The 57,671-nt window shown below is 43.2% G+C and carries 58 protein-coding genes (2 of these 58 running past the window's edge); 20 read left to right on the top strand and 38 right to left on the bottom strand.

The genetic code is table 11. From position 1 onward, the window contains the following. Nucleotides 1-448 carry the 3' portion of a lytic murein transglycosylase gene (locus tag RNZ41_RS10290; protein ID WP_312522190.1) on the top strand. It extends 938 nt beyond the left edge of the window, so 448 of the gene's 1,386 nt are visible here — the last part of the coding sequence; the start codon falls outside the window, past its left edge; its stop codon occupies nucleotides 446-448. Between the two features lie 188 nt (nucleotides 449-636). On the opposite strand, the gene RNZ41_RS10295 is transcribed toward RNZ41_RS10290, so the two are convergent. The 4 genes from RNZ41_RS10295 to RNZ41_RS10310 form a co-directional block, all read right to left on the bottom strand. Beyond that, a complete protein-coding gene (locus RNZ41_RS10295) occupies nucleotides 637-897 on the bottom strand; it encodes a hypothetical protein (protein WP_203171302.1) in 261 nt (86 codons plus the stop codon). Between the two features lie 202 nt (nucleotides 898-1,099). Next, the gene (locus RNZ41_RS10300) at nucleotides 1,100-2,107 is read right to left on the bottom strand and encodes a DUF4062 domain-containing protein (protein ID WP_314027231.1); all 1,008 of its coding nucleotides are present in this window, start codon (nucleotides 2,105-2,107) and stop codon (nucleotides 1,100-1,102) included. A 113-nt stretch (nucleotides 2,108-2,220) separates the two neighbouring features. Continuing rightward, nucleotides 2,221-3,090 (bottom strand): glutamate racemase, encoded by an 870-nt coding sequence (murI, locus tag RNZ41_RS10305; RefSeq protein ID WP_314027232.1) that lies wholly within the window; start codon nucleotides 3,088-3,090, stop codon nucleotides 2,221-2,223. A gap of 190 nt (nucleotides 3,091-3,280) precedes the next feature. Further along, a complete protein-coding gene (locus RNZ41_RS10310) occupies nucleotides 3,281-4,000 on the bottom strand; it encodes a DUF1285 domain-containing protein (RefSeq protein WP_314027233.1) in 720 nt (239 codons plus the stop codon). Between the two features lie 547 nt (nucleotides 4,001-4,547). On the opposite strand from RNZ41_RS10310, the gene RNZ41_RS10315 reads away from it, so the two are divergent. Then, entirely contained in the window at nucleotides 4,548-6,209 is a 1,662-nt protein-coding gene (locus RNZ41_RS10315) for an electron transfer flavoprotein-ubiquinone oxidoreductase (RefSeq protein WP_050325177.1), read from the top strand. 61 nt (nucleotides 6,210-6,270) lie between these two features. Here the strand turns inward: RNZ41_RS10315 and RNZ41_RS10320 are convergent, their stop codons facing one another. The 3 genes from RNZ41_RS10320 to recG all read right to left on the bottom strand — a co-directional run bounded on the left by RNZ41_RS10320 (nucleotide 6,271) and on the right by recG (nucleotide 10,877). Continuing rightward, a complete protein-coding gene (locus RNZ41_RS10320) occupies nucleotides 6,271-8,088 on the bottom strand; it encodes an alkaline phosphatase D family protein (RefSeq protein ID WP_314027234.1) in 1,818 nt (605 codons plus the stop codon). 235 nt (nucleotides 8,089-8,323) lie between these two features. Further along, the gene (locus RNZ41_RS10325; RefSeq protein WP_314027235.1) at nucleotides 8,324-8,503 is read right to left on the bottom strand and encodes a hypothetical protein; all 180 of its coding nucleotides are present in this window, start codon (nucleotides 8,501-8,503) and stop codon (nucleotides 8,324-8,326) included. 220 nt (nucleotides 8,504-8,723) lie between these two features. After that, entirely contained in the window at nucleotides 8,724-10,877 is a 2,154-nt protein-coding gene (recG, locus tag RNZ41_RS10330; protein WP_314027236.1) for an ATP-dependent DNA helicase RecG, read from the bottom strand. 97 nt (nucleotides 10,878-10,974) lie between these two features. Here recG and RNZ41_RS10335 point away from each other — a divergent pair, with 97 nt between their 5' ends. Beyond that, nucleotides 10,975-12,060 carry an NYN domain-containing protein gene (locus RNZ41_RS10335; RefSeq protein ID WP_007115858.1) on the top strand — a complete coding sequence of 362 codons (1,086 nt, stop codon included), beginning with the start codon at nucleotides 10,975-10,977 and terminating at the stop codon, nucleotides 12,058-12,060. Between the two features lie 7 nt (nucleotides 12,061-12,067). After that, nucleotides 12,068-12,964, top strand: coding sequence for a patatin-like phospholipase family protein (locus RNZ41_RS10340; RefSeq protein ID WP_099807409.1), 897 nt, complete (start codon nucleotides 12,068-12,070; stop codon nucleotides 12,962-12,964). A 49-nt stretch (nucleotides 12,965-13,013) separates the two neighbouring features. On the opposite strand, the gene RNZ41_RS10345 is transcribed toward RNZ41_RS10340, so the two are convergent. After that, nucleotides 13,014-13,547: a hypothetical protein gene (locus RNZ41_RS10345; protein WP_065253570.1), complete on the bottom strand. Its 534-nt coding sequence runs from the start codon at nucleotides 13,545-13,547 to the stop codon at nucleotides 13,014-13,016. Nucleotides 13,548-14,063: 516 nt separating this feature from the next. Here RNZ41_RS10345 and argA point away from each other — a divergent pair. Beyond that, nucleotides 14,064-15,422: an amino-acid N-acetyltransferase gene (argA, locus tag RNZ41_RS10350; RefSeq protein ID WP_096489580.1), complete on the top strand. Its 1,359-nt coding sequence runs from the start codon at nucleotides 14,064-14,066 to the stop codon at nucleotides 15,420-15,422. Between the two features lie 98 nt (nucleotides 15,423-15,520). Here the strand turns inward: argA and RNZ41_RS10355 are convergent, their stop codons facing one another. From RNZ41_RS10355 to RNZ41_RS10385, 7 genes are all read right to left on the bottom strand, one after another. Beyond that, entirely contained in the window at nucleotides 15,521-16,264 is a 744-nt protein-coding gene (locus RNZ41_RS10355; protein WP_409950749.1) for a BamJ family beta-barrel-assembly machinery protein, read from the bottom strand. Nucleotides 16,265-16,415: 151 nt separating this feature from the next. Continuing rightward, nucleotides 16,416-17,261: a BamJ family beta-barrel-assembly machinery protein gene (locus tag RNZ41_RS10360; protein ID WP_096488297.1), complete on the bottom strand. Its 846-nt coding sequence runs from the start codon at nucleotides 17,259-17,261 to the stop codon at nucleotides 16,416-16,418. Between the two features lie 362 nt (nucleotides 17,262-17,623). Continuing rightward, entirely contained in the window at nucleotides 17,624-18,259 is a 636-nt protein-coding gene (locus tag RNZ41_RS10365) for a lysophospholipid acyltransferase family protein (protein WP_314027238.1), read from the bottom strand. 101 nt (nucleotides 18,260-18,360) lie between these two features. Beyond that, the gene (locus RNZ41_RS10370) at nucleotides 18,361-18,699 is read right to left on the bottom strand and encodes a YnfA family protein (RefSeq protein WP_314027239.1); all 339 of its coding nucleotides are present in this window, start codon (nucleotides 18,697-18,699) and stop codon (nucleotides 18,361-18,363) included. Between the two features lie 27 nt (nucleotides 18,700-18,726). After that, nucleotides 18,727-18,888 (bottom strand): hypothetical protein, encoded by a 162-nt coding sequence (locus RNZ41_RS10375; RefSeq protein WP_314027240.1) that lies wholly within the window; start codon nucleotides 18,886-18,888, stop codon nucleotides 18,727-18,729. Between the two features lie 13 nt (nucleotides 18,889-18,901). Then, a complete protein-coding gene (gene parE / locus RNZ41_RS10380; protein WP_314027241.1) occupies nucleotides 18,902-20,791 on the bottom strand; it encodes a DNA topoisomerase IV subunit B in 1,890 nt (629 codons plus the stop codon). Between the two features lie 120 nt (nucleotides 20,792-20,911). Further along, a complete protein-coding gene (locus RNZ41_RS10385) occupies nucleotides 20,912-21,541 on the bottom strand; it encodes a YqiA/YcfP family alpha/beta fold hydrolase (protein ID WP_239741277.1) in 630 nt (209 codons plus the stop codon). A 261-nt stretch (nucleotides 21,542-21,802) separates the two neighbouring features. Between RNZ41_RS10385 and RNZ41_RS10390 the strand changes: the two genes are divergently transcribed. Further along, on the top strand, nucleotides 21,803-22,081 hold the full coding sequence (locus RNZ41_RS10390; protein ID WP_314027242.1) for a DUF1289 domain-containing protein: 279 nt from the start codon (nucleotides 21,803-21,805) through the stop codon (nucleotides 22,079-22,081). Between the two features lie 47 nt (nucleotides 22,082-22,128). Next, nucleotides 22,129-23,115: a putative bifunctional lysylphosphatidylglycerol flippase/synthetase gene (locus RNZ41_RS10395; protein WP_314027243.1), complete on the top strand. Its 987-nt coding sequence runs from the start codon at nucleotides 22,129-22,131 to the stop codon at nucleotides 23,113-23,115. A 124-nt stretch (nucleotides 23,116-23,239) separates the two neighbouring features. On the opposite strand, the gene RNZ41_RS10400 is transcribed toward RNZ41_RS10395, so the two are convergent. Beyond that, nucleotides 23,240-23,395 carry a DUF1328 domain-containing protein gene (locus RNZ41_RS10400; protein ID WP_007115844.1) on the bottom strand — a complete coding sequence of 52 codons (156 nt, stop codon included), beginning with the start codon at nucleotides 23,393-23,395 and terminating at the stop codon, nucleotides 23,240-23,242. A gap of 651 nt (nucleotides 23,396-24,046) precedes the next feature. Here RNZ41_RS10400 and RNZ41_RS10405 point away from each other — a divergent pair. Beyond that, nucleotides 24,047-24,400, top strand: a complete 354-nt coding sequence (locus tag RNZ41_RS10405; protein ID WP_065253561.1) for a hypothetical protein — start codon at nucleotides 24,047-24,049, stop codon at nucleotides 24,398-24,400. Between the two features lie 282 nt (nucleotides 24,401-24,682). On the opposite strand, the gene sstT is transcribed toward RNZ41_RS10405, so the two are convergent. The 3 genes from sstT to RNZ41_RS10420 form a co-directional block, all read right to left on the bottom strand. After that, nucleotides 24,683-25,921 (bottom strand): serine/threonine transporter SstT, encoded by a 1,239-nt coding sequence (sstT, locus tag RNZ41_RS10410; RefSeq protein WP_314027244.1) that lies wholly within the window; start codon nucleotides 25,919-25,921, stop codon nucleotides 24,683-24,685. A 125-nt stretch (nucleotides 25,922-26,046) separates the two neighbouring features. Next, nucleotides 26,047-26,514 (bottom strand): DNA polymerase III subunit chi, encoded by a 468-nt coding sequence (locus tag RNZ41_RS10415; RefSeq protein ID WP_203171284.1) that lies wholly within the window; start codon nucleotides 26,512-26,514, stop codon nucleotides 26,047-26,049. A 22-nt stretch (nucleotides 26,515-26,536) separates the two neighbouring features. Further along, entirely contained in the window at nucleotides 26,537-28,051 is a 1,515-nt protein-coding gene (locus RNZ41_RS10420) for a leucyl aminopeptidase (protein WP_312177066.1), read from the bottom strand. A gap of 379 nt (nucleotides 28,052-28,430) precedes the next feature. Here RNZ41_RS10420 and lptF point away from each other — a divergent pair, with 379 nt between their 5' ends. The 4 genes from lptF (at nucleotide 28,431) to RNZ41_RS10440 (ending at nucleotide 32,308) form a co-directional block, all read left to right on the top strand. Continuing rightward, nucleotides 28,431-29,546 (top strand): LPS export ABC transporter permease LptF, encoded by a 1,116-nt coding sequence (gene lptF, locus RNZ41_RS10425; protein ID WP_409950578.1) that lies wholly within the window; start codon nucleotides 28,431-28,433, stop codon nucleotides 29,544-29,546. After that, nucleotides 29,543-30,616, top strand: a complete 1,074-nt coding sequence (gene lptG, locus RNZ41_RS10430; RefSeq protein ID WP_060995371.1) for an LPS export ABC transporter permease LptG — start codon at nucleotides 29,543-29,545, stop codon at nucleotides 30,614-30,616. Before lptF ends, lptG begins: the two co-directional genes overlap by 4 nt. 1 nt (nucleotide 30,617) lies before the next feature. Beyond that, entirely contained in the window at nucleotides 30,618-31,283 is a 666-nt protein-coding gene (locus tag RNZ41_RS10435) for a DNA glycosylase (protein WP_065253558.1), read from the top strand. 203 nt (nucleotides 31,284-31,486) lie between these two features. After that, nucleotides 31,487-32,308: a DUF305 domain-containing protein gene (locus RNZ41_RS10440; RefSeq protein WP_138017841.1), complete on the top strand. Its 822-nt coding sequence runs from the start codon at nucleotides 31,487-31,489 to the stop codon at nucleotides 32,306-32,308. A gap of 100 nt (nucleotides 32,309-32,408) precedes the next feature. Here RNZ41_RS10440 and RNZ41_RS10445 read toward each other — a convergent pair whose 3' ends face one another. Continuing rightward, nucleotides 32,409-32,735, bottom strand: coding sequence for a chaperone modulator CbpM (locus tag RNZ41_RS10445; protein ID WP_309596459.1), 327 nt, complete (start codon nucleotides 32,733-32,735; stop codon nucleotides 32,409-32,411). Nucleotides 32,736-32,828: 93 nt separating this feature from the next. Further along, nucleotides 32,829-33,827 carry a DnaJ C-terminal domain-containing protein gene (locus RNZ41_RS10450; protein WP_314027246.1) on the bottom strand — a complete coding sequence of 333 codons (999 nt, stop codon included), beginning with the start codon at nucleotides 33,825-33,827 and terminating at the stop codon, nucleotides 32,829-32,831. A gap of 176 nt (nucleotides 33,828-34,003) precedes the next feature. Here RNZ41_RS10450 and hisH point away from each other — a divergent pair, with 176 nt between their 5' ends. Further along, on the top strand, nucleotides 34,004-34,639 hold the full coding sequence (gene hisH, locus RNZ41_RS10455) for an imidazole glycerol phosphate synthase subunit HisH (RefSeq protein ID WP_065253555.1): 636 nt from the start codon (nucleotides 34,004-34,006) through the stop codon (nucleotides 34,637-34,639). Here hisH and RNZ41_RS10460 read toward each other — a convergent pair. The 3 genes from RNZ41_RS10460 to RNZ41_RS10470 form a co-directional block, all read right to left on the bottom strand. Next, nucleotides 34,636-35,148, bottom strand: coding sequence for an OLD family protein (locus tag RNZ41_RS10460; protein ID WP_060995377.1), 513 nt, complete (start codon nucleotides 35,146-35,148; stop codon nucleotides 34,636-34,638). The genes hisH and RNZ41_RS10460 overlap by 4 nt on opposite strands. A gap of 9 nt (nucleotides 35,149-35,157) precedes the next feature. Further along, nucleotides 35,158-36,369: an AAA family ATPase gene (locus RNZ41_RS10465; RefSeq protein ID WP_060995378.1), complete on the bottom strand. Its 1,212-nt coding sequence runs from the start codon at nucleotides 36,367-36,369 to the stop codon at nucleotides 35,158-35,160. A 67-nt stretch (nucleotides 36,370-36,436) separates the two neighbouring features. Next, nucleotides 36,437-37,756 (bottom strand): valine--pyruvate transaminase, encoded by a 1,320-nt coding sequence (locus RNZ41_RS10470; RefSeq protein WP_099807382.1) that lies wholly within the window; start codon nucleotides 37,754-37,756, stop codon nucleotides 36,437-36,439. A 104-nt stretch (nucleotides 37,757-37,860) separates the two neighbouring features. On the opposite strand from RNZ41_RS10470, the gene RNZ41_RS10475 reads away from it, so the two are divergent. Beyond that, the gene (locus tag RNZ41_RS10475; protein ID WP_314027247.1) at nucleotides 37,861-39,237 is read left to right on the top strand and encodes an ATP-binding protein; all 1,377 of its coding nucleotides are present in this window, start codon (nucleotides 37,861-37,863) and stop codon (nucleotides 39,235-39,237) included. A gap of 95 nt (nucleotides 39,238-39,332) precedes the next feature. On the opposite strand, the gene RNZ41_RS10480 is transcribed toward RNZ41_RS10475, so the two are convergent. From RNZ41_RS10480 to RNZ41_RS10535, 12 genes are all read right to left on the bottom strand, one after another. After that, nucleotides 39,333-39,542: a hypothetical protein gene (locus RNZ41_RS10480; RefSeq protein WP_253852213.1), complete on the bottom strand. Its 210-nt coding sequence runs from the start codon at nucleotides 39,540-39,542 to the stop codon at nucleotides 39,333-39,335. A gap of 97 nt (nucleotides 39,543-39,639) precedes the next feature. Continuing rightward, complete coding sequence (locus RNZ41_RS10485; RefSeq protein WP_314027248.1) at nucleotides 39,640-41,334, bottom strand: ATP-binding protein; 1,695 nt, start codon at nucleotides 41,332-41,334, stop codon at nucleotides 39,640-39,642. A gap of 213 nt (nucleotides 41,335-41,547) precedes the next feature. After that, nucleotides 41,548-42,255, bottom strand: coding sequence for a response regulator (locus RNZ41_RS10490; protein ID WP_007115827.1), 708 nt, complete (start codon nucleotides 42,253-42,255; stop codon nucleotides 41,548-41,550). A gap of 384 nt (nucleotides 42,256-42,639) precedes the next feature. Then, complete coding sequence (locus RNZ41_RS10495; RefSeq protein ID WP_065253551.1) at nucleotides 42,640-43,056, bottom strand: F0F1 ATP synthase subunit epsilon; 417 nt, start codon at nucleotides 43,054-43,056, stop codon at nucleotides 42,640-42,642. A gap of 81 nt (nucleotides 43,057-43,137) precedes the next feature. Next, on the bottom strand, nucleotides 43,138-44,538 hold the full coding sequence (atpD, locus tag RNZ41_RS10500) for a F0F1 ATP synthase subunit beta (protein WP_007115825.1): 1,401 nt from the start codon (nucleotides 44,536-44,538) through the stop codon (nucleotides 43,138-43,140). Nucleotides 44,539-44,563: 25 nt separating this feature from the next. Next, entirely contained in the window at nucleotides 44,564-45,442 is an 879-nt protein-coding gene (gene atpG, locus RNZ41_RS10505; protein WP_314027249.1) for a F0F1 ATP synthase subunit gamma, read from the bottom strand. A gap of 141 nt (nucleotides 45,443-45,583) precedes the next feature. Further along, nucleotides 45,584-47,128: a F0F1 ATP synthase subunit alpha gene (atpA, locus tag RNZ41_RS10510; protein ID WP_099807377.1), complete on the bottom strand. Its 1,545-nt coding sequence runs from the start codon at nucleotides 47,126-47,128 to the stop codon at nucleotides 45,584-45,586. Nucleotides 47,129-47,175: 47 nt separating this feature from the next. Next, a complete protein-coding gene (locus RNZ41_RS10515; protein WP_099807375.1) occupies nucleotides 47,176-47,778 on the bottom strand; it encodes a F0F1 ATP synthase subunit delta in 603 nt (200 codons plus the stop codon). Nucleotides 47,779-47,803: 25 nt separating this feature from the next. Next, nucleotides 47,804-48,274, bottom strand: coding sequence for a F0F1 ATP synthase subunit B (locus tag RNZ41_RS10520; RefSeq protein ID WP_007115821.1), 471 nt, complete (start codon nucleotides 48,272-48,274; stop codon nucleotides 47,804-47,806). 79 nt (nucleotides 48,275-48,353) lie between these two features. Continuing rightward, on the bottom strand, nucleotides 48,354-48,581 hold the full coding sequence (gene atpE / locus RNZ41_RS10525; RefSeq protein WP_409034775.1) for a F0F1 ATP synthase subunit C: 228 nt from the start codon (nucleotides 48,579-48,581) through the stop codon (nucleotides 48,354-48,356). Nucleotides 48,582-48,625: 44 nt separating this feature from the next. After that, entirely contained in the window at nucleotides 48,626-49,501 is an 876-nt protein-coding gene (gene atpB, locus RNZ41_RS10530) for a F0F1 ATP synthase subunit A (RefSeq protein ID WP_065253549.1), read from the bottom strand. Nucleotides 49,502-49,971: 470 nt separating this feature from the next. Next, nucleotides 49,972-50,370: an ATP synthase subunit I gene (locus RNZ41_RS10535; RefSeq protein ID WP_314027250.1), complete on the bottom strand. Its 399-nt coding sequence runs from the start codon at nucleotides 50,368-50,370 to the stop codon at nucleotides 49,972-49,974. 343 nt (nucleotides 50,371-50,713) lie between these two features. On the opposite strand from RNZ41_RS10535, the gene RNZ41_RS10540 reads away from it, so the two are divergent. The 4 genes from RNZ41_RS10540 (at nucleotide 50,714) to gluQRS (ending at nucleotide 53,792) form a co-directional block, all read left to right on the top strand. After that, entirely contained in the window at nucleotides 50,714-51,166 is a 453-nt protein-coding gene (locus RNZ41_RS10540; RefSeq protein WP_239741246.1) for a Fur family transcriptional regulator, read from the top strand. Between the two features lie 180 nt (nucleotides 51,167-51,346). Continuing rightward, complete coding sequence (locus RNZ41_RS10545; protein ID WP_314027251.1) at nucleotides 51,347-52,174, top strand: metallophosphoesterase; 828 nt, start codon at nucleotides 51,347-51,349, stop codon at nucleotides 52,172-52,174. 225 nt (nucleotides 52,175-52,399) lie between these two features. Further along, nucleotides 52,400-52,837, top strand: a complete 438-nt coding sequence (gene dksA / locus RNZ41_RS10550) for an RNA polymerase-binding protein DksA (protein ID WP_036594643.1) — start codon at nucleotides 52,400-52,402, stop codon at nucleotides 52,835-52,837. After that, a complete protein-coding gene (gluQRS, locus tag RNZ41_RS10555; protein ID WP_284034983.1) occupies nucleotides 52,830-53,792 on the top strand; it encodes a tRNA glutamyl-Q(34) synthetase GluQRS in 963 nt (320 codons plus the stop codon). Before dksA ends, gluQRS begins: the two co-directional genes overlap by 8 nt. On the opposite strand, the gene ftsW is transcribed toward gluQRS, so the two are convergent. Continuing rightward, the gene (gene ftsW, locus RNZ41_RS10560; protein ID WP_177343771.1) at nucleotides 53,789-54,997 is read right to left on the bottom strand and encodes a putative lipid II flippase FtsW; all 1,209 of its coding nucleotides are present in this window, start codon (nucleotides 54,995-54,997) and stop codon (nucleotides 53,789-53,791) included. The genes gluQRS and ftsW overlap by 4 nt on opposite strands. A 37-nt stretch (nucleotides 54,998-55,034) precedes the next feature. Further along, complete coding sequence (gene murD, locus RNZ41_RS10565) at nucleotides 55,035-56,420, bottom strand: UDP-N-acetylmuramoyl-L-alanine--D-glutamate ligase (protein ID WP_314027846.1); 1,386 nt, start codon at nucleotides 56,418-56,420, stop codon at nucleotides 55,035-55,037. Nucleotides 56,421-57,162: 742 nt separating this feature from the next. Between murD and RNZ41_RS10570 the strand changes: the two genes are divergently transcribed. Both RNZ41_RS10570 and RNZ41_RS10575 read left to right on the top strand, forming a co-directional pair. Beyond that, entirely contained in the window at nucleotides 57,163-57,501 is a 339-nt protein-coding gene (locus RNZ41_RS10570) for a P-II family nitrogen regulator (protein ID WP_007115809.1), read from the top strand. Nucleotides 57,502-57,623: 122 nt separating this feature from the next. Continuing rightward, a protein-coding gene (locus RNZ41_RS10575; protein ID WP_314027252.1) for an ammonium transporter crosses the window boundary here: on the top strand, nucleotides 57,624-57,671 show its 5' end (the start). Its footprint extends 1,278 nt past the window's final position; 48 of the gene's 1,326 nt are visible here — the first part of the coding sequence; its start codon is at nucleotides 57,624-57,626; its stop codon lies beyond the right edge, outside the window.

Genomic DNA, 57,671 nt, shown 5'->3' on the forward strand with positions numbered 1-57,671 from the left:
GCTAGCGATTGCGCATTTGTCCGATATGATTAGCCAAAACCGTACTAGCAACGTCGGCTTTGTCACACCTTGGCCCACGGATGATGCCGGTATTAGTCGCCGTCAAGCCCGTGAAATCCAGCAAGCACTGCTTAATCGTGGGTATGATATTGGTCAAGCTGATGGCATGATTGGCGATAAAACGCGCTATGCCATTCAAGATTTTCAGCGTCAGCAAGGTGTCAACCCTGATGGTCGTGCGGGTATGAAACTCTACCGTATGCTAATGACTCAGCCAATAGGCAATGCTCAGTACCCAAACCAATACCCGACCCAAACGCCCGTTCGATACCAGTCTGTACCGAATTCAACGATTACTGCCACGCCGACTAAAGTGGTACGCGACGCCAATGGGCGCACGAGTTACTATCGTATCGACAATGGGCAAGGTGGGGTGACAACGCCCTAGTCATTGAAACCTTAGTGTTTCAGTGTTAGGCATTAAACCTTAAATGATTTAAACCTGAGTTATTTAAGCCGTAGTCATCTACAATGTTCATCAATTTTTCATTACCCAATAAAAAACCCTTAATGCTGAGATTAAGGGTTTTTGTTGATATCAATACGGTCTTGTTAATATCGACAAATTATACAACCTTATACAATAGGTGGCGGGGTGGGCTCTTCACCATCATCCATTTGGATCGGTTTGACTTCGCCTTTTGAATTGCTGCCCCAATTGTCCTCTTCGTCTTCATCCCACTTTTTGAAGTTATCGCGTGGGTTGATACCACGGCGTTTCATGTCTTCGACTTGCTCTTCGAGGGTGCGAAACTGCTGCGCTTCGTGCATGGTATCTTCAAGTTGGTTGATTTTGTTTTCAAGATCTTCCGCTTGTTGGGTCACATGATTGCTCATAATTTTATCCTCTTTTTATTCTCAATGTTATCGTTATGTATGTTGTGAGATTATCATAGCATAAACAAATGTGACGCTAGATAGCAGGTCTGTATAATATTGTCATGACATGAGTAAATCATGGCTTGGTCAAAGCTGATATAAAATACTTGCATAAAACACTGAGATAAAACACTAAAAAATGCGTGTTAGAAACGACGGATTAAGCTTGTACGATGATGTTAATCTGCCACAGCTCGCGGATACTTCGCTCTTCTTTGACCGAGAACAACCATCGTTTTTTCACCAGTTGGCTTTTTATCCATTGATAATCGATACTACTGATTTGACAGCGCGAGACCGCATGGATATTGGGTGAGATTTTGAGCGCTTCTGCCATTGCAGCATCTTTGAGGGAATCATTAATTTGGGTCAACATCATATTACTGGTAAAGGGCTGTGGTAATGCTTGTAGCGTTTGCACAATATTACCCCAGCTAAAGGTGTAAGTTGCGCTGATTTCTTGCAAATTGCCGCCTTCAAACGCGTGTGCGGTATAGTTGACCAATAACGCTTCATTGAGCTCTTTTGGCGTAACCTGGGTTGGTCTGGCTTCAGCTTCAGGGGACTGTTGAGTGCCCTCTAGACTGCTATCAGTTAAGGCGGGTTGCACGCCATTACGGATATGAAATCTATCCGAGACAAACATCGACTTTAAATCGCCACTAGCAGTGGCCGGTAGCGTGCTCAATGAACGGGTGTCTTTGACCCAACCTGATCGCGGAAACTTGTCTTTGATTTCCTCAAGCATTCGCACACAGTCTGGCACACCATCATGGTTCTGATCGAAATGAATTGCCCGCGAACCTTGCTCTTTAATCACCAAATTAAACAAATCCAACCGTTGACGTAATAGCTCATGTTGGCTTGGTTGGGTATTGACTAACGCAATCATCGGCACACGTTTTGAAGACGCATAGATATAAGATAAGTGCAGATAACTGACACCAGATAGGCTTAAATGACCGTAATCATTGCCCAAAATAAAAATCATATAATCACATTGGTCGATTTGTTGGCGGCTGTACTCAACAAAATTGGTATGGGTCGCAAGCAAATCCCAAGTCAAAAAATAATCTGTAGATAGCGCATACTCTAGGGCATTCTCTAAGTTGACATTTTCATTTCTCACCAAAGAGATATGAATATGATAACGTTTTTTTTGAGACATGCTATCTTCTCCATAACGCTCTAATGAACGCAATTAATCAAAAAAGTAAAGGGTTAAAAGCTGAATCGTTAAAAGCTAAAAGGGTAAAAAGCCATGCTGACTAACAAACAAGTTCAATACACTGCGCGATGTTGAGTCACACACAAGGTAAAAAAATCAATCCCCAACTCTGGCAAAAATCGCTGCAACAAACGCGTTGCCGCCTGCTCAGTAGTGGGTAAGTTGGCGGTGGCATAAAACTGTAACCGTGGTCGCTCTTTATGAGAGGCAAGCTGATTGGCTTGCTCAAGCAAATCATGCACCCGTTTGGCAATGGCATCGCCTGAATCAATCAATGCCACTTGCCCCATAGCTTGGTGGGTCATCAGCTCGTCGATACGCTGTGCCAAATAGGCTTTAAAAAAAGGAAAATGGGTACAGCCCAGTACCAACTGGTCTACCTTTTTATCCTGTAACTCACTTAGCAAGTGATCTAAATCAGTCACGGCTGGGTGATGGCTTGGCATACCCAATTCTACCCAAGGCACTAGGCTGTTAAAGCTATATTTGTGGACAGTCACTTGTTGCGGTTTGGCGACTTGTTCAATAACTTCATTGAGTAAATACCCGTGCAAGGTCGCTGGGGTTGCCAACACCGCGACTTGCTTGGTCGCCGACTGCATCACCGCAGGTTTTAATGCAGGGACTAAGCCGACAATCGGTACTTGAGGATACTGCCGCCTTGCCGCCTGTAATCCATGCGCAGAGGCACTATTGCAAGCTATCACAATAAGCTTACAGCCTTGCGAATGTAGCCAAGCCACTGCCTGCAAGGTAAGTTCACGAATCTCTGCTTCACTGCGTGAGCCATAGGGTACATGCAGGGTATCGGCAAGATAGATATAACGTTCAAATGGCAAGCGTCCCTGAAAATGGGTCAATACCGACAATCCGCCCAACCCAGAATCAAATACGCCTATCGGCGCGCTTGCCAACTCTACCATAGCCTAATCAGTCCAACTCGCAGGGTATTTGCTAGATAAAACCGCAAAATAATCGCCTACCCATAAAATAGACCACTATCTTATACCAATTTTTAGACGCTCACTACAAAAAAATGCAGTTGCTGAATTTGACAGCAAATTCGTCACCTTGCTGGTTCACAAGTTATCAAAATTTGGCTAAAGCGGCTACTTAGGCAGTCATTGTCAAGGTAAAAGTGCTATCGCCACTGTGCAAAATCAATGACGTACCCTCTTCGCCCTCTACCAACTCACCCAGTTCAATCAAATGGTAAAACACATTGCGATGAATGAGTCCGTATAATGCTGAATCACCATTTTGCCGCACCAACAGATAAGGCTGGCTGGCTTGTTTTTGCTGTAAGGACGCATCATGCTGGGTAGCATGGGTAAATGGCAGACCCAAACGAATCGGATGCTGCTCGTCAGCAATCACCACATCGCCTTGCGTGGTGGTGAACTGCAACACCGGTTTGCTAGTAGCGCCAAATTGCTTGTTAATGACGTCCACTTGATTCACTAGCAGTGGCACGTCTTCTACTTGGATTTGCCATTTTTCAACAGGGGTTTTTAAAAAATACTCAATGTGGTGGTTGTCATCAACCTCTGACCACAACACTTTGGCAAACAGATCAATGAGTAGTGGACGGGTGATTTGACTGCCTTCATGCCACCACTCGCCATTGGCTTTGACCACCACATCCATCGTACCGCTGAGTTTGGGTTGCCATTTTTCAAGGGGTGGAATTTGGCGTGTCGGATGGTTTGCGGTTGCTACCGCTTGCGAAGTGACCGATTGCTCGATTTGTTGGCTTAGCTCGCCTATATCAACGCTAGTATCAAAATTAATATCAAAGCTGGGTTTAGACGCTGCATTATCAGTATTAGTCATTTTATAGCTCGTATTATGGTAGTTTTTATTTAAATTAGGATTTAGAGTATTGTATGGGTTTATGAATGCCATGATGCGCTGTGTTGACATCACTTTGTGGTACATAGTAGTCAATTCAACGCTGGGTTTCAAATAGTCGCTGTTAGTACCTGTGTCGATTTATTGTATATAAAGGTGATAGATAGCATAAGACAAGCCAAATTGGATGCGATAAATTAAGCCCGGCAGTCATTTTCTCCTGCAAAAATATTAGGTAGTTAAAGGGTGAATCTATTATACTAAGTAGTATTTTTTCTGAATTCATATAACGAATCATTATATGTTAAAATCAAGAAAACCATTGATAACATTGCCAGCCTGTGCCAGCAATTATTTGATGAACTGATAATCAAAGGCTAACCTTCTAGATCACTAGCCTTGCAAAAATCATCGTGATGCAACTTATATGTATTGTCAGATATAAGCTGATAAACCGCATTGTTTAACCCAATGCGCACAAGTTTAAGTAAGTTGTCATCACTGAATTTTATTTTTCTAAGGAGTTTGTATGCAAGACATCGAACGCGAGCAAATGGAGTTTGACGTAGTTATCGTGGGTGGCGGACCTTCAGGTCTATCTGCGGCAATTCGTCTACGTCAACTTGCCATTGCTGCTGGCAATCCTGATTTTAGTGTGTGTATCGTTGAAAAAGGGTCAGAATTTGGTGCCCATATCTTATCAGGTGCGGTCATGGAACCTAACGCACTGACTGAACTGATTCCTGATTGGAAAGAAAAAGGTGCGCCCGTTCGCGTGCAAACCAAAGGTGACCGCGTCTATATGCTCAAAAATGAGACCAAATACCGCGAATTGCCAGAAAAAATCGTCCCAAGCTTGATGCACAACCATGGCAACTACATTATCTCATTGGGTAACCTTGTGCGTTGGTTAGCCACCCAAGCCGAAGAGCTTGAAGTGATGATGTTCCCAGGTTTTTCTGCCGCTGAAATTCTGTACAACGAAGATGGTTCTGTCCGTGGCGTATTGACGGGTGACATGGGCGTCAATGCCGAAGGTCAACCAAAATCAGGCTATGAGCCAGGATATGAGCTACTGGCAAAATACACCATTTTTGCTGAAGGTTGCCGTGGTCACTTAGGTAAACGCTTAATCAGCCGTTTTAACCTATCAGAAGGCAAAGACCCGCAGCACTACGGGATTGGCTTAAAAGAACTTTGGGAAATTGACCCTGCCAAACACCAAGAAGGCATGGTGCTGCACGGTTCAGGTTGGCCACTTAGCGAGACGCATAGTAATGGTGGTTGGTGGTTATACTTTGATGAAAACAACCAAGTGTCATTTGGTATGGTGATTGACTTGTCTTATCACAATCCTTACCTTTCGCCATTTGATGAGTTACAACGTCTAAAAACCCATCCGCTCATTCGCAATATTTTAGAAGGCGGTAAACGCTTATCTTACGGTGCGCGTGCCTTGACCAAAGGCGGTTTAAACTCATTACCAAAACTATATTTTGCCGGTGGTGTGTTAGTGGGGGACGATGCAGGTTTCCTAAACCCAGCAAAAATCAAAGGTACTCATACCGCCATTAAATCAGGTATGTTAGCCGCTGAAGCCGTGTATGAAGCGATTGCGGCTGGTCGTCAACATGACGAAGTGCCAACCTATGAGCAAAAATTCAAAGCATCATGGCTCTACAACGACATGTACCAAGCGCGTAACTTCGCAAATGCGATGCACCGCATGGGTATTTGGATGGGTGGTGCGTTCAATTTTCTAGAGCAAAATATATTTAAGGGTAAAATGCCACTGACTATTCGTGACAGAATGCCAGACTACGATGTGCTTGAGCGCGCAGACCACGCTTATATCCCTGAATATCCAAAGCCCGATGGTAAGCTAACCTTTGATAAATTATCTTCCGTATTTATCTCCAATACCAACCACGCTGAAGATCAACCTTGTCACCTAAAACTAACCGATCCAGACGTGCCAATTAAGCGTAACCTCAAAATCTTTGCTGAGCCTGCACAGCGTTACTGCCCAGCAGGGGTATATGAAGTGGTGCAAAGTGACAGCGGCGCAAAATTTGTAATCAACTCACAAAACTGTGTGCACTGTAAAACTTGTGATATCAAAGACCCCTCACAAAATATCACGTGGGTCACGCCAGAAGGCGGTGGTGGCCCAAACTACCCAAATATGTAATGATGTATCAAAAAAAGCCGCTAACGTTAGCGGCTTTTTTATTGGGTTTTGTCAAAGTTGTTTAAACCAAATAAGGCTCACCCATTTTGACACGCATGGTTTTACCAACACTGCTTGAATAAGTGGGCTTGGTGATATCGCTGACAAACACCCACTCGCTGGTGCATTGCTCAGGGGTCACTGTCACAATCATATAACCGCGCTGAGAGGTGTCACACCATTTTAACGTACCACCTTTGACCAGCATGGGTAACCCGAGTGATAGCTGCTTTGCGTCAACTGTTCCTAAGTATTCTTCAAAACCTGGCGATGTCACTGACTGTACCGCAAACTCCACCCCGACGGGTTCGCCTTTGACATTGACTAGATTATTTGCCCAAGCGTTATGGGTATCGCCTGCCAATACTACTAAGTTTTTTTGCATAGCATTGGCAATACCATAAATCATCTCGCGTGCCACCGCGTAACCATCCCATGCATCTAAGTTGTATGGAATGGATGGGGCTTTAGCAAGTTCTTGTACCATAGCTTGCTCTTGGGGCGTCAAAGTTGTGGGTGCGGTCTGCGCTTTTTGCATTAGGGTCAGATAAGTGACGGCATCTACGCCCAAAGCAGGATTCATAAAGTTGAGCAGTACGGGTGCAGGAATAAACATCTGCCCCATCACCACTTGCTGGCCTAGAATTTGCCAAGTCGACTTTGACGCTTGCAATTGACCTGCTAGCCAGTTTTGTTGTGGCAAACCGATCAATTTGCGGCTAGTATCTTGCATTGCTGCGGTGAATTTTGCGGCATCTAAAGTGAGCTGACCATTGGCGTCTTTAACTAAAAAATTATTGTAATCTAGCTGTTTGTCCCGGGCAATGACACGGGTGTCTAGCATATGTAGACTGAGTAAATTACCAAAATCAAAACTACGATAAATTTGCGTCATCACACTATTACGCGTGGGCATCCATTCATGATAGGCTTTCATGGCGTCCATTTTGCGCTGATTCCAATCGCCTTCATTGGCTTGGTGGTTTTCAGCACCCGCTTTATAAGTATCATTACTAATCTCGTGGTCGTCCCATACCGCAATCATTGGCATGGCGGCATGTACAGCCTGCAAATCTTTATCGGTACGATATTGGGCATAGCGCGAGCGATAGCCAGTAATGGTGAGCAACTCTTCGACTGGTATGACTTCACGATTGAGCTGTGCGGCATGGCTTGAGGCATAGGCAGGCACCGTTTTACCTTGGTCATCGATGGTATGACGACCATATTCATAGATATAATCACCTAAGTGCAGCAGCACATCGACATCGCTACGCTTGGCAATATCGGCATACGCGTGAAAATAGCCTGCAGGATAGTTTGAACAGCTCACCACCGCAAGTTTTACTTGATTGACATTCGTGACAGGTAGGGTTTTGGTTTTGCCAATCGGACTGGTGACACCACCACATATAAATCGATAGAAGTAAGACGTATTCGGCTGTAAACCCGTGGCATCCACTTTGACCGTATAATCTTGCCCACCGTTTGTTTTGCTCGTGCCTTTATGGATGATGGTGTTAAACGTATTATCACTGGCAATTTGCCACTCGACATCAAGGCTGCTGCCACTGCTCACCGGTGTCACCCGAGTCCATAAAATCACTTTGTCAGCAAGCGGGTCACCACTGGCTACGCCATGTAAAAAACTAACCTGCGCTGTGTTATCATTATCATCATTGTCATTATTACAGCCCATCAGCATCATCGATGCACCTGCGGCAGTCGCAAGCGAGGTAGATTGTAAAAAACGACGACGGTTGATAGCTGGGGTTGATGGCTGGGTGTCTTTAAGCAAATTGTGGATAGGAGAATTTTGCTCAGCAGGCGGTTTGGTCATGGGGTTTCCTCTAGATAAGGCAAAGCCAAAATGTGATAAAAATGGGTGATATAACTAGGAAACATTAGCTGACGAAGGTGACAACCGTATGACGATTGAATGAACAATTTACGGCAAATTCTAGCCAATAAAAAAGCTGACCGAAGTCAGCTTTTATGCAGTCAAAAATCTCTATAATAAAATATACAGGCAATAAAATTAGGCTAAAAACCTAGTCGCTTATCAAGACTAGTAGCTAGATACCCACGGCCGTTTTGAATGCCGCTTCATCAAAATCGTCACTATGGGTCACAACGATGGTGCCATTAGGGTTAATGTTGACAAATTTGACCCCTTTGATGTCTTCGGTTTTTTTGATGATTTCATCAGCAGTGGCTTGGTCTGCGATAGGTAAATCGTATTTAGTTTGTGGCATAACAGGTATCCTTCATATTGATAATTCTATATTAATAAATAACAGTAATATTGCGCAATGGATAAAAAATTAATTAAAACCAATAGTTACGATAGTTAAGTCAGTGTTAATTAATCAATAAGTACATAGGGTATAACATAACAAAAAATTGCAGGTGTGAATAGTCGCTTTATCCGTAAAAACAACGCTCTATCAGAATTCAAGCGCCTACTATGCGCTATCACGCGTTAATGTATTTGATGGCATCGGGTGTCCAATGGCTGATATATTGCTGCACTTGTGATTTGCGATTTTCATCAGCAATTAGGTACTTAGCAATCGCTTGCGCCACGATTAGCAAGCTTTCATCTCTGGCTAGGTCACTGACATAGTAGCTATCAAATCCCGTCTGCCGTTTACCCAAAAGCTCCCCTGCACCGCGCAGTTCCAAATCTTTTTGCGCAATCACAAAGCCATCATTGCTATCTCGCAGCACATTGAGCCGCTCGATACCCGTTTCTGACAATGGCGTTTGATAAAGCAATACGCAAAAGCTTTTTTGGGTGCCACGCCCCACGCGTCCGCGTAGTTGGTGCAATTGCGATAACCCTAATCGCTCAGCATTTTCAATCACCATCAGCGAAGCATTGGGCACATCGACCCCGACTTCAATCACGGTGGTAGCCACTAGCAAAGCGGTTTTACCCGCTTTAAAATCCGCCATGACCGCTTGTTTGTCATTGGGCTTCATTTTGCCATGCACCAAACCAATGTTCAGATTGAGCCTGTCATTCAAATCGGCATAAGTCGCTTCAGCGGCTTGCGCATCAAGCATGGTTGACTCTTCGACCAGTGGGCACACCCAGTAAGCTTGTTTGCCTTGCTCGCAGTTGGCAGCGATACGTTCAATCACTTCATCACGTCGGTCACGGCTTATGGTGACGGTGGTGATGGGGGTGCGGTTGGGCGGCAGTTCATCAATGATGGACGTATCCATATCACCAAATGCACTCATCGCAAGAGTACGCGGTATGGGTGTGGCTGTCATAATCAGCTGATGCGGTGTGGTATGCGCCAAGCCTTTATCGACCAGCGCCATTCGCTGCTCCACCCCAAAACGGTGCTGCTCATCAATAATCACCAAGCCCAACTTGGCAAAATTGACATGTTCTTGAAATAGCGCATGCGTACCGACCACGATTTGTACCTCGTTGTCTTGTACTTGTTGCAAGGCTTTTTCACGCGCTTTGGCTGTTTGCTTGCCCACCAGCCAACCCACACCGATGCCAAGCGGTTTAAACCAGCTTTTAAAGTTATTAAGATGTTGCTCCGCCAAAATCTCTGTCGGTGCCATCACTGCCACTTGCCAGCCGCTATCAAGCGCATAGCACGCCGCCAAAGCTGCTACCAAGGTTTTGCCTGCGCCAACATCGCCTTGCACGAGTCGCAGCATGGGCACTGACGTTGACAAATCTTTGACGATTTCCGCTACTACCCGATTTTGGGCATGGGTAGGGGTAAAAGGTAAATTGGCTAACAGCCGATTGGCAAGCGCGCTTGTGGCATCACATCGCGGTGCTTTATGCTGATAAAGTTGTTGTTTGCGATACAGTAGACTCAGCTGGTGCGCGAGCATTTCTTCGATAATGAGCCGCTGACAGGTCGGATGGCTGCGATTTTTTAACGCCGCTAATACCAACATTTGCTTGTTCAAATCGGTATAAATGGGTGGCTGATGGATAAAGCTAATGGCTTCTAGCAAGCTAAATTCCGCAAATGGGTTGTGGCTACCTGCTAGTAACGGAAACTGCTTACTCAGCGCACTTTGTACGATTTGCCACTCAGTGTCACTGATAGTAGCCATCACAGGATTGGCTTGTTTAACCGTTTGCAGCGCAAGTCGAATCAAGCTACGCAGTTTATTTTGATGTAGGTACTTGACCGTTGGATAAATAGGTATGAGCCCTGTATTGGTCAAGGGTTGATGTCCAGTAATAATTTCATATTCAGGGTGGCTGATTTGGGTGCCATACTTACTGATACTGATTTCACCAAAGACACGTAAGATATTGCCCACTGCCATGGTTTCGGTCAATCCACGATAGACTTTGAAAAAGCGTAATGTTGTTTGCGCTGTCCTATCTTGTAATGTCACGCTCAAGCCCATCTTTTTGTTGTCGACGCGGACAACGGTACCTTGTAGCAATGCCGATTGTCCATCGACGACATCACACATATTGACCAGTCGGCTGCGATCCTCATAATCACGCGGCAAATGTAGCAACAAATCAAACACGCGCTCAATACTAAGCTGGTCAAGCTGTTCAGCGATTTTGCTACCTACGCCAGCAAGCGCGGTGACGGGGAGATTAAAGATGTCAGGTTTTAGCGTCATATTATAAAGTTAGCTTATCCGCCTATAATAAAAATAGCATGAAAAAACACCAGATTAAGTTAGAATACATAGCGACACAATTTACGCTTTATAACCGATGAACTCAACAAATTTATCATTTAATAATATTGCTGTTTTGATTGATGGCGATAATATCAATGCAAAAAATATTGAAAGTATTCTAGCTAAAGTCAGTACCCTTGGCACAATCGCCTGCAAGCGAATTTATGGCGACTTTAAACAAGGCAAACTAACAACTTGGGATGATATATCACTGAAGTTATTACTTGAACAAGTGCATATTCCCGCCTACGTTAAAGGTAAAAATGCGACTGATATCGCTTTAGCTATTGATGCCGTTGACTTATCTTATCTTGATTACGACTGTTTTTGTATCATCTCATCAGACAGTGACTTTAGCATATTAGCCAAAAACTTACGTACCAAAGGCAAGAAAGTTTTTGGCTTTGGCAAATCGACTACTGTAGAATCGTTTAAAGTCGCTTGCGATGATTATTTTGTAATGGATGATACAATACCGCCAGAGCCAAGCAATAGCGCGACCAAACCAACCCCAAGTCAACAGTTAACTGATACATCTTTTACTCAAAAGTTGGCTATGAATGAAAGCGTATCTGAGCCGCCTATCGCTCGCGTAATGCCGCAGCAACTAAAACAAGACACAGCTTTATTAAATGCCTGTCGGCAAAGTATCCAACATCATCGACAAAATAATAGTTGGTCAAATTTTTCCAAAGTTATCAGCCACTTAAATAGCAATTACCCGAAAATTTCGCCAAAAAATTACGGTTATAGTAAGTGGCGCAGCTTGTTTAATCAGATAGATTTATTTGAAACCCAAATGCAAAACAATCTGTTAATGATTCGACAAAAACCGAGTAAAAATAAGACAAAAAATCTGCTAACCGATGCGACTACGCTCATTCAAGAGCAAAAATTGCTCGATGATATTTATGAGATTTTCGCCAAACCCATAATCAAAAAATTGTTGACTAAAAACCAAGGTTGGCTACATATTGGACAGTTTGGCAGTGAGCTTAAGAACAAAGGCTATAACCCCACCCAATTTGGGGTTAAAAATTTTACCAAATTGGCAGAAAATATTGCTATTTTAAAAGTTAAAAGACAACCCAGTGTCATTATGATTGCTCTACGTACTTAGGCTTGCTATGAAACCGCTTTCTTTTTTTGCCCTGATAACTACTAGCATTTTTTTTACGGTTACCGCTTGCACTAAAACGCCATTGATACCCACACAACCTACTAAACCATCCGTTCAACCATCAGCAAAACCCAAAATCGCCCTTGTATTAGGCGGGGGCGGTGCCAAAGGCTTTGCCCATGTCGGCGTCATCAAGGTACTGGAAAAAAATGGCATCACCCCTGACTTAATCGTCGGTACCAGTAGCGGCAGTCTAGTCGGTAGTTTATACGCCAGTGGCAAGTCCGCTAGCGAACTTGAAGACATCGCGACCCATGTTAGCAATAATGAATTGCTTGATTATAGCTGGAGCAAACAAGGCTTTATCGAAGGCATCAAATTACAAAACTGGGTAAATATTCAAGTCGATAATCAACCGATTGAAAAACTCCCCATCCGTTTTGCCAGTGTTGCCACCGATTTAACCACCAAGCAAAAAGCCGTCTTTGATAAAGGCAATACTGGTCTTGCGGTGCGTGCGTCCAGTAGCGTGTATGGCGTTTTTGTACCGCCACGTATCAACAACAAACGCTATGGCGATGGCGGTCTGACAAGCCTTGTGCCTGTGCAAACTGCCAAACAAATGGGCGCAGACGTTATCATCGCGGTAGATGTTTCAAGCCCGCCAAAAAATAGCCATCCACAAGATTTTTGGGCGCTACTGGATAAGACATTTGCCGTCATGCCCAATCAAGCAAATGCTGCTGAAATTAAATTAGCGGACGTGGTGATACGCCCGGCCGTTGGTGATATTGGCACGACCAATACCGTAGCCAGAGAGGCGACGATAAAAGCAGGCGAAATTGCAACCTTAGCAAAGCTCAGCGATATCGAGCAAAAAATCGGCAAGTTTCAAAAATTGTAACTAAAAAAACCGCTCATTCAATTGAGCGGTTTTATGCGTTGAGCGCTTATTATTTTACTTTTAAACGATATTTCACCATCGCTACTTCATTAAGACCCAAACCTGGTACATCCCACTGTATGGCTTTATAGTAAGCCATCGGTAGGTTCTGTAGCACGCCATTCATGTTGGTCTTTAGCGGCATATATTGAAAATTGGCACCGTCCATACTACCAAACGCGCGGGTTGGCTCCACATCGCTTGTGCTCACTAATTCCATATTGGCTGGAATGTTCATGGTCACTTTCATGTTGCGGATACGGTCGGGGCTGTTATTGGTTAAGTAGCCGCGATACTCTACGACGTTGCCTGATGCAAGGCGCGTTTGTGCATTGACGGGGCTTAACACTTCTTGACCTTGTGGATCCTGACCAACAACAGAGGCTAAAATGCGGGTTTGAACTTGACCAGCAGCGGGTGCTGAGATAGGCGCTGCTTGATTATTATCAACAGGGTCTAATGCCACCGTTGGTAGCACAGCCATTGCGGCGGCTGATGCCCCAAGTGAGGCGGTCATTAGCGCGAATACTGAAAGCTTTTGCATGAATATTCTCCATTAAATCATGATTTTCAAATGTTCAAAATTGTTGTGTCAGCGGGTGGTAGCATATTCTCTTTTTTTGGCAGGTTGGCATACACCGCTGATTGGGTGGTCAAATAGGTTAAGGCTCGACTATAGATTAGCATAACAAACTTTACAATTTAACTCACTATCAAGTTGAAAGTTGCGGGATGAATTTACTAAATACAAACAGCGCAGCCAAAATCAGTAAGATTAGCTATTGTATTTTGTAAGGTTTATTGATAGCCTTATCGTTAGTCTCTTAGCGACATATCGCAATCACGCTGTTAAACATACATGTATGTTTAATTACATGTATGTTTAATTAAAAGAGACAAAAACTTTATCGTGCGCTGTTTGTACGTCTACTTTTTTATCATGTCTACTGTTATCATGCCAACTTCAACCGATACTTCAGCAAGTTTTACCCATGGCAATGCACCACTTGCCGATGGCGAAACCATGACTGACAATAACCCTATACTTGCCTATCACGCTATGATTGATTTACCCAATACTGCCCAACAAAATGCCGCTGCCACAACCCCAGCTTATGTTACCCCGCCTTATGTATTATGGTTTCGTAACTTTGCGCCCTATATCAACACCCATCGTGGCAAGACCTTTGTCATTATGTTCAATGGCGAAGCGGTCAATCACGACAATTTTAGCCATTTGATTCATGATTTTGCGCTGCTACATAGTCTTGGCATTAAGCTCGTACTCGTCCACGGTGCGCGTCCGCAAATTGATGCCAATCTTGCCGAGAACCATATCGAAACACCGATGGCGGATGATGTGCGCATCACTACAAAAGAAGCCATGCCGTATATCCTAAAAGCTGTTGGCTCAATTCGCCTGCAAATTGAAGCGCAGCTATCGATGGGACTTGCCAACTCGCCGATGTATGGCTCTCGTATTGATGCCATCTCAGGCAACTTCGTCACCGCCCGCCCTTACGGTATCCGTAATGGCATCGATTATCAATTTACTGGGGAAGTGCGCGCGATTGATGCCGAAGCCATCCACAACAATTTAATCCATGATCATGTGGTAATTTTGGGTAGTATGGGCTATTCTGCGACCGGCGAAGTATTTAACCTGCTGGCTGAAGATGTGGCGCTACAAGCCGCGATTAGTCTAAAAGCGGATAAATTAATTTTCTTGGGTGAGCAAACAGGTATCTATAAAGATGGCACTCACCTGCTTAAAGAAATGATTCCGCATGAAGTGACACGCTTCTTACGTGATGTTCCTGAAAGCTCAGAAATCGCGCGTTTCTTACGGGCAGCCAGCGATGCTTGTCAATACGGCATCCACCGTACCCATATCATCTCCTATGCCAAAGATGGTGCACTACTTGAAGAGTTATTTACCCGTGACGGCTCAGGGACGCTAATCTCCCATGACCCGTATGAAGAAATTCGCCGTGCCGATATCGATGATGTGGTAGGTTTGATTGAACTGCTAGAGCCACTCGAAGAACAAGGTATTTTGGTCCGTCGTTCACGTGAGGGTTTAGAGAGCGATATCGAAAACTTTAGTGTGATTGAGCGTGATGGCATGGTATTAGGCTGCGCGGCTTTATACCCACTCAACGACCAAGCCGCGGAAGTGGCTTGTGTGGCTGTCCATCCCGATTATCGCAATGGTAGCCGTGGTGCAGATTTAATAGCATTCTTAGAGCAACAAGCGCGTAGCCGCGGCCTCCATGAACTCTATGTATTGACTACTCGCACCGCGCATTGGTTTGTCGAGCAGGGGTTTATGGAAGTCCCTGCTGAATCGCTACCTGCTGACCGCTATGCCTTTTATGACAATACTCGCAACTCTAAAGTATTAAAAAAGGTACTTTAAAGGTATCGTCTTTCAAGCCACTATAAAAAAACGCTCAATAGGAATATGAGCGTTTTTTCATAGCCAAGCTGGGGGAAAACTTTAAGATAGGAAAAAACTTAAAGTTTGACAGGTTGGGTCACAGGTGGATTGACTTGTAACAGCTCAATATCAAAAATCAATACGCTGTTGGGCTGGATATCGGCATTGCCTGCTTCGCCATACCCCAAATTAGCGGGGACAAACAGACGGTATTTACCCCCTTCTTTCATCAACTGTAGCCCTTCTGTCCAACCTTTAATCACTTGATTGAGTGGGAAAGTCACAGGCTCGCCACGTTTATAAGAGCTGTCAAAAATGGTACCGTCAATCAATCGCCCTTCGTAGTGGACTTTGACTTTGTCCGTCGCTTTAGGCGATTTGCCTCTCCCTTGTGTTAGCACTTGGTATTGTAGACCCGACGCGGTAGTCATTACGCCTGATTTTTTGCCGTTTTGTAGCAAGAACTGTTTGCCTTTTGCCGCATTGCTAGCTGCTAACGCTTGTACTTCTTTGGCATAGGCAATTTCTTTGTTTTTTTGATAGTCTAGCAATACTTTTTGCATTTGTTTTTTGTCAAGATTGGGCGACTGCGCTGAGTAGGCATCCCGAAATCCCTGAAAAAACGCATCAAGATTTAAATCATCAATACTGTCTTTGTTGCTCTCACCCATCAGATAGCCAAAACTATAGCCGACTTGTGCCAATGCTGGGCTAGTTGCCGTTACTGTTGATTTTGGTACATAAACAGAGGACGCAACTTTGTTTGCGTTAGTGCTAGCCGGTGCGGCATTTGCACTGATTGACGTAACCGCTAATAGCATGCCAGTAGCGATGCCAGTCACTAAATTTACTTTTTTATATCCTAAAATCATTGGGATGTTCCTTTGCCATCGTGCCGATGAGTAGGGCGAGCGAATTCAATAGTTGCGCTTGCCCCGCTGATTGAAATCACCTATCTGATGCCAACCCCATCTATTGGGCAGGTTGAGAAGCTGACTGCATGGATTCAATTTGTTGTTGTAATTGGGCTTGGATATCTGCTGCGGCAGGCTGTGCAGCATCAGCCGGTGGATTGACTTTTACCAAATCAACATCAAAGATAAGCACACTATTTGGCTCAATACCACCTTGAGGGGCACCTTGCTCACCGTAAGCAAGTTTTGATGGAATGTAGAAGCGATATTTGCCGCCTTCTTTCATCAATTGTAAGCCTTCAGTCCAACCCGGGATAACTTGGTTAAGCGGGAATACCGCAGGCTGACCGCCATGCTGTGCAGTGCTATCAAACACTTTACCGTCTAACAATTTACCTTCATATTGTACTGCTACGATATCTGTGGCTTTTGGCTGCGCGCCGGTACCTTCTTTAAGCACTTCATACTGTAAGCCAGACGCGGTAGTTTTGACCCCTGCTTTTTTAGCGTTTTGCGCTAGGAAAGCCTCGCCTTTGGCTTGGTTGTCTTGTAGGCGTTTTTGGATTTGGTTTTGCTCATAGGTTTGTACCGCTTTAATCATTTCTTCACGGGTCATGGTCGATGTTTTACCATTAAAACCGTCATTGATACCTTGATTGATATCAGCAGGATTGAGGTCTTTGGCGTCTTTTTTGACGTTTTGACCCATCATATAACCTAGGCTATAACCTACTTTTGCCACTTCACTGCTTTGGGCATTGATAGCGGCTGAATTACTAGCCAACTGACGGCTACCGATGGCGGCTACTTGTGGGTCATTGCCAAAACTTTTGATAAAAACGGGTGATAATGCCAAAGCACCTAACACAACTGCTGCCAATACGGGAACTGTATTATTGCTCATAAAATTTCCTATCTGATATGTCCAATTAAGGTCTAATAACTACTTAAAAATCGTCTCAAAATTGTATCTATCATAGCAGAAATAGTTTGTAAAACCTATGGCATCGTCAGGTTTAGGTTTTTTTGTGGGCAAATAGCGGCGATAGCAAAACGGTCTTTAAATTTATGCCCTTTTGTCGACTGTATCGTCAGCAAAAGGACTTTCATGGCGCATTTTTACCCCTTTTTTCACCCTATCAGCCCGCTATGATGAATGGGATGAATGTGACAGCAGACTTGTTAAGCCCTTAATATCAAGCTACCTTAACTAAAAGTAGCTCAACGTAGAAACAGCATAAGAAATTTATGGGGTAGCTAAGACAGTTAGCCATGCAAATCTTGCAACGGCTGTGACATTTTTTCAAAATGCTTACCCAAAACGCCGCGATAGTTTTCTAAAATTTTGGGTAAATCGGCGTCATAGTCGCCTGTTGGGTAAAACAAAGGCATAAAGCGCATTTGTTTGGTGTTATAGTCCATCGCAATCGGTAAAATGGGTACGCCTGCCCCCACAGCAATATAATAGAACCCTGTTTTCCATTTTTCGGTATAACTGCGTGTCCCTTCAGGTGCCAACCCTAACCAAAGCTGCTCTTGTTGGTTAAATTGCTCAATGGCGGCCTGCAAAGTTGAACCTTTTTTCTGACGGTCAATCGAAATCATCCCGCCCCATTTTAAGAAAGACCCGATGAGCGGGAGACGAAACAGCTCTTTTTTACCCATCAATTTAAAATCAATGCCAACCGATAAAATGCCCATGACCGCATTCCAGCCATCTTCATTGGAGGTGTGAGGGGCAGCGAGCATCACTAGTTGTTTGACATCAGGTACGTCACCGACCACTTGCCAACCTGTTATTTTTAAGTATTTTGCGGCAAGTTTGGCGATTTTTGGGTCATGACGGCGCGGCACGTTAGACCCAAATTGGCTAGGGTCTACTGGCGTTTGGTTGATATCCATGAATATACTCTTTGAGATACTAGATTGAATTAAAATACTAGGCTAAAATTTTCAGTTTACATTAGTTCACTGAAATTAGCAAATTTGTTGATTGGAGGAATTTATAATAAACTTTTGGGCTGAAGGATGATAATACTTGCACCCAACAATATTACCAAACCGCCAATGCTGTCCCAGTGCGTCAGAGAAACGCCATCGACAAATTTTAGCCATACCAAAGCCGTCGCAATATATATGCCACCATATGCGGCATACACTCGCCCTGTCGCGGTGGGATGAAGGGTCAATAACCATACGAACAGGGCAAGCGTGATGGTCATAGGCACAATGAGCCAAAGCGGTTTGTGCTGTTTGAGCATCAGATAGCCAATATAACAACTGACAATCTCGGCAATGGCGGTGATAAAGAATAAAAGCAGGGTAATCAACAGTTTAGTCATATTCGCGGATTTGCCCCATGTTAGATGTTAGGCAGAAGGGGAAAATTGATAAATCGCATCATGAGCGTCATTTTCTTTTGAAAAGTCTAAAGCGTCATAGGATTTATCTACTTGATAATGTTTAAACGTATCAAATAGCCATGCACTTTCAAATGTACGCGCTATCAGTGTAAGCTTAACGTCAATCATTTTTGCCTAGCCATTAAACCCCAATTTCCGCCAAATCGCCTTTTTGCTCAAGCCATACTTTACGGTCGCTGGCACGTTTTTTGGCAAGCAGCATATCCATCACGCTATCGGTCGCAGTTGGGTCATCAAGGTCTAGCTGCACCAAACGTCGCGTATCAGGATTCATCGTGGTTTCACGTAGCTGTTCGGCACTCATCTCGCCTAAGCCCTTAAATCGGGTAATTTGCGGCTTTTTGTTTTTTGCCACTTTTTTCAAGATTTGCTCAAGCTCGTCATTATCAAGGGCGTACTCCACATCTTTGCCAATATCAATGCGGTATAGCGGTGGCATAGCGACATACAAATGCCCAGCATCAACGACCGCTTTAAAGTGTTTGACAAACAGCGCACACAGCAGCGTGGCAATATGCAGTCCATCCGAATCGGCATCTGCCAAAATACAGATTTTATCATAACGCAGTTCGCTCAAGTCGTCCGAATCAGGATCAACGCCAATGGCAATGGCAATGTTGTGGATTTCTTCACTGGCAAGCACCGTATCGGGCGATACTTCCCATGTGTTCAAAATCTTGCCTCGCAGGGGCATAATGGCTTGGAAATGACGGTCACGTGCCTGTTTTGCTGAGCCACCTGCCGAATCCCCTTCCACCAAAAACAGCTCTGCGCCATCTCGCAAATCACCGCGACAATCCGCCAATTTGCCTGGCAGTGCCGGTCCTTGGGTAATTTTTTTACGCTCAACTTTTTTGGCGGATTTGAGGCGTTTGCCCGCTTTATTAATCGCCAATTCAGCGATTTTTTTGGCAATCTCCGAGTTTTGATTGAGCCAGAGGCTAAAGCCATCTTTAGCAAAGGCTTGTACCACGCCCGCCGCTTCTCGGCTCGATAAGCGCTCTTTGGTCTGTCCGCTAAATTGCGGTTCGGAGAATTTTAGCGATAAAATATAATTGACCCCATCCCACACGTCTTCAGGAGCGAGTTTGACGTTGCGCGGCAGTAGATTGTGCAGTTCACAAAATTCTTTTAACGCGTCAGTAATGCCTGTGCGTAGTCCATTGACGTGGGTGCCACCTTGTGCTGTAGGAATCAGATTGACGTAGCTTTCTTGCACAGGCGTACCACCCTCGCTAAGCCAACAAATGGCAAAGCTTAAACCTGCTCGCTCGCCTTTTTTGGCGTCGTAATTAAACACAAATGGCTGTTCTGGCAAGGTGGTTTCTTCGACCAGTTGCTCAGTGAGATATTGCGATAGCCCATCGGTAAATTGCCAAACGTCTTTGTCGCCGTCAATTTCATTGATAAAAGTAATGGTCAGCCCTGCCGATAACACGGCTTTGGCTTTAAGATGATGTTTGAGTTGTTTGATGTTAAATTTTGGTGAATCAAAGTATGTTTCATTGACCCAAAACCGCACCAACGTACCGCGTTTTTTCTTGTTAGAAGACGGCGCAACCGCCAGCGGAGCAACGGCATTGCCATCGACAAATTGCATGGTGAACACTTCGCCATTTCGCCACACAGTGACATCGACTTTGTGCGATAAAGCATTGACGACTGAAATCCCCACCCCATGCAGACCGCCTGAGACTTGGTAGTTGTCGGTAGAAAATTTACCGCCTGCGTGTAGGCGTGTCAAAATCAGTTCAATGCCCGATTGCTTAAATTCGGGGTGAATGTCGGTGGGCATGCCGCGTCCGTCATCTTCGACTGACAGCGAGCCGTCGGTGTGTAGAATGACAGTAATGTTGTTGGCGTGACCTGCAAGGGCTTCGTCCACTGAGTTGTCGATGACTTCTTGGGCAAGGTGGTTGGGACGTGTGGTGTCAGTGTACATGCCAGGGCGACGGCGTACCGGGTCAAGACCTTCTAATACTTCAAGTGATGTGGATGTGTAACTACTCATAACAACCTTAATTTTTTAAAATTTTAAATGATTCATAACAAATACAAATAGTAGATATAGCTAGTGATATGACGCAAACCCATTTTCTAGGTTAATGCTTGAACTTTTGACCAACATTTTTTATTTAATCAACGGCAAGCCGAACAAGAACAGTATGATTTGCGGTAGTTTGGTTTCAAAATCACTCATCACATGGTCGCCACCCTCTTCCACAATGATATGGCTTTGGGCATTGCTTTTTTCCAAAGCGCTTTGACTAAAATAATTGACCGCATCTTGGAAATTGAGCAACTCATCGCCTTTTTTCAAGATTACCAATAAATTCTGCGGATTGAGCGATTGTTCGGGGCGATTTGCTACCAGCCACTCAATATCTTTTTTACTAATATGCCAACCATCGGGGGTCACGTGACCGATATAATCATCGGGCAAACCGTCAAAATCTTCCCCAAAAAAACGCTTGAGACTTGTGCCACTGTGCACACTTGGATTGAGCAATACGGTTTTTTTACCTGTCAAATTTGCCAAAATATTGCCATAAAATCCCCCGAGCGAACTACCGACCAAACCTGTATTCGGGTCTTTGGCAATAATTTCTTGGATTAAAGCAATCGACTCATTGGGTGAACGATTCAAATCGGGCGCAACAACCTTGATTTGTGGGAAATTTTTGGCACAAAAATCTTTGAGTTTTTGCGCTTTTTCGGCGTTTGGATTGCTATCAAGTCCGTGAATATACACAATTTGCATGGCTTTATCTCAAATTTTTAATTATAGTAAATTATCATATCGACTGTTGTTGATTTGGCTAACATTTAATCTTAGCATTGCTTGGCTAAAATAGCCACGATGCGAGGTCTCAACACGTTAAAATTTGTCGTGTTAGTTAGATAGCCGTGTTTGGTGGTACGTTTTTGTCTGTGTTATTTGATTTTCCGCCCAGTTAACCCTATCTCTGCATAGGTGGATTACTCGTCCATTGGCATGGCGTAGTCAGGAGTTATCACCGCGATGGAGCAGCAAGAGTTATTTGAGATTGCCAGTCCTTGTATTCAAGTCTGCGAGCTCGATAAACAGGGTTATTGTAAAGGCTGTTTGCGCAATCGCACTGAGCGTGACCTTTGGCTACTGATGAATGACTCACAAAAGCGGCAAGTACTTAAGTTATTGACTATCCGACGACTCAAACGACTGCGTGCCCAGCGTTTGGCGCACCAAACCCCTACTGCGCAAGATGACGAGCTGAATTTAACATTGTTTAAAGATAATGAAAGTAATGTTGAAGATTAATTGATTAAATGATTGTAATGTCTACTAAAAAATATTAGGTTGAATGCATGAATAGCTCTTGGTTTAAGCAGGTTTGGCGACTTGCATTAACAGCGATTACGGTATTGATTTTCTTTATGGCAATTCGTGCGCTTTATCATTTGACCGAAACTGTGCACTATCAAGACGTTCTAGACGCTATCGCGCATATTCCTACCTTCCATCTTATTATCGCCGCCATCGTGGTGGCTTTTGGTTATTTAGTACTCACCATTTATGATTTTATTGCGCTCCGCCAAATCGGCAAAAAACTTGATTACCGCCATGTCGCCCTCACCTCTTTTACCGCTTATGCCATTAGTCACACCATTGGACTCAATCTTGTCACCGCGAGTGGTATCCGTTATCGTAACTATCGCCGTTTTAATCTGACTCATAATGAAATTGCCAACATCGTCTGGATGGTGTCGATGGCGTTTACCTTTGGCATTACCACGTTGATTGGGGCGTCTTTGACTAGCCATCCTGAGATTACCATTCAACTATTGTCTGAACTGGATAAATCGCTTGGCATCTTTGATCATACTTTATATGTACGGATGCTTGGCATCACCATGTTAAGTATGATTGCTGCGATTATTGTATATGCTGGCAAGCAAGGCAAACATGTGGTAATTCGCGGTTGGCGCTTTGACTTACCGCCCGCCAAAATTGTGCTGCAACAGATTGCAATTGCCATTTTAGATTTAAGTACCGTGGCGTTGGTACTATATTTACTATTGCCGCCTTCTGAGCATATCAGTTATTGGGCGACCTTTTCTGCGTTTATTCAATCAATGGCAATCGGCATCTTAAGTCATGTCCCTGGGGGATTGGGCGTATTTGAAGTGGTTATGATTACGGCTTTGCCCAAAGTCGATCGGACGCAGATGCTGGCGGTATTATTGATTTTTAGATTACTGTATTACATCATGCCATTTTTGGTTGCCTTACTGGCATTGCTGGCGTACGAGGCAAAGCTATATTTGAATGAAAATTCTGATAAAAAAAAATAACCTTTTAATTTTTAACACGTTGCATCAAACAAACGTATTTTCATATAGTAAAAGGTTATTTTAAGCGTGTTTGGTACGATCATACCAAATTAAATAGACATATCTTATCTTATTACTTTAGTGTCTAAACTTTTCGGCTAATAAAGGCGATGATAAATAAAATTACCGCTACTGCCAAGAACACATATGCCAAGTTTGCTGATAGACCTGCGACACCACCAAACCCTAAGAAACTCGCAATGAGTGCGATTACCGCAAAAATAATAGCCCAACGAAACATGATAATTCTCCTTTTTTTATTGTTTTAAATGTCATGCGCTGCAGTTAGACATTTTGCATTTAGATACTTTAACGCTTTACATTTTAGTTTTAGTTAAAGCCTGTTAACCTATGCTTTATTGCATGAGTACATATTAAAATAATTCTATAGCGTTGTATCGAGCACTTTTGTAAGGTTTGTGGCTTTCTCATAGCCTGTGTATAACAAAGTGCAAAAAAAAACCATGCATGGTTAATGATGTTCATGCTTCTGGTAAGCATTAGTAAGTATTGCAATGCTGTGTTAATGGAGCTGTAGCTTTGTTAATGCCGTCAGATTACTTGTCTTTTGCTCCCGCCCTATGCCTAGACCATAGAATTTAGCCTACAATAAAAATTTACCTCTTTGCATTGATAAGCTCACTGATTGTTAACGCTACCGAATAACTTCCTTAATGGCATTAGGATTTATTTACGTATTCTCAACATTTTGTCCCTAATCCTTACATTGTTGCGGCCGATGATTGTTTTATAATGGCATCTAGGCTTTTAGTATTTCCTTGACCATTATTCTCTTTATAATACTGTCATATTTGGGAATTATACTAACTACCTATATAACTATAGAATAACTATAGACGCATGTATAGCAATCAACAATGAGGAAAAAATTATGAAAAAATTAGCCACAACACTTACTGCATTAGTCATAGCAACAGGTCTTACCGTGAGTGCCCAAGCAGCGACTAAAGTAACAACTACGACCAAATCGACTACCACACACAAAAACGTAGCAACGGCAAAAGCAAAACCCCAAAAAGCTACCCAAAAATCCACAAAAGCATCAAAAAATACTCACAGCACCAAAGCTTCAGCCAAGGCTAAAAAAGGCAGCAAAGTAGCTCCAAGAACCAGTGAAGTAAACATTGATATCCCAGCTGACCTAAAAATCGACGAAAGCAGCAACAAATCTGTTGCGCCAGTCGCGCCTAGAAATGCCCAATCAAATCCTGGGTGGTACCAGTAGCGCAAGTTACCCAAACAGGTCCTGCGGTTTAATCAGTCACCGTGCAACCGGTTGATGATAACACAGCGATTGCCTCAACAACGACAACCGTACCTGTTGACGTACAAACTGTACCCGTTGTAGTAAACCCATAATCGCTAATTGTTAAACGATTTTTATAAAAAAAGATGCCTGCGTGGCATCTTTTTTTGTGGCTAATTAGTGGATTGATTATTTGGTCAATAAAAAAGACACTCTGAATACCTTTTTTATTGTTATATGACTCAAAATCTTTAGCAACTTTTAGCGGTGATAAGCAGCATATTTGGGATCTGCTGCCGCGGTGAATAACACGTCCGTTGATGAGTTGAGTGCTGTCTCAACCGAGTCTTGTACTACCCCAATAATAAAGCCAATCGCGACTACCTGCATGGCAATGGTATCAGGAATATTAAAGAAACTACAGGCCAATGGTATCAATAGCAATGAACCCCCTGCAACACCCGATGCCCCCGCCGCGGCTAAGGTAGATACTACCGCTAACAACAGCGCAGACCCGAAGTCCACATGAATACCTAACGTATGTGCCGCTGCCAATGTCATGACATTGATGGTAATCGCTGCCCCTGCCATATTAATGGTGGCACCTAACGGGATAGTGATTGAATAGGTATCTTCATGCAAACCCAACTTATGCGCAAGGTTTAGATTCACAGGAATATTGGCAGCTGAACTGCGAGTAAAGAAGGCGGTGATGCCACTTTCTTTAAGACAGGTAAACACCAGTGGATAAGGATTTTTGCGGGTTTTGACAAATACAATCAATGGGTTTACAACCAACGCGATAAATGCCATAGAGCCGACCAACACTGCTAACAAACGGGCATAACTTAATAACACCGACAGCCCCGTTTCAGCGATGGTTTGTGTCACCAAGCCAAACACACCCAATGGCGCAAACCAAATCACCCATTTGACCACGCTTGAGACCGCTTCTGCCAAATCGTTAATCATTTGCTTGGTATGGTCTGAGGCATGGCGCAAGGCAAGACCCAAAATTGCTGCCCAAGATAGCACGCCCATGTAGTTGGCATTGACGATCGATTTGACAGGATTTTCCACCATGTTGGTCAAGAGTACTTTTATCACTTCTGCTAAGGATGACGGTGGCGTCTGACTGACCTCACCGGCTTTTAAAATCAATTCGGTTGGGAATAAAAAGCTTGCTACTACCGCCGTCAAAGCTGCCAAGAACGTACCTGCCATATACAGCACCAAGGTTGAGCGGACATTGACCTGAGTGCCTGATTTATGCTGACTGATAGCGGCAATGATTAAGATAAACACCAACAACGGTGCAATCGCTTTTAACGCACCGACAAACAACGCACCCAAAATTGAGATGGTTTGCGCCACACTCATCGATAAACCGCCGATGATAGTCGGATTGGCTAATGAACCGACTAAAATACCAAGTATCAGCCCTATCACAATCAAAGGCACCAACCCCACGCGCTGATACGCTTGGATAAGCTTTAACATAATAACCTCTTAATATTTCACCGCAAAAATGGCTGATATATTAACATTTTTTAACAATTTGCATAAATTATTTTTAAAATCGTCAACTTGTCAACTTAACTCTATCAAAGTGTTGGGTAGAGAGGTTATCGGATTTGAAAAACTTGGATGGCAGGTGCGCTGTTGGTTGCTAGTGATTGTAATTGTGCTTGATAAACGCGGTATTTTTGACGACCACTTTCAACCTGTTCGGGGGCGGCGTCGATGACTTCTAGCAGGCGGCTAGCTTGGGTATCTACAATTGCTTCGTTAGTGAGATTGATGACGACGCCATCAAATTGGGTGACAAGTTCGATATTATCAGTAAGTACCACACTGGCAGGGAGTTTTTGGTGGTAAAAGGCATCAAGTCGCTGGATAATTTGGTGGGGAATAAATGCCACATCACTCAATGACCATAGTCGCTCATCAAGTGAGGGTAATAGCTCGGACGCTGCCACCACAATAATGCTATCCTCGCTTTTGGCTAGCACGGTTGAAATTAGCTGGCAGACGAACGCCAGCTGTTTTTTTTGCGGGGATAAAATATAAAAACTAATTTGTGATGCCATCATGGGGTGGTCAGCATCCTATCACCTAAACTGCATCTTGGGTAGCTTGGCGATAGAGATAATGCATCAACAACGGCACTGGACGACCCGTTGCGGTTGGCTCTTTGCCCGACTGCCACGCTGTCCCTGCAATATCCAAGTGCGCCCAAGGAATATCTTCGACAAACTTCGATAAAAAACACGCCGCTGTGACTGACCCTGCTGGCATACCGCCAATGTTTTGCATATCTGCCATGTTGGATTTAAGCTGCTCTTGGTAGTCATCATCCAGTGGCATGTGCCAAACACGGTCATACGCTGATTCGCTAGCTTGTTCAAGCTCAAAAATCACATCTTCATTGTTACTGTATAGACCTGAGCGCACATAACCCAGCGCCACGATACACGCCCCAGTCAAGGTTGCCATGTCGATAATCACTTTTGGCTGATAGCGCTGCACATACACCAAGGTGTCGCACAGTACCAAACGACCTTCGGCATCCGTATTGAGGATTTCCACGGTTTTACCATTCATGGCGGTGACGATATCACCAGGGCGAGTCGCTGTTCCTGAAGGCATATTCTCTGCACAAGCGAGTGCGCCAACGACTTGCAGCGGTAGACGCGCTTCACATAGCGCTTTAATCATCCCCATGACTGCAGCCGCACCGCCCATGTCGTATTTCATCTCACCCATACCCAAACCTGGTTTGAGTGAGATACCACCACTGTCAAAGGTGATACCTTTACCCACCAGTACAATCGGTTGCTCTAGGCTTGATTTTTTGCCTTTGGTTTTGCTGTTTTTGTCTTTTTTGGCGGCTTTGCCATTGTACTCAAGTAATACCAGCTTAGCTTCATGCGCGGAGCCGCGAGCGACTGCCAAAAAGCAGTTCATCCCTAATTGCTGCATGTCTTTTTCACCCAATACCTTGACCGTCAATAGCTCTGGGTATTGATTGGCCAAGCTTTGCGCTTGCTCTGCAAGATAGGCAGGGAAACACACATTCGGTGGCTGATTTGCCAAATCTTTGGTGAGTGATTGACCTTGGGCAGTCGCCTGTTGCAGCTGTAGCAGGGCGTCAAACGCGGCTTGGTTGTCTGCGCTGACCAATAAGGTCACGTCTTTTAGCGTCGGTTTATCCGCTTTTTGCGATTTATAAATATCAAAGGTATAGCTTTGATTCAACAGGGCTAATGCAAACTGACCAAAACTCACTTCATCCATACTATCGCCTAAACTAATCACCGCAGATTTGGTAAGACGACTCAAACTTGCATAAATTGCTTTGGCAATTTTTTGCAAGCTACCGCCGTTTAATTTATCTTGACTGCCCACGCCAACCAACAATAAACCCACATTGTTGTCAGTACCATAATTGATTGCGGTATCGGCAAGCTTACCCTTAAAACGACTTGCTTCAATCAAGCGACTGACAGCGGTTTGTAGTTCGCTCGTTAGTTGCCCCATAGTTTGGCTATTGTCATCTACCAATACCACGTGATAGCTATTCTTGACCGTTTTTTTAAGCGCGGTCGCTAGTGTCAATGTCAAACTCATTTAAGCTCCTTAATTATTGTCATCAAGAAATAACTATTATCATAGCATACCTATTATGGTATTTGGGTTATAGCATTGGGTTATCACTGCGTGATGGAATAGCAGGCGTCATTGTGTAGGGTAAAATGCGGTTGTAAAAAGTCTTTGTAAAAATTGGCTTTGATAAAGCGGCTGTAAAAAGTGGTGGTGAAAAGTCATTGTGAAATGTTACCTTACAGTATTCATATTCATAATCTCTCGGCAACGCGCTAAAATAGCCGATTAACAGATGCGCTCAATGGTATGATGTCGTACAATATTGGCATTTACTTCCCTAGCTGTTTGAATTGATTAATTTTTGAGTAATATTAGGTGGTTACTTGTGATATTACGACGCTATATGACGCAACAAGTCGCCGCTAATACTGCGATTGTGCTGTTATTTCTGATGGCGCTGATGCTTGGCGGTCGCTTAATACGCTATTTTGGTATCGCTGCAGAAGGCAGGCTGGATGTGGGTTTGCTATTTGCCATTATTGGCTATAACATTCCAACCTTTCTTGAGCTAATTTTACCGCTGTCATTTTTTATCGCACTGATGCTCGTGCTCGGTCGTATGTACGTGGATCAGGAGATGAGCGTCCTGTTTGCCAGTGGTATCAGTCGCGGTCGTCTGACGCGTTTGATGATTCCGCTGATTACTGGGTTATTTATATTTCAAATGGGAATTAGTCTTTTGGCAAAACCATGGGGACTGTCTAACAGTAAGCAGATTTGGCAAACCCAGTCGCTCGGTAGTTTGCTTGATTTAGTGCGTCCAAAAACCTTTATCAGCAGTGGCAACTATCACCTGTATGTCGATGAGTTTAATAAAGAAAAACGTGAACTCAAAAACCTATACGTGGTGCAACAGCAAACCGACAAAAGCGGCAAAATCGCCAAAAACGATGTTATCATCACCGCCACGCGCGCCTATCAAGTACCCAGTAAAGACACGGATAGCTCAATGCAGCTGGATTTGTTTCAGGGTCGTCGCTATGAGCTTGGCACCAACAACGCCAAATACAACCAAGCCAGTTTTGAAAAATATCGCATTACCCTAGAAAAACCTGCCAGCGAAACAATTACCGAAACCAATGTTGAAACCCAAACCACTGCCAAACTGCTCGCCCATACCCAAAAACCCGAAGTCAAAGCCGAGCTGGGCTATCGCTTTACCATGCCGTGGCTGATTATCATTGCGGCGATGCTTGCTACCCCGCTTGCACAGGTACGCCCCCGTCAAGGACGCTGGCTTCGTTTGTTACCTTCAGTGCTCATATTTGCTAGCTGTGCGATTAGTATCATTTCACTACGCACTGCCATTGGTAAAGAAAGCATTAGTGAGTACGCGTATATTTGGCTAATCGTTGGTTTTATCGCATTTGCATTGTTGTTAAATTGGCAAAGCCGCGTGGTACATCGTGTCCGCTATCGTCGCCACAGTCGTCAGTTGTCCGCAGGCGGTCAGTCATGATTTTATCTCGTTACGTTAAAAAACAAGCGCTTTTTGCCATGGCAGGCGCCATTATTGGTCTTTGGCTCCTTAAAGTCGTCTTTGATTATCTGGCAGAGTTGCAGGATCTTAATGATCATTACAATTATTTAGATGCCTTGCGTTTTATTGCCTATAGTGCACCCAGTGATTTACTCGACTATATGCCATTTGGCACGCTATTAGGTGCAGTGGTAGGTCTAGGCTTGCTTGCCAACACCAGTGAGCTGACGGTGATTCAAGCGGCAGGTATCAGCCGCTTTAAAATAGTCGGTTGGGTGATGCAACCAGCGATTCTTTTTGTCATTATCGGTCTATTACTTGGCCAGTATGTAGTGCCAACTAGCAATCAGTTAGCGCACCAAGTCAAACATGACAAGCCTTTGCTATCAAGTGCCATCAATGGTTATTGGGACAAACAAGCCAACCGCATCATCAATATTGACTATGCTAATACCAAAGGCGAGCTCAAAAATATCAAAGTTTGGCAGCTAGACGACAACGCCCATATCCAACAAGTGCTGCAGGCCGATACCGGCAGCTTTGTCAGTCAAAATACCGCTGATAAGACATCGGGCTGGCAGCTGCAACAAATCAAACAATTAACCATCGCCGCCGATGGGCACAGTCAATTGACTACCATACCGACTATGACGCTGCAATTACCCATTGAGCCGTCAGCGATTTATCTGTTAACACGCAGCCCTGATAACATGTCAGTGACCGAATTATGGCAACACCAACAGCTCTTAGCCAAAGACAAACGCCGCTCACTGGAGCATGAAGTTGCCTTTTGGAAAAAGCTATTGGCGCCTCTTGCCATGCTATCGCTAGTGTTGGTTGCTTGTTCATTTGTATTTGGCTCCTTGCGTAACCAAAGCTTGGGCTATCGTATTGTGATCGCTCTTTTATTTGGCTTGGTATTTAGTTATCTGCAAGATTTGGTCGGGTTTGTCAGTCTAAGCACGGGATTTTCACCTTTTTTTATGGTGTTATTACCGATTATTGCCAGTGCCGCGCTTGGCGTGTATTTAATTAGAAATAAAAACTGATATGTCTGCTGATTTATTGACTGACCCGCGTGTCGAAGCCCATCCGTTTGGTAACTTCTTTTTTGCTGATACCAAAGTCTTGATGATGGGTACAATGCCGCCCACACCTGATAAATGGTGCATGGCATTTCATTACCCCAACTTTTATAACGATATGTGGCGTATCATGGGCAAAGTGTTTTTTGATGATATCGATTATTTTCGAGTCGGTGACGAAAAACGCTTTGATGCCGAAAAAATTAAAGCATTTTTACAGGCTTATAAAATCGGTGAATGTCCCTCAGTCACTCATGTCATCCGCGAAAAAGGCAATGCGGCTGACGAACATTTGACCGTGGTTGCTACGGTTGATTTGGGTAAAGTTTTGGCACAGCTAAAGCAGGTCAAGTGGATTTACACCACCGGTGGCAAAGCCACAGAAGTGCTGATAGCGCTGGTCAACCAAAGTATCAGTGACCCCGCGTCACCCTATTTTGATCCCAGTCAAACACCCTATAAACTGCCAAAAACCAATCAGTTTCTTGAAGTTAACGCTTTTGGGCGAACATTTGGTATTTATCGGTTGCCATCGACCTCGCGCGCTTATCCGCAAAGCTTGGAGAAAAAAGTAGCCGCTTATCGCGCGTTTTTTATCTTGGCAGGAATATTGCCCGCAAGCGACAGCTAGCATAATCGACAGCTAGCACAATCGACAGCTAGCAAATGATAAGCAAGCTGCCATGACACAATTGATATAGTCCCTGTGCTTGCCCTACTTTATACTCTTGTCTAATGACGAATAATCAATGCTGACAGTCAACGCTTACAGTTAATGCTTACAATCATCATTTCAAAACACACCGTATAAAATCAAGGCATGGGAGCCGATACATGGCCAACACCGCACCACCAATCTTGCTTGTCATCGCAGTTATCAGCATGATTGGTTGTGAGCAATCTGATTCTCAGCAGCCAGCACCCCCTACCGCTGCCACCGTGAGCGCGCCCCAAGAATTCGATGATAAACCATTGCCCCAAGTATTAGACACACAGGCAATCAATAAAAACATGCTTACCGTCAGTCAATTGGCGCAAGGTTATGTGTTGCCTGACTCAAGTACCATTAATGACTATCAAGAAGCGTATTTTACTGTCATCAAACAGCCGAGTATCGATGCGGCTGCAGCGAGTGACCCAACTGCCCTCAATCAATTTGACTATATACCCATCTCGCCTGATATGATTTTTGTCAAAGCTATGCTGAGTCATTTTGATGAAACCATCGCGCTTGCCAGTATTGAGCAGCGATACGGCAAAAATCCTGAACTGCTAGGTTTAGCCCGAGATATTATCAGCTCACGCCAAAATGAATCACAAATATTACAGAATTGGCTTGCCATGCAACTGATTCAAAACACCGCGGACCCTAATCAGCCGATGGCAGATAGTGTGGCAGCGCAGCAAGAAATCGATAGCATTATCGATGATATGCAGCAAGAAATGGTGGACACGGTCATGACTAAAAATGCCGACCAAGCATTTGCCCAAACCGTGCTGATTCATCATAAAGGCGCGATTGCGTTCTCACAAGTGGTTGCCAAATATGGTAACGATGACAAAGTGCGTAGCCTTACCAATACCCTAATCGATACCCAACAAGCCGAAATTCAACTTCTACAAAACTGGCTCCGTAACCACGGATATGCCCAATAATCATTTACTATAGCAAATAGAAAGGGCGGGTTAGCGCGCGCTAACCCGCCCTTTTTTAGCATTAAATTCACCTAATTGATGTTGGCTAACTTGATGTTTGCTAGCTGTCATCTACATCATGAACCATTCGCGTGAGCGTGATTTGCCGCTGTAACTGCCGAAGCGGTCTTAGCTCGTCAAGCAGCGATAGTATTAAGCCAATCGCTTGTGGACTGGCATCAAAATCACGGCGTAGGCGTGAGGCAAGGCGCACCGTTGTCAATTGTGCGCTATTAAAATAGGGTTGGCTGTCGATAGCAGGCGTTTCAGCATAAATAATATCTTCATCCATTAGCGCTAATACCCAGCTTTTATCCCAACTACTCGCCGTAATCAAATCATCTAAGGTTAACCGTAATGATAAATCCATATGGGTGGTTTGAGCCATGTTGTACTCCTGTTGCGTCTCTATAGTTATGTTTGGTGCTGGTTTGTCATTTTTTTATTATACTACGCATTTTATTTCTTAGTTATCAATAGATTAGCGCGTTGGCGCAAACGAGGCAAATGCCGATTTGAACGCTTCAAACGCTTGGATATCTGCGTCTGTAGAGATTTTTGGCAACACGATATTTAAGCTTAAATATAAATCACCGGCTTCTTTGGCTGGGATACCTTTACCTTTAAGGCGCAGATTGGTACCAGTACGGCTATTTTTTGGTACATTGACATTGACCTTGCCAGCAGGCGTGTTGACCGTGATTTGACCGCCCATGGCTGCTTCCCAAGGCGCAACGTCTACCGTTTGGAACACGTCTTTGCCTTCTACACGGATATTGTCTGGGTGATTAAATTTGATTTTTAGGTACAAATCGCCATTATCACCACCATACGGGCTTGGATTGCCTTGTTTTGCCAAGCGAATTTGTTGCCCTTCGGCAATACCTTTGGGGATTTTGACTTCAATGGTTTTGGTTTGATAATCCAGCCCTGTCACGGTTTGTACGGGTAAATTTATGCTAATTTTACGGGTATCGCCTTCATAAGTGGCTTTCAAATCAATTGATAACTCGGCGTGCTGATCGTCGCCTTTGGTCGAGCGTTGCGACTGTCTGCCACCAAATCCGCCTGCACCGCCCCCGAATGTCGAGAAAATATCATCAAATCTAAAGCCACCCGCGCCTTGCGACTGACGACCGCCAAACCCACCGGCACCACCAAACTGACGGAGGATTTCATCCAAATCCGCTTGGCTCATATTGGCATTAAAGCCCTGACCGCCGCCCATGCCGCCCCCCATACCGCCAAAGCCTTGACCCATATAAGGATTGTCGAGCATCAGATCGTATTGGGCGCGTTTTTCAGCGTCCTTGAGCGTTTCATAGGCGTTATTGATTTCACCCATTTTGGCGTCGGCATCGGGTGAGTCGTTGATATCAGGGTGATATTGTCGTACCAGTTTGCGATAGGCTTTTTTAATATCTGCTTCACTGGCTTTTTTATCGACGCCTAAAATGTCATAATAGTTTTTTTCTGCCATTATTGTTGTCCTTAAAATTTTGCAAATAGTGCTATTTGCGCAGCAATGTGATGATATTAATATAATGGCTGTTTTGGCATTTTTCAAAACTTCTTTGGTAATTGACGATAGATTAGCGCCAAGTGATATTAGCGCTTAATCGCAGTTTTGGGCTTTTTTTGACAACAGGATAACAGATGACAAAAGTTGCATTGTTAGATTATGGCATGGGTAATTTACATTCGGCAGGTAAAGCCTTGACGGCAGTGGGCGCTGATGTGTCGATCACGCGTGACCCGGCGGTGATTGCGGCAGCGGACAAAATTGTCTTTCCTGGCGTAGGGGCAATGCGCGACTGTATGGCAGAGATGCAGGCAGCAGGTATTGCTGATGCTGTCAAAACGGCTGTATTTAATAAGCCTGTGATGGCGATTTGTGTCGGGATGCAGGCGTTGTTTGAGCGCTCAGAAGAAAATGACGGGGTAGACTGTCTAGGGGTACTGGGTGGTGACGTCAAACGCTTTGATGATCATTGGCTAGATGACAAAAACGAACGCATTAAAGTGCCGCATATGGGCTGGAATACTATCACCCATATGGATTTGGCGCATCCGCTATGGCAAGGGATTGAAGATAATACCCATTTTTATTTTGTGCATAGTTTTTATTGTGTGCCGTCTGATACTTCGATTGTAGCGGCAACCTGTGATTATGGCGTCGAATTTTGTGCCAGTGTGATTAAAGATAATTTGTTTGCGACCCAGTTTCACCCCGAAAAAAGCCATACTGCAGGATTGCAGCTATTGAAGAATTTTGTGGAGTGGAGAATCTAGTAGCTTTTTTTCAAGATTTCTCGCAACGTGACAATGGTCATTTTGGTTGTCTTATCCAAAACAGGTTTATCAAATAACGGTGAATAGCTACTGGCTTCAGTTGGACTGCCTGATAGTTGCGGATGTAATTTATTTTTGCAAGCTTGGGATGTCGGTAGTGCTGCCTGTTTTAACACCTCTAACAACATTCCTTCAAGGCACAATGGCTCAGATTGCAGTAGGATAAAATTTTTCTCTTTAGCGGTTTTGGTGTCTTTTGCTTCAATCGCTACATCTGAATCCATCAAAATATAGATATAATCAAACGCTCGGTGTTGGGTCTGTTTGACTGTATATTTGATGACGTCATGCGGTGAGCCACCTCCTGCAAAGTCTAGCGTAACTTTTTTACCTGACAACCGATTATCATAAATCGACTTCATGTGTTGCAAGAATGCTTGCTCATGCTCGCCTTCACCCACGATAATTAAGGTGGTTTGTTGTTGATTGCGTATTTTTTTCTTCGCCATGCCTATCCCTTACAAATTCGGTACGGCAGAAAAAGCCCCTGCCATGTATTTGGCATAAAGGTTATCGTCATTGCGTATACCTTCCACTTCATCTAATCGCCATGCTTCTGATTTTTGGTCGATTTTTTCTACCAAATAAATTTGATGCTTGTTGAGAATATTAAATACTTCAGGCGTATGGCAAGTAAAGATAAGTTGGGCATTGTGGGGATTGGTGTGTTCGGAACGGAATAAATTAAAAATCTCTGGAAGTAAATGCGGATGTAAGTCGTTGTCGAGTTCGTCAATAATAGCAATACCGCCATTTTGTAAGACAGGTAAGATTAAACTTAGTAAGTTAAAAGCTGACTGTGTACCATTAGACTCTTGGAAAAAATTAAGTTCAAAAGTTTTCCCGTCTATAGTTCTATGTATACCAAAAGGCAATAATATTTCTTGTGTTTCTGACGAGTCTTTTGCCAAAGCAGTGATTTCCTTGATAACTATTTCCTGTATCCCTGTATCAAATTTGCATAGCAAATCCTCTGCTGTTTTCTTAAGCTTTTCATTCTCGTTAAACAATTTAGTAGCTTTAACAATAGAATTCGCATTTTGACTTAGTCTACCGCCAGCGACAACATTTGACTCATTATTCATTAAGGAATTAATAATTTTCTTAGCAATTTCATTTTCAAAAATTTCTGCGTAACTAATTAATGAAACATTTTTTTGAGCATCATTTGCTAAAGAGGGTCTAATGAAACCATTATGCCTGTAATCTAGAACACCGTTAACGTATGAACGTTTGAAAATGTAACTGAATTGACTACTAGATTTTTTGTAAAGATTTTCTTTTACAATTTGTTCCCTATTAATAACTAGTTCATACCTGTATTCTTCAAAATTATTTTCTAAGTTTTTTAGCAAAAAACCCATATGAAATGTGGCATCTTCAGACTCACTTAATATATGGGTTTGTATAACTATTTGTTTATCACTATCAAATGTTTTAGCAGAAGTACATATATACCAAGTCAAAAAAGACAATGGTTTAAGGAATTGAGTTTTCCCCGACCCATTGGCTCCAACTACCGCCATAATTTTATTTAAGCGAATGTTATCTTGGGTTGTTTTGACGGTAAAATCATAGGCAGAAGCTGTCGCCTGTTTGCCGAGTTCAAACGACAAGTCTGTCTCATCAAGATACGAATAAAAATTATTAAATCGGATATATTTAATCATAAAATTCCAAATGTCACATAAATTTGTGATTTATTGATTAATATAGCACAATTTTTTCCGTAGCAATTTAAGAATTGTAAACTGCCCTCACCACTTCCCCAATCGTGGCAATCCCTTTTTTCAGCGTGTCATCATCTTGGGCGATGCTTAAGCGGATGCACTCATGGGCGTGTTTAAAGTTTTCAGTATCCACGCCAACAAAGAAATGCTCACTGGGGATAATCAATGTGCCTTTAGCTTTTAATCGCTCATACAATTCCACCGTGGTTATCGGCAAATCTTTAAACCATACCCACAAGAAAATCGCGCCTTCAGGCTTGTGGATTTTCATCGCATTGTTATAGGGGCTTGGCAAGTCGCCCAGTTCTTGTTTTAGCAGCTGCACCGCTAATTTGGCTTGTCCTTGATAAAACGGACGAATATGATTGTCTGACAAATCTTTTAGACGATCATCTTGTAGTAGTGGCGTTGCAATCGCCGCACCAAAACGGGTCGGCGCTAGATTGACAATGGCGTTTAGGCTGCTAATCGCTTTGACCACCTGCGGATTGGCGACCACAATCCCTGTACGCACCCCAGGCAAACCGATTTTTGATAGGCTGAAGCACAAAATAATTTGCTCATTCCAATTGAGTGTGGCTTGGCTATAGATGATATTGGGAAACGGCATCCCATACGCATTATCGATAATCAGTGGGATATCAAAGCGCTTGGCAATCGCTTCAAGGCGCGCCATTTCGTCATCGGTCAGCACGTTGCCTGTTGGGTTGGTGGGGCGTGAGCAACAAATTGCCCCGATTTCGCCGTTGTGCAATTCAGCCAAATTTTCTAGCGTATCAAAATCGACTCGGTATTTAAAAAAGCCGTCTTCACCTTGATGTTGCACAAATTCGATGCTGGGTGGCACTGCGATAAAATGCTGCCCATCCACATGGGCATCGGCATAACCCACGTATTCTGGGGCAAGTGGTAATAGAATTTTCTTATCCAGGCTGCCTTGTGTGGTATCGTCAAACTGCCCACCAAACAAGTTAAATAAATAAAAAAATGCGTTTTGTGAGCCATTGGTCAGGGCGATATTGTCTGTGGTAAGTCCCCAATCATAATGGCGATTAAAAAAATCTACCAATGCTGCAATAAACTTGGCATCGCCCTGCGGCGTTGAATAGTTTCCGATATTTTCGATGGCCATTGAGCCCATCTCACCTTCGGCTAGGGTTTTAAACACCGACCAATAGGTTTGGTTAACTTTATCAATGCGTGCTGGATTGCCACCACCGAGCATATTAATCGGTTGCTGACTGTTAAGCGCATTGCCCAAATCATCCATTAACTGCAAAATACCGCTGTTTTTGATAAACTTTTCACCAAACTTTGAAAACTGCATGATTGCCCCTTTAATTTTGCCAAGCTATCTGCGTATTATAACAGGATGCAAGTGCCGTTGCCCGTTTTGACTCAGCTGTACAGCTACCATCAGGATACCCCAGCATGAAACCGCATTTACCCAAACTCAAAGGCTATAGCCACACTTGGCAAACTACCTTGATGGTGATGTTGATGGTACTGGTGAGCGTGGCATTGTCGCTGTGGTTTTTTTGGCGCAGTCTGTATTTACCAGAGCTACAAAACCATGCGACTTATCTTGCCCATCAGCTGTTGATGATTGATAAAGCGGATAAAGATTTTAAAAACAATCCCGAGCTTAAAAATTGGATTATTGATGCCTCGCATATTAACGTGATTACTGACCCACAACAGATACCTTCTTTTCAAGAAAAAACCTTGGTGGATTATTTTACCCAGCGGATGGCAACACAGATGGAAACTGTGATGCAGCGTCCTGTATCGGTCAATTTTAAATTCAAACCCGTACCGATTTTGTATATTCAAGACAGCGCGCATCCGGATGTTTGGCTGCAAGAGCCTGTCAAGTTTTATGCCAAATATAGCCCAACGTCGATTTATTTTTTCTTATTGGGGATTCCGCTTGCCACGTTGCTGACCATTTTGTTTTTGGTCAGACAATTAAATCGCCCGCTCAAACGCCTACAAAAAGTGGCGATTGATTACATCACCCTTGGGCACGCCAACAATTTGGCGACCAATGAAGGCTCAACGGAGATTCGTCAGGTGAATTTGGCATTTAACCGACTATTTCATAACCTGACCCAAACCCAAAAAGAACGCAATATTATGCTCGCTGGTATTTCCCATGATTTGCGCACGCCACTGACGCGGATGCGACTCACGGCTGAGATGTTACCTGATGAGTTTTTGCGGGAAGGGCTAGTGTATGACATTGAGGACATGGACGCGATTTTGGAGCAGTTTATTTCATTTATGAAAGATGGCTCAGATGAAGCGGTAAGATTGACCAACCTGCGCCCCATCATTAACGAGATTTTGGTGCAGTTTGCCCCTACCCCATTTATTATCGATATCCAAGAAGATCTGCCCAGTGTGCCATTGCGACCTTTATCCATTAAACGTCTCATTGTTAATTTGGTCAATAATGCTTGTCGCTATGGTCAGCCGCCCATTCATATTGAGATTAGCATTGATAATGCTCTACAGCCTACCGAGCAAGTGGTCACTGATGAAAGTCTAACGCCAGAGATAACCTCTAGACAAAAATACTTAACCATTAAAGTTAGCGATGAGGGGCAAGGCGTTGCCGAAGATCAGCTTGAGCGGATTATGCAGCCGTTTGAGCGGGGCGAAACGGCACGTACCACGCAAGGGAGTGGACTTGGGCTTGCGATTGTAAGCCGCATTACTCACCTGCACAATGGTAGCGTCATCGCTCGTAATCAGCCCAATGGCGGCGGCTTAGTAGTGGTGGTGAAGATTCCGATTATAGAATAAAGCTGATAGAAGCGTAATTGGTTACTTAATAGATTAGGCTAACCATGATTCCTTAGTAACTTTGGTTTTGGTAGCTTTGGTTTAGGTAGCCATTTTTACTTTTTAGTACCAATCATGGGGGGCAATTCACTTGACACATTGGTGGCTGTGACAGGATGAACCAAGGCTGCACGCGCCTGTGAGACGGACTGGCTTTCAGTAGGTTTGCGCAAAAAACTATAATAACCGAAAACCGCCATGTTGAGTACCACCAAGGCTAAAAACAGGTAACGCATGCCATCCTCGCTTGTGATGATTTCGCTCATCGGTTAATTGATGTGCGCAAATTTTGCTAAACCATTGCATAACTCACTAAAATTTAGCCCAGTCTGAGCTAATTTGCAAGTGTCACTGGTAACGAGCTTATGACCCTTGCGCTTGCGTGTATTTTTTCTCGCAACTTTTTTGGGTAATTTCATCGGCTTCAATACTTGAAGCTAGCTGGCTTTTCGGCCACTTCATGATAAATCGCGCCCCACCCAAGGTCGGGCTTTCATCCACTGACATGCGACCATTAAACCAAAACGCAATTCGAGACACGATCGATAAGCCGAGACCGTAACCACCCGAGGCACGGGTACGACTATCATCCAGACGCGCAAATGGGATAAAGACTTTTTCACGGTCTTTTTCTGGAATACCCTGTCCATCATCTTCCACACTGATAAAGGCTTCATTTTTTTCTAAGCCTGCTGAGATGATAATGGTGCTTTCGGCGTACCGGGTGGCATTGCCTGCCAAGTTTTGCAACACGCGGTGTAAATAGCGTCTATCAGCTTGTGCAAACGCACCTTTTTGTACCTTGCCTACTTTGACGGTGACAGGTTTACCAAGCGCATTGGTCTCACGGGCAATCTGCGAAACAAGTTCTTGCAAATCGACATCTTCCCAGTCCATTTTGGGTGAGCCTTCTTCAAGCTTGGCATAGGTCAAAATTTCATCAATCAAGCCATTGAGCGATTCGATATCTTGGTCGATATAATCACGCTGACTCATCCGATCGTCATAATCATCCGTATCAGCCAACATATCCACGGCAAAGCGAATACGTGCTACTGGGGTGCGCAGTTCATGGGATACGGCACGGGTCAACTCGCGCTGGGATTCAATCAAACGGCGGATGTGCTCAGTCATACTATTAAAGGTTGCCGCTAGATGGGCAATTTCATCTTCGCCCACGACTTTTACTTTGGTATTGAGCTTACCTTCGCGCACTTTGGTGATACCGCTTTGAATGAGCTGCAGTTTACGCTCTAATGGGAAAATCAGCGCATACACCCCTAGACTGATTAAGAACATACTAATGAGCGTGATACTAATAATCAGATTAAGCGGAAACCAGTTAAACAGTGGAATGGGTCCCAAATCCACCACAGTATCTTGGAGTTCAGTCGGTGCTAGTACCCGAATCGATGAATTCTCTACACTGGTATTGTCACGGAACATAATCACGATATCTTTGCGATACAGTCGCGCTTTTTGGTCGGTATCAAGTTGCAGTTTATTAACGGATTGCAAGGTGAGCTTAAAAGGGAAAAATTTTTGAATTTGTTGCAAGCGTTGCTGTTTTTCTGCCAAGGTGCGATAGTAAGACAAATCATCGAGTAGCAACACGCCTATCCCTTTAATTTGTTGCTCATTGAGTTTATTGACGCTGACATGCAAGACGTTGTTCTCACCCGATACTTTATGATAAATCTCTGCGGTATTGGTATCGCCATTAAAACGTACTACGGCTTGTTGTTTGTTGAGTCGATTAATTTCGCTGGTTTTAAAATCCGCTTTTGAGGTCGGTTCGATTTCAAACTTAGTATCAAATAAAGTACTGACATCAGAGAGCCAAAAATTACGCTCTTGCGCCGTTACTTGGCGCGACAATCCTGAGTCAATGAGATAAAATGCCGCTGATGCCATATCCTCGCGATAAGTCTGTACGCGCTCTGCGTTGATAGTGGTGATAAGCAATTGCGCAAACAACGCAACCAACAAACAGATAAGTAACAGACCTGCATAAATCCGCAGAAAGATGGATTGGTTTAAGGACGATAATAGTGGCATAAAAATCTAGGGTTAAGGTCGAAAGATAATAGCCGTATTATTACCTAGCAAAATTAATATTACAATGTAAAATTCATGAAGCGATTGTCTAGTAACGTAGCAAATTGTTGTGCTAAATCTACCAATTACTAGGTAGCAAAGTTACCAGTGATAGCGATAAAAAAAGCCAGCTTGATGCTGACTTTTTTCAATATTGTGTTTATCAATACTATGTTAGTTTTCTTTGACAAACAGATAGCCTTTACTGCGAACGGTTTTGATACGTTTTGGGTTTTCTGGATCATCACCAATTTTTGGACGGATACGAGAAATACGTACATCAATCGAGCGGTCTTGACCATCATACTCGATACCACGCAGACGTTCAAAAATGTCTTCACGCGATAAGATACGACCCGCATTGGATGCTAATAACCACAGCAAATCATATTCCGCACTGGTAAAGTCAACAAGCTCATCATTCAAAGTAACCGAACGACCGCCGTTATCAATAACCAAATCGCCAAATTCAAGACGCTGCGGCACTTCATCGGTTGGCGCGGTATCAGAGCGGCGCAATAGCGCACGAATACGTGCTAATAACACACGCGGTTGAACCGGTTTTGCCACATAGTCATCCGCACCCATTTCTAGACCTAATACTTGGTCCATATCTTCGGTACGCGCGGTTAACATTAAGATAGGGTTATGAAAATGAGGACGCACTTCACGGCATACCGTCAAACCGTCACTACCTGGCAACATCACATCAAGCACCACCATGTCAGGCTGCTCAGCCACAATACGACGAATGGCACGGTTACCATCAGTTTCAATTGCCACATCTAGACCATTTTTACGCAAATAATCTTGGGTCAAGGTTGCAAGACGCTCATCATCCTCTACAATCAATACGCGGGGTATCAACTCTTCTTCTGACATAATTTCCTCCAAAAAATTTTATACATACTCTTAATACTTATATCAGAATATATCTTTATTTATCTATCAGCAATAGGTAATGAAAGTTTACGCATTACCTGTACTACTACAATATAATTGAATTAATTTAGCGAAAAAATAGCCAATTTAATATTGTTAAAACGTAACTAAACATAAAAAAGTATAAATACCACATATATAAATCTGCGAAAGCATACGATAAAAGGTTGTCTATTTAATAACTGATAAAATTTTCTTGCTAGCTTTGGTTTAAAAGATAATTAGCAGATTTTTAAGCACTCTTGTTTTAAGCACTTATATCTTTAACCACCCATAAAAAAACAGTGGTCATAGCCACTGTCTTTAAACACGTTCGCATCAAAATTAGGCACGGTTTTTGAATTTTTGTAAGGTTTGCAATTGTGCCAAAGATTCTGCTAATGCTGCCAAAGCCGCAGAAGTGTCAATATCTGCTTTTTGATTTTGCAAGGTTTGTTCTGCATGACGACGTGCTTCCAAAATTTTGGCTTCATCTAAGTCATTCGCACGTACTGCTGTGTCTGCCAATACCGTCACTAAATGCGGTTGTACTTCTAAAACGCCACCTGATACATACACCATTTCATCATTGCCATTGCTAGTTTTGATCTGCATGGTACCTGGTTTTAATAACGTAATAAAAGGAATATGTCCTGGCAAAATACCGACTTCACCTTCTACACCAGTAGCAATTAACATGCTAATCTCACCAGAGTAGATAGTTTCTTTCGCACTGACGACATTACATTGTAAAGTTGCCACAGTTCTCTCCTATGGTATTGCAAAATTAGGTTGATAAAACCCTGTTAATATAGTTTAAATTAACAGGGTTTGATTGAGAAATTAGCCGCGTAGTTTTTCTGCTGCAGCAACCACTTCTTCAATACCACCTTTCATGTAGAATGCTTGTTCTGGCAAGTCATCATACTCACCATTCAAGATTGCTTTAAAGCTTTGAATGGTTTCACGGATTGGTACATATTTACCAGGTGAGCCGGTGAATACCTCTGCAACGTGGAAAGGTTGTGACAAGAAACGTTGGATTTTGCGTGCACGGTACACCACTAATTTATCATCTTCTGATAATTCGTCCATACCCAAAATCGCAATAATGTCTTTCAACTCTTTAAAGCGTTGTAACACTTCTTGAACGCCACGAGCAACAGCATAGTGCTCTTCACCAATGACCAATGGGTCTAACTGACGCGACGTTGAGTCGAGTGGGTCAACCGCTGGGTAAATACCTTGTGAGGCAATATCACGGCTCAATACCACTGTTGCATCTAAGTGAGCAAAGGTTGTCGCGGGTGATGGGTCAGTCAAGTCATCGGCAGGAACGTATACCGCTTGAACAGAAGTAATAGAACCTGATTGGGTTGAAGTAATACGTTCTTGTAGTACACCCATCTCTTCTGCAAGCGTTGGCTGATACCCTACCGCAGATGGCATACGACCTAACAATGCTGATACTTCGGTACCCGCTAGCGTATAGCGATAAATATTGTCAACGAACAATAATACGTCACGACCTTTACCGTTTTCATCTTTTTCGTCACGGAAGTATTCCGCCATGGTCAAACCGGTCAAGGCAACACGCAAACGGTTTCCTGGTGGCTCATTCATCTGACCATACACCATCGCAACTTTATCAAGTACGTTTGAGTCTTTCATCTCGTGGTAGAAGTCATTACCTTCACGAGTACGCTCACCTACACCAGCAAATACCGATAAACCTGAGTGTGCTTTTGCGATGTTATTGATAAGTTCCATCATGTTAACGGTTTTACCAACACCTGCGCCACCGAACAGACCGACTTTACCACCTTTAGCAAATGGGCATAGTAAGTCAATTACTTTAATACCGGTTTCTAAAAGTTCAGTAGAGTTTGATTGTTCATCATAGCTTGGCGCTTCACGGTGAATCGCCCAAGTGTTACTATGCTCTACCGGACCTGCCTCATCGATTGGGCGTCCTAAAACGTCCATGATACGACCTAGTGTACCTTTACCCACAGGTACAGAGATTGGTGCGCCAGTGTTGCTAACTGGTAGACCACGTTTTAGACCTTCAGTAGAACCCATGGCAATAGTACGTACGATACCATCACCCAATTGTTGTTGTACTTCTAATGTAGTTTCTGTGCCTTCAACTTTTAAGGCATCATAAATTCTTGGTACGCTTTGACGGTCAAATTCAACGTCAATAACCGCGCCAATAATCTGTACAATACGACCGCTACTCATTACGCTCTCCTTGAATGTAGGTCAATTATGAAACAGCAGCAGCACCGCCAACGATTTCCGAAATTTCTCGGGTAATCGCCGCTTGACGCAGCTTGTTGTAAACCAATTGTAATTCGTTAATTAAGTTACCTGCGTTATCCGTTGCTGCTTTCATAGCAACCATACGTGCAGACTGTTCAGAAGCAATATTTTCTACCACACCTTGATAGACGATTGATTCAACATAACGTCCCATCAAACCATCAAGCAGCTCTTTGGTAGTTGGCTCATAGATGTAGTCCCAGCTGTATTCACGATTTTCCATGGTTTCATCAACCAAAGACTCAGCCGCAATCGGTAATAAGCGTTGCACACTAGGATTTTGGGTCATGGCATTCACAAATTCGTTATATACCAGGTAAATCTCATCAATTTCGCCACGATTATACGCATCAAGCATTACTTGAACTGGCACACTAAGTTGCTCAAAGCTTGGGTTATCACCATAGTGAGTTTCCGCAGCAATCACCGTACCACCAAATGTTTTAAAGAAGCTCACGCCTTTTTGACCAATCACCGCAAAACGCGTTTCAACCGCTTGGCTCTTTTGTTGTTTAACGTGCTGCATCAATTTTTTGAATAAGTTGATATTCAAACCACCTGCAAGACCACGGTCAGAACTGACTACAATATAGCCAACACGATTAACCGGACGAGGTACTAGGTAAGGATGTTTGTAGTCTGGTGAAGCTTTAACTAGATGAGAAACCACTCGACGCATGCTATCAGCATAAGGACGACCTAGTTGCATACGTTCTTGGGCACGTCGCATCTTACTCGCTGCAACCATTTGCATGGCGCGAGTAATTTTCTGGGTACTTTTAATACTAGCAACTTTTGCTCGAATTTCTTTTAAACTTGCCATAAATAATCCATACAGCCATGTTTAGTTTCAGTCCACGCCCATTGATGTAACATGGACGAAATTTGGAAAAATGAACAAAGTAATCATAACCCCTTTGTTCATTTATTCTATGACAATGCAGTTCTAAAATTTCACTAAATCTTAGAAAGAATGATTTTGCTTATAGTTTTCAATCGCTGATTTGAATTGGTTTGCGATATCATCATTATAGTTAGCAGTGTTATCAATATCTGCCATAAAATCACCATGTTGGTCACGTAGATAACGTAACAAACCTGCTTCAAATGCACCCACTTTGTTGACGGGAACATCAGCTAGATAGCCTTCGTTAGAGGCATAAATTACCGCAGCTTGTTCAGCGATGCTCATTGGTGCGTATTGATTTTGTTTCATCAATTCAGTCACACGTTGACCATGGTCAAGCTGTTTACGGGTCGCGTCATCTAAGTCAGAAGCAAATTGTGCAAACGCTGCCAATTCACGATACTGTGCCAATGCGGTACGGATACCACCTGACAATTTTTTGATGATTTTAGTCTGTGCTGCACCACCCACACGAGAAACTGAAATACCCGCATTCACCGCTGGACGGATACCTGAGTTGAATAAACTTGACTCTAGGAAGATCTGACCGTCCGTGATTGAAATCACGTTGGTTGGTACGAATGCTGATACGTCACCTGCTTGAGTTTCGATAATTGGCAAGGCAGTTAACGAACCTGTTTTACCTGTTACTGCACTGTTGGTGAATTTTTCTACATACTCAGCGCTTACACGTGAAGCGCGCTCTAATAGACGTGAGTGAAGGTAGAATACGTCACCTGGGTAAGCTTCACGTCCTGGTGGACGACGTAATAGCAATGAAATTTGACGATAGGCTACGGCTTGTTTTGATAAGTCATCATAAATGATAAGCGCATCTTCACCGCGGTCACGGAAGTATTCACCCATAGTACAACCAGAGTATGGCGCGATGTACTGTAGCGCTGCTGGTTCAGAAGCCGATGCAACCACAACCGTTGTATAAGCTAGTGCGCCAGTTTCTTCTAGTTTACGTACCACGTTTGCGATGGTTGAACGTTTTTGACCAACGGCTACGTACACACATTTAATGCCCGAGTGTTTTTGCGCGATGATCGCATCGATTGCCATGGCTGTTTTACCAGTTTGGCGGTCACCAATGATAAGCTCACGTTGACCACGTCCGATTGGAATCATGGTATCCACAGCTTTATAACCTGTCATTACTGGCTCATCAACTGATTGACGGTCGATAACGCCTGGGGCGATTTTTTCAACTTTATCCGTTAATTTGGCGTTAATTGGGCCTTTACCATCGATAGGATTACCCAGTGCATCTACCACACGACCTAAAAGCTCGGGTCCAACTGGTACTTCTAAAATACGACCAGTACAGTAAGCTTTTTGTCCTTCTTGGAGATTCAAGTATTCACCTAGAACAACTGCGCCGACTGAGTCTTGTTCAAGGTTTAGCGCCATACCATATACGCCACCTTCAAACTCAATCATTTCGCCATACATGGCATCTTCAAGACCATGAATCTGTACGATACCGTCAGATACCATGACAATAGTGCCTTCGTTCTTTGCTGTGGCACCCGCAGTCAGGTCTTGAATTCGCTGCTTAATCAGATTACTGATTTCCGCTGGATTCAATTGTTGCATTGCACTGTTCCTTAATTTTTACTGACTAGAATCAATTTTGTTGAAATTTATGCCGTCAGCTGTGTTTTTAACTGTTTTAATTTGCCACGTACAGAGTCATCGATTACTTTGTCACCGACCTTAATCGTCACACCTGCAATTAGGGCAGGGTCTACATTGACATGTAGTACGACATTTGCGCCTAGGGAGGTAGCAAGTCGGTGTTCAATGAGTTGCTCTTGCACTTGCGTTAATGGATATGCCGACGTGACATATGCATGAACTTCTTTTGCATCAGCAGCTTTTAATAAACCAAAACGCTCATTGATACTGGGTAATAATGCCAAACGATCTTGCTCTGCAAGTTGCGTCAAAAAATTAACAAAAGCATTGGAATCTGCTTGTGCCCCACCTTCAATAGCGGTGCTTAAAGTTTTAAACACGGTATTGCTATCTTCAGGTGAACTTTGGTTATAAAGGTCTTTTAAAGTAGCGACTTTAGCTTGTGCAGCAACTGCTGGATTATTGATATAATCGGCAAATGCTCTATCACTAACGATGGCATTCATCACGTTTAAGTAATCTTGCCACTCATTGACTGACGTGTGCTCTTTAGCATAATCAAATGCTGCTTTTGCATAGGGTCTTGCTAAGGTTGATAAATCAGCCATCATATCCTCACTGTACGGTTGCTACTTATAACTTGGTTGCCAATTGGTTTAACATATTGGCATGAGTTTCTGGATTGACCTTTTCTTGTAAGATTTTTTCGGCACCGAGTACGGCAAGTTCTGCAACCTGCGCGCGTAAACCTTCACGGGCTTTATTAATTTCTTGATCAATTGCTTCACGCGCTTGCTGACGAATACGTTCGCCTTCCACTTGTGCTTGCACTCTGGCATCTTCAATCATTTGATTGGCGCTTTTGTTCGCTTGGTCAATGAGTGAAGCGGCTTTTGCTTTTGCTGCGATAAGCTCTTGCTCTGCAGCTTGTGATGCAGTTGCTAAGTCTGCTTTGGCTTTTTCGGCAGCATTTAGGCCATCTGCGATTTTACGTTGGCGATCCGAAATAGCAGCAACCAAAGGCGGCCACACAAACTTCATGCAAAACATCACGAAGATGGCGAATGCAATCGATTGTCCAATTAGGGTTGCATTGATATTCACTTAGAATCCCTCGTTAATTAAGTTTCTTCAATCCTTGTCCACATAAGATGATGTGGACATTGTACTGATAGTGTACCTATTAACCTGCTAAAGGATTTGCGAATAACAATAACATTGCAATACCAACACCGATCATCGGTACGGCGTCAAGAAGACCTGCCACGATGAACATACGAGTTTGCAATTGTGAACCTAGTTCTGGTTGACGAGCGACGCCCTCTAAGAATTTGCCACCTAAGATTGCAAAGCCAATACCTGTGGCTAATGCACCTAGACCAATAAGTAGAGCAACGGCTAATACTGTCATGCTTGCTAGTTCTGGATTCATCGAAATATCCTCATGGTTAAAAATTAATGGTCAGTTTGACTTGCAAGGCTCAGATAAATGATAGTCAACATCATAAAGATAAACGCCTGCAAAGTGATTACTAAAATGTGGAAGATAGCCCACGGTACTGATAATAAAAATTGGAGATAAAATGGCATTAAAGCAATCAATACGAAAATCAACTCACCTGCATACATGTTGCCAAACAGTCGCAGACCTAATGAGATAGGTTTTGCAATCAAGGTCACTGTTTCAAGAATTAAGTTTACAGGGATAAGTAAAATTTTTGCAATCGGATTGTTTGAGCTAAACGGATGCAGTGTCAATTCACTAATAAATCCACCCAGCCCTTTTTCTTTAATTGAGTAAATAATAATCAGTGCAAAAACAGAGATAGACATGCCAAGTGTCACGTTAGGATCGGTACTTGGTACGACTTTCATATAGACGTGATGCGGGTCATGACCCATTGCTGCACCAATCTTTTGCGCCAACACTGGGATATAATCGACTGGAATTAAATCCATAAAGTTCATGAGGAAAATCCACACGAAAATCGTCAATGCCAATGGGGCGATGACTTTAGACGTGCCATGATATGAATCACGAACATTACTATCAACAAACTCCACAATCATTTCAATAAAAGCTTGCATTTTGCCGGGTACACCCGAGGTCGCTCTTTTTGCCACCATATAAAAAATGGCACAAAAAAGAACCCCTAAACCAATCGACCACAGCATTGAGTCTAAATGAATCGCATTGAAACCCATTTCAGAAGCTTGCTGTTTGGTTTCGGCAACTATCCAACCTTCTGTTGGGTGATTACCGAAAGTCCAGTTTGTCAAGTGGTGATTGATATACTCATTTGAAGTAATTTCTGCGTTTGCTTCTGCCATAATCTTAACTTCTTTTTTATATTGAGCCGATAATAGAGGGAGTTAGCGTCAGATATTTCGTCTAATCACAAAAATTTGTAACTTAACACTATAATCGTATCTAACTGAGCTGATGATACTCAATGAGAAGTGCAAACATGACGTCAAAGGCACATCGAGGCGTTTAAGCAATCTGCTTAACTAAGGTGATGAACCGTGAATAAACAACTTGTTTATCAACGTAATAATATAGGCTATCGACCTACTGTGTTTTGCTTGACTCAAATAAGTGGGTCATCAGTAAAACATATATGCAATTGCTTGAAAACTAATTCTTTTTAGCCAATTAGCGCTGAGCAATCGCACCTTTAAAAAATTTTCACTATATTAATTCAACTGTTACCTTTTTGTAAAGGATTAAATGGATTTATTTGTGATTTAGTTTAGGTTATTTCTGTTATTACCAAATAATTGTAAACAGCCCTTTTTTACTAAGGATTTCGGTAAGTGATAATGAGGTAGCTCATTTGCAAGATTAGATAGCCCACGAATACGGCAATGGCGTTTAGCGGTTTTAACAGCAGAAAAATCAGTGCAAACCCAACAATGGTCAACACCCATTTTGCCATATGCGCTTGGTAAAAACGATGAACAATTTGACGACGCTGCTGATAGCCCGATTTGCTCAGGGAAATTTTAGCAAAGATGATTTGACTCACCCACCCTAGCACACTACCGGCTAGCAGATTTTTACTCACTGCATACTGGCTATTGCCTTGCCAAACATCCCATGCAATCCCGATAGCAACCAGCCCAAGTATCAGCCACGACTGCTTGTTGATGGATTGTTGGATAGATTGTGGGTCAAATGGCTTGGCTGGTTTTGACATAGCAAAATAAGGGCTAGCTGATTGTGGGAAGGAATGATGAAATTAGTATAGCAGAATCTTGATTAAAAATTTGGCTAAAGGTTGTTTTATCTATGCTGATGTTAATCGCCAGTCATTATGAATAGTGTATTGTTAGACTTGTTATATTGTCGGGTATGTTTATAGCTGAATCGCTAATTTCTCAGACAAATTATGCGGTTTTCATGCTAAAGTAAGTTGAGAGTTATTAATGATTTTATGTGATATGACCCAACGTTCTATTCAATCAGCTGGAAGTTCTATTCAGTCAGCTAATAATTATGACGCAAATTGTCACCACCTATCTATATCTATGTCCATGTGTATGCAACAAATGACCGCCGAGCAGATTGAAGCACAGATTACTCAGATAAAACAAGATTGCCAAGCGCAAGGTTTACGTTTTACTGCGCTGCGAGAGCAGGTGTATCGTTTGATTCTACTTGCCGCTCAGCCCATTGGGGCGTATGAATTATTGGATTTACTGCAATCAGCGAGCGAAAAAGTCGTCGCACCGCCAACTGTATATCGTAGTTTAGAGTTTTTGCTCAGGCATGGCTTGGTTCATCAATTAAATTCCAGCAAGGCATTTTTTGCCTGCTCTCAGCCCACCGATCGCCATGTTGCCGCTTTTTTGGTCTGTCGATGCTGTGGTGAGGTACAAGAGTTTAGCCATCCATCTATCCAGACCATGCTAACTGAGGTTGAGCAATCGACCAATTTTGCCACCCAATCGAGTATTATTGAGCTTTCAGGTGTTTGTGAGCGCTGCCAATAGTTCCCTATTTTATCCAATTATTTGAATGAAGATAGGCTAAAAATTATTTTGCTATTGTGTTTGTCAATTATGAGTATTTGTGATATAAAACATGCCTTATTTAATTAACTTTAGTTAATTAACCGTTGTTTGATAAAGTTGTACTGCCACGATTACCGTCATTATTCTAAGGATAACTGAGTGACGTTACTGCCAAGTTCGATATCACAACACCATGCCGATTATTTTTCAATTATTGAATTAAGTGATCTGCATCTCTTTGATGACCCTAATAAGTTAATGAATGGCGTTAATACCGCAGACACATTTGAGTCGGTATTATCATTGGTCAAACAACAGCGCGATAATGTTGATTTGTTGGTACTGACGGGGGATTTATGTCATGAACCTACCCCGCAAAATTATGACCGTTTATTTGCAGCCTTAGACGACATCAATATTCCTTTTGTAGCTATCCCGGGCAATCATGATGTGACCCTAGAGCTTGATCATCATCTACCTTTTGCCCAACGCCGTCATTTGCCAGTCAAAGCAGATTCTCGCCTGCAAACCCGCTATAGTATTGCCACCGATTATTGGGACTTATTGTTATTAGACTCTTCTTGTGAGGGGCACAGTCATGGGGAGTTTGATGAGCAGTCATTGCGGTGGCTAGCGCAGCAGTTAGCGAATGCCGATCGGCCTTGTGCAATTTTTTGTCATCATCCGATGGTATTAATCGATTCAGCATGGCTTGATAAGTACACTATAATAAATTCTGAGCGTTTTTGGGAAGTGGTAATGCCGTATCTAGACCGCATTAAAGCTATATTTGTCGGCCATATTCACCAAGAAATGCATAAGATTACTTATGGGACATCGGTATTTGGCTGCCCATCAACCAGCCTACAGTTTAAACCCTTGTGTAAAGACTATACCATTGACGAAATTGCGCCTGGTTTACGTTGGATAAATTTATATAACAATGGGTTACTTGCAACTGGTATCAAAAGAACAGATACTATCTGACTAATTTTTCATGGTTGTTGAACTTATGTTCATAAACTTAATGTCGTGAAAGTTTGGTTAGCTTGTTTATTAAGGTTTTAGCGTTTATTTTAGTTTGATTTCATATACTGGCGAATTGCAGTGTTTAAAGCGTTAATAACGCGATGTCATTGGCTTAAGTGCTGAACTCGTAATGAAATTGTAAACTTAAAATTGTATCACTATCGGTTTTTAGAGGAATTAGCTATGGCATCTGCCCAAAATGAACGTGAATTAAGCTTTACCCCATATCAGCCAGCGGCTGAAGAAGAATATATGAATGACGCACAACTTGCGCATTTTAGAAAAATTTTATTAGATTGGAAAGAGCAGTTAATTAGCGAAGCTGAATCAACCAAATCTTATATTCAAGATGAATCAACGGCAATGCCTGATATTAATGACCGCGCCACCCAAGAAGAAGAGTTTGCGTTGGCACTGCGCACGCGTGACCGTGAGCGTAAACTGATTCGTAAGATTGATAAATCGATTGCCGAGATTGACAGTGGTGATTACGGTTTTTGTGAGACTTGTGGTGTAGAGATTGGTCTGCGTCGTTTAGAAGCCCGTCCAACCGCGACCCAATGTATCGACTGCAAAACGCTATCAGAGATTAAAGAAAAACAAGCATGGGGTCATGCTTAATTTATCAACATCTCCCGTTATTGGTCGCTTTGCTCCCTCTCCGACGGGAGCTTTGCATTTGGGGTCACTGGTGACGGCTATTGCCAGTTACTGTATCGCCAAGCAAGCGCAAGGCAAGTGGCTGGTACGCATTGAAGATACTGATACTGAGCGCTGTCATCCAAGATTTAGCAATTTGATTTTAGCAGATTTGGAGCGATTAGGTTTGCACTGGGATGGTAACGTTCGTTACCAGTCGCAACACCTAGACACATATCACGCGTTATTGGATGAGAAGCTAAAAGCAGTAAGTTATGGCTGTGATTGCAGTCGTAAATCCCTGCAAACTTATCAACTTGCCCACCCCAACACCCAATACCCTTATCCTAGAATCTGCGTCCATAAGCGGCTATCGCGCGATCATGCCATTCGCTTAGTAATGCCAGATAACCCAATGCTTTTTTTCGATCAGCTGCAAGGGGTGATTTCAGGCAATCCGCAACGAGAACAGGGTGATATTGTGGTCAGAAGGCGGCGCATTGGGCGGTCTTTTTCAAATACGCCAACCGCCAACAAAGGCATGATTAATTATATGCTGGCGGTGGTGATTGATGACGCGCAACAGAGTGTCAATCAAATTGTGCGCGGCTTGGATATATTGCCATTGACGATACCGCAAATGGTCATCGCGGATTATTTAAATTTTCCCCCTAACCAATACTACTACCACTTACCCATTTTGGTGAATGCACAAGGGCAAAAGCTGTCTAAGCAAACGCTAGCAGAGCCGATTCACGCCTACCCTGCCCCACAACTTATTAAGACCGCACTGCAATTATTACAACAGCCACCGGTTGATCTGGATAAACCGACCACGATGCTCGAGCAGGCGGTTTGCCAATGGAATCATACGCCGCTGCAAGGCAAACAGCGTATAAAAGTCGATAGCTTACAAAATCTTTTGGCAACCCATTAATAATAACGACATTGATTGGCAGGAATCGTTGGGCTTTCTTTAATAATTCGCATCAACAATCCGACGATAATCAGATTAACCACCATAGAAGAACCCCCATAGCTAAAAAATGGCATGGTCAACCCTTTGGTAGGTAGCATTCCCATAGTCATACCGGCATTAACAAAAATTTGCCCAAAGAACAAAATCCCAACCCCAAACGCAAAATAGCTTAAGCGTGTTTGGTGCCGTGCTAGCGCTTGGTAGCTAATGCGCATAACCGTAGTGACCAAAATAATTTGTAACACCAGTAAAAACGACACACCCACTAAGCCTAACTCTTCACCGGTAATCGCTAGTAAAAAGTCGGTATGCGCCTCCGGTAAATGGGAGAGTTTTTGGATGCTTTCCCCATAACCGACACCAAACCATTCACCTCGGGCAAAGGCTACAATACTGCGACCTAGCTGATAGTCACTATTTTTTAAGTCATCAAACGGATCTAAAAACGAGGTTACCCGCTTTAGTCGGTAACTTGCCCCCATAATCGCCATGGTACCTGCCAAAAACATGGCACCCATGATGATAAAAAACTGGCGCATGGGTAACCCGCCGACAAAAATCATCGCCGCAATACAGGTTGCAATAATCACCACCGAACCAAAGTCAGGCTGCAACATGATAAACAAGGTCAACCCCATGGCTATCAGTGTTAGCCGCAAAAAGCCTTTCCAATGGTTACGAATCTCTTCTGATCGGCGCACCAGATAATCTGAGGTGTACAAAATCATCAACAATTTTGCCAATTCAGAGGGCTGAAAATTGATACCACCCAGTTCAATCCAGCGTTTACTGCCGTTAATCACTGACCCACCGATTAGGGTATAAATAATCAGCAAAAGACAAGCCAGCAGCGCATACATAATAAAATCTAAGCGAAACGTCTTGCGAAGCGGGATAAAATACACCAGTAAACCAAGAACTGCACCGATTCCCATGTACGCCAGTTGGTGATAGAAAAAGTAAAAATCACCCAGTTTTTTGGTTTGTGCAAAAGGTATTGACGCGGACGCCACCATCAACAGACTAAATACCATAATGGTTGCCACCGTGGTCAATAGCACCGAATTAATGGGCGGAATCCACTGGCGGCTTTTCTTAGCAGAAACACTGTTAGCTGAGAGGGATGAAGAAAGTGAAGAAGTAGTTGAATGGGGCGCGGGCATAACACAACCTAAATATTAAAAATACACTAGCGAATGATTATTGGGGTTTGACTAAGCGTTGAAAAACTTGTCCACGTTCCACATAGCCACTAAACTGATCAAAACTTGCACAAGCGGGTGATAGCAATAATACGCCTAAAGCGGGGAATGTTGGCTGGTCTTGCCAAGCTTGACTGACCGCTTGTTCCAGGGTTTGGCATTTGGTTAATACAATCCCTGCAGGATTGTGAGCATCTAAACCCGCTGATGCCAAATCAGCCGCGATTTTATCGGCATCTTCTCCAATAAAGTACACCACTTGCGCATAATCCATCAAGGGTTTTGCCAGTTCAGCAAAGTTTTGACCTTTACCTTGCCCGCCCAAAATCACTGCAAGTTTTTTGCCTTTGGGCGCATATACTTTACCTAGCCCCAAAATTGCCGCGATGGTCGAGCCAATGTTAGTGCCTTTGGAGTCGTCAAAACAATCGAGCTGATGGGTGGTTGTGATAAATTCACAGCGATGTGGCAGCCCGACAAAGTTTTTTAATGTCGTTAACATACTGTCTAGCGGCAGACCTGCTAGTTCGCCAATTGCTAAGGCTGACAGCGCATTCATCAAGTTATGCTCACCTTTGATCGGCACGTCTTTTTCATTGAGCAACCGCTCACGACCCCGTGCTAACCAGATTTTACCATCGCTATCTTTTATCAATCCGTACTGATTCATATCAGGTGCGTTACTACCAAAGCTAATGGTGGGCATATCATCGGCTACCAACGGGCGACTAAGCAAGTCCTCGCGGTTAACCACAATGGATTGCACGCCTTGGAAAATTCGGTGTTTGGCTTGGTGATAGCCGAGCATATTGCCATGGCGATCTAGATGGTCAGGCGACATGTTAAGCACGGTGGCTACTTTGGCGGCTAAATTGGTGGTGGTCTGTAGTTGAAAACTGGATAACTCAAGCACCGCCATCTGTATGGGCTCAAGTAACAAATCAAGCGCGGGCGTTCCTAAGTTACCACCGACACCGACTTTAAACCCCGCATTTTTGACCATCTCGCCAACCAGGGTGGTGACAGTGCTTTTGGCATTAGAGCCGGTAATCGCAATAATCGGAATATCTCGCTGTTTAGCTACCTCATGGAACAATTGAATATCACTGACAATCGCGATTTTTTTCGCACGTGCGCCATCAAACACCGGCAAATAAGGGTCGATACCAGGACTGATGATAATGCGATCTGCCACTGCTAACAGTTCGCCATCTATTGCCCCAAACTTGGTCACTATATCAGTTGGCAAATGCTCGGCAAGTTTGGGCAGACCTGCATCGGTGACAGCTACGGGGTAGCCAAGCGCGTGTAAATAGTTGACTGCCGACAAGCCTGATTTGCCAAGTCCAACCACCACTTGTAAGCCATTGCCACGTTGAATCATGCTCGATGCTGATGGCATGCTTTGGTTGGTTGAAGCAGGTGAAACGGCTGATTGAGTGGCAGAGAGTTGGCTCACGAGAATTCCTTGTAACACTTAAACTTATAATACTTAAACTTGTAGCACTTAAATAAGGGTACCGCTAACTAAGGCAATAACAATACTTGCCGCATAAGCTAAAAAACGTTTTCTATCATACCATTTTATGACAAAAAGTTTTGCGATTAAATGTGAGTTTTCATGTTTTGTAGTGACCGCAATAAAAGACGGTTTAAATGCTACGATTTTTGCGATGAAGATATACTTTTTGTCTGTATTACCCAATAAATTTAACAATTTTAGGCAGTAAAATGCACTTTTTTGGTGCAATTATTTTGTTTTTATTGCTAACCATTAAAATAATTCTAAAAATTATCTACAAAATCGTTAATGGCACCCAAATAACCTTTTTGGTGCAATGACTGATTTACATTAGAGGAATTTTTATTTTTTGGTTATAATAAAATTTCGCTTTCTGTGTGATGGTCGCATTGAAACCACAAAAAAGTTTTTGCTTTATTTTCAATAAGTTGTATTTTTTACCCCCTTAAAAATAGGACATTTCTGAAAGTTGGCATAGCTTTTGAATTATCGAAACTACCATTTTCAACTCGCTATACGAATGCTGTTTAGGGTAATCGCTATTAAGCCACTGCAGCAGCTAGTAACTAACCCAACCATAAGCGGCACTTAAAAGGAAATTATTATGAAATTAATTACGGCTATCTTAAAACCGTTCAAACTAGATGATGTACGTGAGTCACTCTCTGAGATTGGTGTTCAAGGTATCACAGTTACCGAAGTAAAAGGTTTTGGCCGTCAAAAAGGTCATACTGAATTGTATCGTGGTGCTGAGTATGTGGTTGATTTCCTGCCCAAAGTTAAGTTAGAAATTGCGGTGACTGACGAAATGGTTGATGCAGCGATTGAAGCTATCACTCGCGTGGCTAGCACGGGCAAAATCGGTGATGGCAAAATCTTTGTATCACCATTAGAACAAGTGATTCGTATCCGTACTGGTGAAACAGGCGCTAATGCTATCTAACACTATCATGACTGTCGTTGTGGCAACGCTTGTTAACTTTTAAAGTCGACCATCCTTTAAAAATTAACCAAGACCTATCAAGCCGCTTAACGACTATCTCAAATAATTTTAAGGGGGTTACGATGAATGCCGTCATTACAAGGGCAGCTTTTGCCAAATTTTCAAAGCCA

Origin of the sequence: Moraxella sp. DOX410, from assembly GCF_032248735.1 — a bacterium.
GTDB lineage: Bacteria > Pseudomonadota > Gammaproteobacteria > Pseudomonadales > Moraxellaceae > Faucicola > Faucicola tetraodonis.

What these genes read in the sequence shown, in the direction of transcription:
- atpE (WP_409034775.1), bottom strand. Translation starts at nt 48,581, where the DNA reads ATGACAGTATTAGCCGTTGCTCTACTTATTGGTCTAGGTGCATTAGCC.
- RNZ41_RS10540 (WP_239741246.1), top strand. Translation starts at nt 50,714, where the DNA reads ATGCAACAAATGACCGCCGAGCAGATTGAAGCACAGATTACTCAGATA.
- murD (WP_314027846.1), bottom strand. Translation starts at nt 56,420, where the DNA reads ATGATTCAACGTGGCAATGGCTTACAAGTGGTGGTTGGACTTGGCAAA.
- RNZ41_RS10535 (WP_314027250.1), bottom strand. Translation starts at nt 50,370, where the DNA reads ATGTCAAAACCAGCCAAGCCATTTGACCCACAATCTATCCAACAATCC.
- recG (WP_314027236.1), bottom strand. Translation starts at nt 10,877, where the DNA reads ATGACGCTAAAACCTGACATCTTTAATCTCCCCGTCACCGCGCTTGCT.
- RNZ41_RS10340 (WP_099807409.1), top strand. Translation starts at nt 12,068, where the DNA reads ATGAAACCGCTTTCTTTTTTTGCCCTGATAACTACTAGCATTTTTTTT.
- RNZ41_RS10405 (WP_065253561.1), top strand. Translation starts at nt 24,047, where the DNA reads ATGAAAAAATTAGCCACAACACTTACTGCATTAGTCATAGCAACAGGT.
- RNZ41_RS10470 (WP_099807382.1), bottom strand. Translation starts at nt 37,756, where the DNA reads ATGCAGTTTTCAAAGTTTGGTGAAAAGTTTATCAAAAACAGCGGTATT.
- RNZ41_RS10485 (WP_314027248.1), bottom strand. Translation starts at nt 41,334, where the DNA reads ATGCCACTATTATCGTCCTTAAACCAATCCATCTTTCTGCGGATTTAT.
- RNZ41_RS10435 (WP_065253558.1), top strand. Translation starts at nt 30,618, where the DNA reads ATGTCTGCTGATTTATTGACTGACCCGCGTGTCGAAGCCCATCCGTTT.
- RNZ41_RS10395 (WP_314027243.1), top strand. Translation starts at nt 22,129, where the DNA reads ATGAATAGCTCTTGGTTTAAGCAGGTTTGGCGACTTGCATTAACAGCG.
- RNZ41_RS10365 (WP_314027238.1), bottom strand. Translation starts at nt 18,259, where the DNA reads ATGGATATCAACCAAACGCCAGTAGACCCTAGCCAATTTGGGTCTAAC.
- RNZ41_RS10440 (WP_138017841.1), top strand. Translation starts at nt 31,487, where the DNA reads ATGGCCAACACCGCACCACCAATCTTGCTTGTCATCGCAGTTATCAGC.
- hisH (WP_065253555.1), top strand. Translation starts at nt 34,004, where the DNA reads ATGACAAAAGTTGCATTGTTAGATTATGGCATGGGTAATTTACATTCG.
- lptG (WP_060995371.1), top strand. Translation starts at nt 29,543, where the DNA reads ATGATTTTATCTCGTTACGTTAAAAAACAAGCGCTTTTTGCCATGGCA.
- RNZ41_RS10570 (WP_007115809.1), top strand. Translation starts at nt 57,163, where the DNA reads ATGAAATTAATTACGGCTATCTTAAAACCGTTCAAACTAGATGATGTA.
- RNZ41_RS10415 (WP_203171284.1), bottom strand. Translation starts at nt 26,514, where the DNA reads ATGATGGCATCACAAATTAGTTTTTATATTTTATCCCCGCAAAAAAAA.
- atpD (WP_007115825.1), bottom strand. Translation starts at nt 44,538, where the DNA reads ATGAGTAGCGGTCGTATTGTACAGATTATTGGCGCGGTTATTGACGTT.
- argA (WP_096489580.1), top strand. Translation starts at nt 14,064, where the DNA reads ATGATTGATTTACCCAATACTGCCCAACAAAATGCCGCTGCCACAACC.
- atpB (WP_065253549.1), bottom strand. Translation starts at nt 49,501, where the DNA reads ATGGCAGAAGCAAACGCAGAAATTACTTCAAATGAGTATATCAATCAC.
- murI (WP_314027232.1), bottom strand. Translation starts at nt 3,090, where the DNA reads ATGGTAGAGTTGGCAAGCGCGCCGATAGGCGTATTTGATTCTGGGTTG.
- RNZ41_RS10490 (WP_007115827.1), bottom strand. Translation starts at nt 42,255, where the DNA reads ATGTCAGAAGAAGAGTTGATACCCCGCGTATTGATTGTAGAGGATGAT.
- RNZ41_RS10370 (WP_314027239.1), bottom strand. Translation starts at nt 18,699, where the DNA reads ATGACTAAACTGTTGATTACCCTGCTTTTATTCTTTATCACCGCCATT.
- RNZ41_RS10400 (WP_007115844.1), bottom strand. Translation starts at nt 23,395, where the DNA reads ATGTTTCGTTGGGCTATTATTTTTGCGGTAATCGCACTCATTGCGAGT.
- atpG (WP_314027249.1), bottom strand. Translation starts at nt 45,442, where the DNA reads ATGGCAAGTTTAAAAGAAATTCGAGCAAAAGTTGCTAGTATTAAAAGT.
- RNZ41_RS10450 (WP_314027246.1), bottom strand. Translation starts at nt 33,827, where the DNA reads ATGGCAGAAAAAAACTATTATGACATTTTAGGCGTCGATAAAAAAGCC.
- RNZ41_RS10360 (WP_096488297.1), bottom strand. Translation starts at nt 17,261, where the DNA reads ATGAGCAATAATACAGTTCCCGTATTGGCAGCAGTTGTGTTAGGTGCT.
- RNZ41_RS10390 (WP_314027242.1), top strand. Translation starts at nt 21,803, where the DNA reads ATGGAGCAGCAAGAGTTATTTGAGATTGCCAGTCCTTGTATTCAAGTC.
- RNZ41_RS10385 (WP_239741277.1), bottom strand. Translation starts at nt 21,541, where the DNA reads ATGCAAATTGTGTATATTCACGGACTTGATAGCAATCCAAACGCCGAA.
- RNZ41_RS10515 (WP_099807375.1), bottom strand. Translation starts at nt 47,778, where the DNA reads ATGGCTGATTTATCAACCTTAGCAAGACCCTATGCAAAAGCAGCATTT.
- ftsW (WP_177343771.1), bottom strand. Translation starts at nt 54,997, where the DNA reads ATGCCCGCGCCCCATTCAACTACTTCTTCACTTTCTTCATCCCTCTCA.
- atpA (WP_099807377.1), bottom strand. Translation starts at nt 47,128, where the DNA reads ATGCAACAATTGAATCCAGCGGAAATCAGTAATCTGATTAAGCAGCGA.
- RNZ41_RS10480 (WP_253852213.1), bottom strand. Translation starts at nt 39,542, where the DNA reads ATGAGCGAAATCATCACAAGCGAGGATGGCATGCGTTACCTGTTTTTA.
- RNZ41_RS10375 (WP_314027240.1), bottom strand. Translation starts at nt 18,888, where the DNA reads ATGATTGACGTTAAGCTTACACTGATAGCGCGTACATTTGAAAGTGCA.
- RNZ41_RS10335 (WP_007115858.1), top strand. Translation starts at nt 10,975, where the DNA reads ATGAACTCAACAAATTTATCATTTAATAATATTGCTGTTTTGATTGAT.
- RNZ41_RS10300 (WP_314027231.1), bottom strand. Translation starts at nt 2,107, where the DNA reads ATGTCTCAAAAAAAACGTTATCATATTCATATCTCTTTGGTGAGAAAT.
- sstT (WP_314027244.1), bottom strand. Translation starts at nt 25,921, where the DNA reads ATGTTAAAGCTTATCCAAGCGTATCAGCGCGTGGGGTTGGTGCCTTTG.
- RNZ41_RS10445 (WP_309596459.1), bottom strand. Translation starts at nt 32,735, where the DNA reads ATGGCTCAAACCACCCATATGGATTTATCATTACGGTTAACCTTAGAT.
- gluQRS (WP_284034983.1), top strand. Translation starts at nt 52,830, where the DNA reads ATGCTTAATTTATCAACATCTCCCGTTATTGGTCGCTTTGCTCCCTCT.
- RNZ41_RS10460 (WP_060995377.1), bottom strand. Translation starts at nt 35,148, where the DNA reads ATGGCGAAGAAAAAAATACGCAATCAACAACAAACCACCTTAATTATC.
- lptF (WP_409950578.1), top strand. Translation starts at nt 28,431, where the DNA reads ATGACGCAACAAGTCGCCGCTAATACTGCGATTGTGCTGTTATTTCTG.
- dksA (WP_036594643.1), top strand. Translation starts at nt 52,400, where the DNA reads ATGGCATCTGCCCAAAATGAACGTGAATTAAGCTTTACCCCATATCAG.
- RNZ41_RS10325 (WP_314027235.1), bottom strand. Translation starts at nt 8,503, where the DNA reads ATGCCACAAACTAAATACGATTTACCTATCGCAGACCAAGCCACTGCT.
- RNZ41_RS10465 (WP_060995378.1), bottom strand. Translation starts at nt 36,369, where the DNA reads ATGATTAAATATATCCGATTTAATAATTTTTATTCGTATCTTGATGAG.
- RNZ41_RS10420 (WP_312177066.1), bottom strand. Translation starts at nt 28,051, where the DNA reads ATGAGTTTGACATTGACACTAGCGACCGCGCTTAAAAAAACGGTCAAG.
- RNZ41_RS10475 (WP_314027247.1), top strand. Translation starts at nt 37,861, where the DNA reads ATGAAACCGCATTTACCCAAACTCAAAGGCTATAGCCACACTTGGCAA.
- RNZ41_RS10295 (WP_203171302.1), bottom strand. Translation starts at nt 897, where the DNA reads ATGAGCAATCATGTGACCCAACAAGCGGAAGATCTTGAAAACAAAATC.
- RNZ41_RS10355 (WP_409950749.1), bottom strand. Translation starts at nt 16,264, where the DNA reads ATGCTATTAGCGGTTACGTCAATCAGTGCAAATGCCGCACCGGCTAGC.
- RNZ41_RS10320 (WP_314027234.1), bottom strand. Translation starts at nt 8,088, where the DNA reads ATGACCAAACCGCCTGCTGAGCAAAATTCTCCTATCCACAATTTGCTT.
- RNZ41_RS10310 (WP_314027233.1), bottom strand. Translation starts at nt 4,000, where the DNA reads ATGACTAATACTGATAATGCAGCGTCTAAACCCAGCTTTGATATTAAT.
- parE (WP_314027241.1), bottom strand. Translation starts at nt 20,791, where the DNA reads ATGAGTAGTTACACATCCACATCACTTGAAGTATTAGAAGGTCTTGAC.
- RNZ41_RS10315 (WP_050325177.1), top strand. Translation starts at nt 4,548, where the DNA reads ATGCAAGACATCGAACGCGAGCAAATGGAGTTTGACGTAGTTATCGTG.
- RNZ41_RS10345 (WP_065253570.1), bottom strand. Translation starts at nt 13,547, where the DNA reads ATGCAAAAGCTTTCAGTATTCGCGCTAATGACCGCCTCACTTGGGGCA.